The sequence below is a fragment of the Hirschia maritima DSM 19733 genome (genome assembly GCF_000378345.1).
Lineage (GTDB): Bacteria > Pseudomonadota > Alphaproteobacteria > Caulobacterales > Hyphomonadaceae > Hirschia > Hirschia maritima.
The window spans coordinates 576714-631469 of sequence record NZ_KB899545.1 but is presented as its reverse complement, the minus strand read 5'-3'; the positions used below and the strand labels follow the sequence as shown (position 1 = coordinate 631469).

47 protein-coding genes, 3 tRNA genes and 1 pseudogene (1 of these 51 cut by a window edge) are annotated in these 54756 nt (G+C 44.2%); 29 read left to right on the top strand and 22 right to left on the bottom strand.

Annotation, left to right across the window (positions count from 1 at the left end):
- Nucleotides 1-1592: putative PEP-binding protein (locus F551_RS0108330; protein WP_018997040.1), on the top strand; the 1592-nt coding region annotated here is incomplete at its 5' end.
- A 133-nt stretch (nt 1593-1725) separates the two neighbouring features.
- On the opposite strand, the gene F551_RS0108325 is transcribed toward F551_RS0108330, so the two are convergent.
- From F551_RS0108325 to F551_RS0108315, 3 genes are all read right to left on the bottom strand, one after another.
- The gene (locus F551_RS0108325) at nt 1726-4002 is read right to left on the bottom strand and encodes a TonB-dependent siderophore receptor (protein ID WP_018997039.1); all 2277 of its coding nucleotides are present in this window, start codon (nt 4000-4002) and stop codon (nt 1726-1728) included.
- Between the two features lie 209 nt (nt 4003-4211).
- On the bottom strand, nt 4212-5228 hold the full coding sequence (locus F551_RS0108320) for a LacI family DNA-binding transcriptional regulator (protein WP_018997038.1): 1017 nt from the start codon (nt 5226-5228) through the stop codon (nt 4212-4214).
- Between the two features lie 60 nt (nt 5229-5288).
- Complete coding sequence (locus tag F551_RS0108315) at nt 5289-6869, bottom strand: alpha-glucosidase family protein (RefSeq protein WP_018997037.1); 1581 nt, start codon at nt 6867-6869, stop codon at nt 5289-5291.
- Between the two features lie 140 nt (nt 6870-7009).
- Here F551_RS0108315 and F551_RS0108310 point away from each other — a divergent pair, with 140 nt between their 5' ends.
- The 3 genes from F551_RS0108310 to F551_RS0108300 all read left to right on the top strand — a co-directional run bounded on the left by F551_RS0108310 (nt 7010) and on the right by F551_RS0108300 (nt 9921).
- On the top strand, nt 7010-8251 hold the full coding sequence (locus F551_RS0108310; protein WP_018997036.1) for an MFS transporter: 1242 nt from the start codon (nt 7010-7012) through the stop codon (nt 8249-8251).
- 217 nt (nt 8252-8468) lie between these two features.
- Nucleotides 8469-9287, top strand: coding sequence for a helix-turn-helix transcriptional regulator (locus tag F551_RS0108305; RefSeq protein WP_018997035.1), 819 nt, complete (start codon nt 8469-8471; stop codon nt 9285-9287).
- Nucleotides 9288-9387: 100 nt separating this feature from the next.
- A complete protein-coding gene (locus F551_RS0108300) occupies nt 9388-9921 on the top strand; it encodes a YbhB/YbcL family Raf kinase inhibitor-like protein (protein WP_018997034.1) in 534 nt (177 codons plus the stop codon).
- Nucleotides 9922-10066: 145 nt separating this feature from the next.
- Here the strand turns inward: F551_RS0108300 and F551_RS17510 are convergent.
- A pseudogene (locus F551_RS17510) lies at nt 10067-10266 on the bottom strand (hypothetical protein); the annotation flags it as partial.
- A 352-nt stretch (nt 10267-10618) separates the two neighbouring features.
- Here F551_RS17510 and F551_RS0108295 point away from each other — a divergent pair.
- The 3 genes from F551_RS0108295 to F551_RS0108285 all read left to right on the top strand — a co-directional run bounded on the left by F551_RS0108295 (nt 10619) and on the right by F551_RS0108285 (nt 15926).
- Nucleotides 10619-11572 (top strand): helix-turn-helix domain-containing protein, encoded by a 954-nt coding sequence (locus F551_RS0108295; RefSeq protein WP_169334129.1) that lies wholly within the window; start codon nt 10619-10621, stop codon nt 11570-11572.
- A 150-nt stretch (nt 11573-11722) separates the two neighbouring features.
- Nucleotides 11723-14038: a TonB-dependent receptor gene (locus F551_RS0108290; protein WP_018997032.1), complete on the top strand. Its 2316-nt coding sequence runs from the start codon at nt 11723-11725 to the stop codon at nt 14036-14038.
- A 22-nt stretch (nt 14039-14060) separates the two neighbouring features.
- Nucleotides 14061-15926 (top strand): 3-hydroxybutyrate oligomer hydrolase family protein, encoded by a 1866-nt coding sequence (locus F551_RS0108285; RefSeq protein ID WP_081621169.1) that lies wholly within the window; start codon nt 14061-14063, stop codon nt 15924-15926.
- 171 nt (nt 15927-16097) lie between these two features.
- Here F551_RS0108285 and F551_RS17505 read toward each other — a convergent pair whose 3' ends face one another.
- From F551_RS17505 to F551_RS0108275, 3 genes are all read right to left on the bottom strand, one after another.
- Nucleotides 16098-16700, bottom strand: coding sequence for a site-specific integrase (locus F551_RS17505; protein ID WP_233355226.1), 603 nt, complete (start codon nt 16698-16700; stop codon nt 16098-16100).
- A 302-nt stretch (nt 16701-17002) separates the two neighbouring features.
- Entirely contained in the window at nt 17003-17368 is a 366-nt protein-coding gene (locus tag F551_RS17500) for a DUF6538 domain-containing protein (RefSeq protein ID WP_233355225.1), read from the bottom strand.
- A gap of 136 nt (nt 17369-17504) precedes the next feature.
- Nucleotides 17505-17594 (bottom strand) — tRNA-Ser (locus tag F551_RS0108275).
- 342 nt (nt 17595-17936) lie between these two features.
- On the opposite strand from F551_RS0108275, the gene F551_RS17495 reads away from it, so the two are divergent.
- From F551_RS17495 to F551_RS0108240, 7 genes are all read left to right on the top strand, one after another.
- Nucleotides 17937-19286: a septal ring lytic transglycosylase RlpA family protein gene (locus F551_RS17495; RefSeq protein WP_018997030.1), complete on the top strand. Its 1350-nt coding sequence runs from the start codon at nt 17937-17939 to the stop codon at nt 19284-19286.
- 139 nt (nt 19287-19425) lie between these two features.
- Nucleotides 19426-20565, top strand: coding sequence for a D-alanyl-D-alanine carboxypeptidase family protein (locus tag F551_RS0108265; protein WP_018997029.1), 1140 nt, complete (start codon nt 19426-19428; stop codon nt 20563-20565).
- Between the two features lie 3 nt (nt 20566-20568).
- Complete coding sequence (gene tmk, locus F551_RS0108260; protein ID WP_018997028.1) at nt 20569-21204, top strand: dTMP kinase; 636 nt, start codon at nt 20569-20571, stop codon at nt 21202-21204.
- The gene (locus F551_RS0108255; RefSeq protein WP_018997027.1) at nt 21201-22178 is read left to right on the top strand and encodes a hypothetical protein; all 978 of its coding nucleotides are present in this window, start codon (nt 21201-21203) and stop codon (nt 22176-22178) included. Before tmk ends, F551_RS0108255 begins: the two co-directional genes overlap by 4 nt.
- On the top strand, nt 22175-22957 hold the full coding sequence (locus tag F551_RS0108250; RefSeq protein ID WP_018997026.1) for a TatD family hydrolase: 783 nt from the start codon (nt 22175-22177) through the stop codon (nt 22955-22957). Before F551_RS0108255 ends, F551_RS0108250 begins: the two co-directional genes overlap by 4 nt.
- A 1-nt stretch (nt 22958) precedes the next feature.
- Complete coding sequence (locus tag F551_RS0108245; protein ID WP_018997025.1) at nt 22959-23771, top strand: MBL fold metallo-hydrolase; 813 nt, start codon at nt 22959-22961, stop codon at nt 23769-23771.
- A 220-nt stretch (nt 23772-23991) separates the two neighbouring features.
- On the top strand, nt 23992-25371 hold the full coding sequence (locus F551_RS0108240) for an amidohydrolase family protein (RefSeq protein WP_018997024.1): 1380 nt from the start codon (nt 23992-23994) through the stop codon (nt 25369-25371).
- Nucleotides 25372-25484: 113 nt separating this feature from the next.
- Here the strand turns inward: F551_RS0108240 and F551_RS0108235 are convergent.
- The 10 genes from F551_RS0108235 to murA all read right to left on the bottom strand — a co-directional run bounded on the left by F551_RS0108235 (nt 25485) and on the right by murA (nt 31855).
- Nucleotides 25485-25559, bottom strand: a tRNA-Phe gene (locus tag F551_RS0108235).
- 72 nt (nt 25560-25631) lie between these two features.
- A complete protein-coding gene (locus F551_RS0108230; protein WP_018997023.1) occupies nt 25632-25823 on the bottom strand; it encodes a DNA gyrase inhibitor YacG in 192 nt (63 codons plus the stop codon).
- Nucleotides 25824-26906 carry a ribonuclease E/G gene (locus F551_RS0108225; RefSeq protein WP_026296735.1) on the bottom strand — a complete coding sequence of 361 codons (1083 nt, stop codon included), beginning with the start codon at nt 26904-26906 and terminating at the stop codon, nt 25824-25826.
- 6 nt (nt 26907-26912) lie between these two features.
- A complete protein-coding gene (locus F551_RS0108220; protein WP_018997022.1) occupies nt 26913-27539 on the bottom strand; it encodes a Maf family nucleotide pyrophosphatase in 627 nt (208 codons plus the stop codon).
- 8 nt (nt 27540-27547) lie between these two features.
- Nucleotides 27548-27766, bottom strand: coding sequence for a translation initiation factor IF-1 (gene infA, locus F551_RS0108215; protein WP_015827604.1), 219 nt, complete (start codon nt 27764-27766; stop codon nt 27548-27550).
- 75 nt (nt 27767-27841) lie between these two features.
- Nucleotides 27842-28273 carry a protein-tyrosine-phosphatase gene (locus tag F551_RS0108210; protein ID WP_018997021.1) on the bottom strand — a complete coding sequence of 144 codons (432 nt, stop codon included), beginning with the start codon at nt 28271-28273 and terminating at the stop codon, nt 27842-27844.
- Nucleotides 28273-28755, bottom strand: coding sequence for a UPF0262 family protein (locus F551_RS0108205; RefSeq protein ID WP_018997020.1), 483 nt, complete (start codon nt 28753-28755; stop codon nt 28273-28275). Before F551_RS0108205 ends, F551_RS0108210 begins: the two co-directional genes overlap by 1 nt.
- On the bottom strand, nt 28755-30059 hold the full coding sequence (gene hisD / locus F551_RS0108200; RefSeq protein ID WP_018997019.1) for a histidinol dehydrogenase: 1305 nt from the start codon (nt 30057-30059) through the stop codon (nt 28755-28757). The genes F551_RS0108205 and hisD overlap by 1 nt, the downstream gene beginning before the upstream one ends.
- Nucleotides 30060-30061: 2 nt before the next feature.
- Entirely contained in the window at nt 30062-30517 is a 456-nt protein-coding gene (locus F551_RS0108195; RefSeq protein ID WP_018997018.1) for a DUF2948 family protein, read from the bottom strand.
- A 72-nt stretch (nt 30518-30589) separates the two neighbouring features.
- Entirely contained in the window at nt 30590-31855 is a 1266-nt protein-coding gene (gene murA / locus F551_RS0108190) for a UDP-N-acetylglucosamine 1-carboxyvinyltransferase (RefSeq protein ID WP_018997017.1), read from the bottom strand.
- A gap of 325 nt (nt 31856-32180) precedes the next feature.
- Here murA and F551_RS0108180 point away from each other — a divergent pair.
- Nucleotides 32181-32255: transfer RNA gene (locus F551_RS0108180), tRNA-Thr, on the top strand.
- Nucleotides 32256-32465: 210 nt separating this feature from the next.
- Here the strand turns inward: F551_RS0108180 and F551_RS0108170 are convergent.
- The 4 genes from F551_RS0108170 to F551_RS0108155 form a co-directional block, all read right to left on the bottom strand.
- Nucleotides 32466-35693 carry an error-prone DNA polymerase gene (locus F551_RS0108170; RefSeq protein WP_018997015.1) on the bottom strand — a complete coding sequence of 1076 codons (3228 nt, stop codon included), beginning with the start codon at nt 35691-35693 and terminating at the stop codon, nt 32466-32468.
- A 2-nt stretch (nt 35694-35695) separates the two neighbouring features.
- Entirely contained in the window at nt 35696-37129 is a 1434-nt protein-coding gene (locus F551_RS0108165; RefSeq protein ID WP_018997014.1) for a Y-family DNA polymerase, read from the bottom strand.
- Between the two features lie 40 nt (nt 37130-37169).
- Nucleotides 37170-37910: an ImuA family protein gene (locus F551_RS0108160; RefSeq protein WP_033404718.1), complete on the bottom strand. Its 741-nt coding sequence runs from the start codon at nt 37908-37910 to the stop codon at nt 37170-37172.
- Nucleotides 37911-38426: 516 nt separating this feature from the next.
- Nucleotides 38427-39542: a beta-ketoacyl-ACP synthase III gene (locus tag F551_RS0108155; protein ID WP_018997012.1), complete on the bottom strand. Its 1116-nt coding sequence runs from the start codon at nt 39540-39542 to the stop codon at nt 38427-38429.
- Nucleotides 39543-39757: 215 nt separating this feature from the next.
- Here F551_RS0108155 and F551_RS0108150 point away from each other — a divergent pair, with 215 nt between their 5' ends.
- Both F551_RS0108150 and F551_RS0108145 read left to right on the top strand, forming a co-directional pair.
- A complete protein-coding gene (locus F551_RS0108150) occupies nt 39758-41473 on the top strand; it encodes a S41 family peptidase (RefSeq protein WP_018997011.1) in 1716 nt (571 codons plus the stop codon).
- Entirely contained in the window at nt 41463-41837 is a 375-nt protein-coding gene (locus F551_RS0108145; protein ID WP_018997010.1) for a hypothetical protein, read from the top strand. The genes F551_RS0108150 and F551_RS0108145 overlap by 11 nt, the downstream gene beginning before the upstream one ends.
- Before the next feature lie 4 nt (nt 41838-41841).
- Here F551_RS0108145 and F551_RS0108140 read toward each other — a convergent pair whose 3' ends face one another.
- Nucleotides 41842-42306, bottom strand: a complete 465-nt coding sequence (locus tag F551_RS0108140; protein WP_018997009.1) for an Lrp/AsnC family transcriptional regulator — start codon at nt 42304-42306, stop codon at nt 41842-41844.
- Between the two features lie 132 nt (nt 42307-42438).
- On the opposite strand from F551_RS0108140, the gene phhA reads away from it, so the two are divergent.
- From phhA to F551_RS0108080, 12 genes are all read left to right on the top strand, one after another.
- Nucleotides 42439-43338: a phenylalanine 4-monooxygenase gene (gene phhA / locus F551_RS0108135; protein ID WP_018997008.1), complete on the top strand. Its 900-nt coding sequence runs from the start codon at nt 42439-42441 to the stop codon at nt 43336-43338.
- Between the two features lie 31 nt (nt 43339-43369).
- The gene (gene hppD, locus F551_RS0108130) at nt 43370-44455 is read left to right on the top strand and encodes a 4-hydroxyphenylpyruvate dioxygenase (RefSeq protein ID WP_018997007.1); all 1086 of its coding nucleotides are present in this window, start codon (nt 43370-43372) and stop codon (nt 44453-44455) included.
- A complete protein-coding gene (locus F551_RS0108125; RefSeq protein ID WP_018997006.1) occupies nt 44455-45006 on the top strand; it encodes a VOC family protein in 552 nt (183 codons plus the stop codon). The genes hppD and F551_RS0108125 overlap by 1 nt, the downstream gene beginning before the upstream one ends.
- Nucleotides 45006-45638 carry a maleylacetoacetate isomerase gene (gene maiA / locus F551_RS0108120; RefSeq protein WP_018997005.1) on the top strand — a complete coding sequence of 211 codons (633 nt, stop codon included), beginning with the start codon at nt 45006-45008 and terminating at the stop codon, nt 45636-45638. The genes F551_RS0108125 and maiA overlap by 1 nt, the downstream gene beginning before the upstream one ends.
- 26 nt (nt 45639-45664) lie before the next feature.
- A complete protein-coding gene (locus F551_RS0108115) occupies nt 45665-46675 on the top strand; it encodes a fumarylacetoacetate hydrolase family protein (protein ID WP_018997004.1) in 1011 nt (336 codons plus the stop codon).
- Between the two features lie 4 nt (nt 46676-46679).
- Nucleotides 46680-46985 (top strand): 4a-hydroxytetrahydrobiopterin dehydratase, encoded by a 306-nt coding sequence (locus F551_RS0108110; RefSeq protein ID WP_018997003.1) that lies wholly within the window; start codon nt 46680-46682, stop codon nt 46983-46985.
- A 337-nt stretch (nt 46986-47322) separates the two neighbouring features.
- The gene (gene zwf, locus F551_RS0108105; RefSeq protein WP_018997001.1) at nt 47323-48804 is read left to right on the top strand and encodes a glucose-6-phosphate dehydrogenase; all 1482 of its coding nucleotides are present in this window, start codon (nt 47323-47325) and stop codon (nt 48802-48804) included.
- 27 nt (nt 48805-48831) lie between these two features.
- Entirely contained in the window at nt 48832-50667 is a 1836-nt protein-coding gene (gene edd, locus F551_RS0108100; RefSeq protein ID WP_018997000.1) for a phosphogluconate dehydratase, read from the top strand.
- 5 nt (nt 50668-50672) lie between these two features.
- Complete coding sequence (locus F551_RS0108095) at nt 50673-51644, top strand: glucokinase (RefSeq protein ID WP_018996999.1); 972 nt, start codon at nt 50673-50675, stop codon at nt 51642-51644.
- A gap of 29 nt (nt 51645-51673) precedes the next feature.
- Nucleotides 51674-52306 carry a bifunctional 4-hydroxy-2-oxoglutarate aldolase/2-dehydro-3-deoxy-phosphogluconate aldolase gene (gene eda / locus F551_RS0108090; protein ID WP_018996998.1) on the top strand — a complete coding sequence of 211 codons (633 nt, stop codon included), beginning with the start codon at nt 51674-51676 and terminating at the stop codon, nt 52304-52306.
- A gap of 15 nt (nt 52307-52321) precedes the next feature.
- On the top strand, nt 52322-53740 hold the full coding sequence (pyk, locus tag F551_RS0108085; RefSeq protein WP_018996997.1) for a pyruvate kinase: 1419 nt from the start codon (nt 52322-52324) through the stop codon (nt 53738-53740).
- Nucleotides 53741-53835: 95 nt separating this feature from the next.
- Nucleotides 53836-54756, top strand: the 5' portion of a protein-coding gene (locus tag F551_RS0108080; RefSeq protein WP_018996996.1) for an FAD-dependent monooxygenase. Its footprint extends 252 nt past the window's final position; the window shows 921 of its 1173 coding nt (coding positions 1-921); it begins with the start codon at nt 53836-53838; its stop codon lies beyond the right edge, outside the window.

Here is a 54756-nt window from a genome sequence, read left to right as displayed (position 1 = left end):
TGGCCATGGCTGTTGAGATGTGTAAAGAAGGCCTCATTACTGAAAATGAAGCTGTGCTGCGTTTAGCGCCAGCACAATTAGACCAGCTACTTCACCCAATGATTGACCAAGATGCAAAAGCTGAAGCTGTGGCTGCCGGTCAGGTGTTTGTAAAAGGTCTTCCTGCCTCACCAGGGGCTGCCATTGGTAAGATTGTGTTTGATTCTGATGAGGCTGCTGATGAAGCGGCTAAGGGTGAGAATGTTATTCTTGTTCGTATCGAAACAAGCCCAGAAGATATTCACGGTATGCATGCATCTAAAGCGATTGTGACTGCGCGCGGTGGGATGACATCTCACGCAGCTGTTGTTGCGCGTGGTATGGGACGTCCATGTGTATGTGGTGCTGGTTCTCTGCGTATCAATCAAGAGCTTGGTGAAGTCTCTGTTGCTGGCACGACGCTAAAGCGCGGTGACATTGTGACTGTTGATGGTGCTACAGGTGAAGTCTTTAAAGGCAAAGTTGCCATGATCGAGCCAGATCTTTCTGGTGATTTTGGTAGCATTATGGAATGGGCCGATAAGGCGCGTACATTGTCTATCCGCACAAATGCTGAAACACCTGCTGATGTTGAAGTTGCGAAAAACTTTGGTGCTGAGGGGATCGGTCTTTGTCGCACAGAGCACATGTTCTTTGATGCAGACCGTATTCCAGTTGTGCGGGCGATGATTTTGGCGAGTGATGAGAAGGGGCGTAAAGCGGCTCTTGAGAAATTGCTTCCAATGCAACGTTCAGACTTTGAAGATATCTTCCGCATTATGGGCGATAAGCCGTGCAATATCCGTTTGTTGGATCCACCATTACACGAATTTATGCCGCACTCTGATGAAGAAATGCAGGAAGTTGCAGATCAATCCGGTGTGTCATTGGATAATCTGAAACACCGTGCGTCCGAGTTACATGAAAGCAACCCAATGCTGGGCCATCGTGGATGTCGTTTGGGTGTCACTTACCCAGAGATCTATGAAATGCAGGCGCGCGCAATCTTTGAAGCCGCAGTGAACATTGCAAAAGAAACGGGTGTTGCGCCGGTTCCTGAAGTGATGATTCCACTTGTCGCTACCAAAGATGAAGTGGCATTGATGAGGGCTCGCATTGTCAAAATGGCAGATGCAGTGCTGGGAAGTAGCGATATCAAAATCGATTATCTTGTTGGAACTATGATTGAGCTGCCACGTGCTGCACTACGTGCGGATGATATTGCGCAGGAAGCTGAGTTCTTCTCCTTTGGAACGAATGATCTAACGCAAACAACTTTGGGTATCTCGCGTGATGATGCTGCGCGCTTCCTTGGTGATTATGAAAGCCAAGGCATTTATGAAAAAGACCCATTCGTCACACTTGATATTGAAGGTGTCGGTGAGCTTGTGAAAATTGGTGCTGAGCGTGGTCGTTCAGTTAAGCCTGATCTCAAGATCGGTATCTGTGGTGAGCATGGTGGTGACCCAGCATCGATTGCCTTCTGCCACGGTCTCGGCATGAGCTATGTCTCTTGTTCTCCATACCGTGTGCCTGTTGCAAGACTAGCAGCTGCCCATGCGGCGCTGACATGAGCATAAGTTTTTTGAGTGTTATTTAAACAAAAATATGCCTCCAATGCTGGGAGCAATGGAGGCAAGGAAACTAAGTCGTCATCATTGTTGGGACAGTTACAATGAATCTTATCGACTAAGTAGGAGGTCGGTTCTAGAAATCGTAACCGATGGATAATTTAACAGAAGATCCAAAGATCGGACGACCATTTGGTGCTGTTGGGTTACGAGGGTCTCCTTCAGTAATGCCATCTGAGTCATTCAGGTTATCACCGTGGATTTGGAAGAATACGCCATTGTTGAAGTGGGTTTGAATACCTAGATCGAACTTTTCATATTCAGGAAGTACAACTGTATTTCCGTTATTGCCAAAACGTTCGCCTACCAAAGAAAGTCCACCATAAATTGTCGTTTGGAAACCGCTTCCTTCGATTGTGTAGGAAGGTGAGAAACGTACTTGATAATCTGGTTGACGTAATACTTTGTTTCCAACCACAGCTGCGTTATTGGCAGCAACGATTTCTGTATCTTGGAAAGTGGCTGTAACTCTACCAACAAAGTTTCCAAGTTCAGCGATACCTTCAAGTTCGACACCAAGGGATTCAGTTTCGAAATTTTGGGCACCAGTGCCTCCAACAACATTAAGGAAGTTGGTTGTTTCTGTCATAAATGCAGTAGCATAAACTTGGAATGTACCGTTGTTGAACTTAAGACCAGCTTCAGTTTGATTGATGTCCAGTGTTTGTGGTGATCCACCACGAATGTCATCAAAATCAGGTAGAGTGTAACCGTCAGTGTATCTAACAAAGGTAGCTAAATCATCACTAAAGTCATAGTTCAGAGCAACAGTGTATGATGTTTCTTCTAGGTCTAAAGTAGAGTTTGTATCAATAGTGCCGTCTGCATACCCTGGACCAGTGTCAACAACTGTGTCGATTTCAGCATTCTCGTATCTTAACCCTACATCTAAGCGTAGTGGGTCTATGATTTGCCAACTATCGGCAAGGTAGAATGCTGTTGACGTTGCATCACCACTTTCCACTAGTCCAAAAGAAAAGCCTGCATTCCCCCCAGCATTTGCGATGTCTGTTGGAGTCACACCTGCAAGAGGGGACCCATTATGTGCGTTGTGTACAGCAATTGGATTTCCAAGGTGCCATCTGTCTTTTGTTGACCAAGTGGCTGAATACAATCCGGCTGTTAGATCGTGAGAACCAATGTTTTTACTGATGCTCAAGTCATTGATGAGTGCATCAATATCTTTGAAAACGACCCAGTGTCCGTATGTTTGAACGAAATCAGTGTCGGATAGCGTTTGACCTGCTGTCGTTTGGACTGGACCGGTAACGATTGGCGTGGCTCCGGATGTTAGGGCACCCGCTTGCACAGCTGTTCCGGCTGCAACAAATCCTAGAGTGTCTACACTGGCTTTAGTGTACGTAAATTTGTCTCTCAGTGTGAAGCCATTGCCAAGATCTATTTCTGCGCTTCCGCCTGCAACGGTGCCATCAAATCCACGACCATCAGCAAAATCGAAAGTTTCTGTATCACCCGCAGCATTTACAGTGATTTCTCTGAAACGAGTTTCGTTTCCAAGTTGTATGAATGTGCCTGGGTCAAATCCACCATTGAGGTTGAATGGAACGTGCCAAGGTGTGTGGTCATTGGTTGTGCGAACGAAGAAGTTGAGATCACCATTGGACAGTTCTTTGGTAAGGTTCAATGTGAACTGGTGGCCTTCTTCAGATTGGAATTGAGTGTCTCTAATGCCTTTGGATGAAGAAACATATCCACCTATCATATAGTATAGGTCATCTGAAATTTCGCCGCTTAAAACACCGTCTACTCTTTGAAGGCCGTAGTCGGACGTTGTGTATTTAAAGCGTCCTTCAGTTTCCGGTCCACCTTCTTTAAGGTTGAAGTTTACTGTTAGGCCGGGCTCACCCTTACCAAAAATAGCATTTGGTCCACCTCTTAGGCCTTCTACACCGGCAATCGTTTCATCAACGCGGAAGAGTACGGATTGGTCCATAAAGGACAGCATGTTTGTACCGTAGATGGGAGACCCGTTGATTGTGAATAACACAAATGGAGAGTCGCTTCCGCCCGGTAGTCCGCGCACGTCAATGTTTGCACCACCAGCACCACCATTGCTTTCTGACCAAACTCCCGGAATGATCTTCAATAGATCAGAAGCATTTTGTGGTGAGAGCCGTGCAATGTCATCTTCAGATACTGCAGTAACAGCAAAACTTGCATCCTGACGGGATGTGCCGGCGCCGCCAGGAGTGCCAATAACAATAATTGTTTCTTGAAAGCTTTGATCTTCAGTCGTGGCTTCTTGCTCTTGTGCTGTTGCGATTGAAGTAAAGCCGAATAGGGCAGTGGTTGCGATCAGTGATGCTGCAAACTTAGATTGGCTAGTTTTCACGTTATCCTCCCAGATAAATATCAGTATTTATGATCTGTGTTGAGGGGCGATTGGTTCTCGCCCTGACTGCTATTTAAGGTGCGCAAGTTCAAAAGTGCAATCGATTGCGCAACATAATTATGATTTAACCCTCGTATTTTCTAGATGAGCGCAATATTAGTAACTTTGTTGCAACAATAGGCGTTATTTTTGCGCAAACTTGCGCAGTTTTATTTTAGCGCTCCACACGACGACCGTATCATAAGCTCTGTGTTGAGCGTTTCAGATTCTACGGATTCTCCATTCATGACTTTGAAAAGTTTTGAAACGAGTGCGTCGGCAGCTAAGTCTATGTCTTGGTGGATTGTTGTAAGAGATGGAGAAGAGCTTGATGCCATCATGATGTTATCATATCCAACGATGGATATGTCGTCAGGAATACGGAAGCCTAATTCTTGAACCGCGCGCATCGCGGAAATAGCAATGACGTCTGTAGCGGCAAATATGGCATCATGCCAAAGTCCATTGCTGAGTAGGTCCTTTGTGGTCTCATAAGCTGATTGAGCGTCAAAGGATGTCGCAACTGTTAAAGTGTTTGCTCCGTGGTTCAATCGTTTAAAGGCATCCACACATCCTTCATGTCGCAATCCAATTTCAGTGTGTCTAACATCTCCTAGAAAAACAATTCGTTTTCGGCCTAATTTGAAAAGATGTTCTCCGACAATTTTTCCACCCTCTCTGTTGTCTGTTCCCACTGCTGCATAATTTTGGTTTTCCAAATGGGCACCCCAAACCACAAATTTTGCTCCTGTTTCAGCGTGATTATTGAAGAGTTCTGGTGTTCTACCTTGACCAATAAATATTGTGCCGTCGGGTTCAAATGCAGATGTTGCGGTTCTGGCATCGTCTGTCCACGGAAGGAAGCGAGACAATAGAAGATCATAACCGCGGCTAGAAAGATTGTCGGCAATGGAAGCTATAAGCTCACTGAAAAAAGGGTCTGAAAAGTGTTGTTTATTGTTATCAGAAATAGGGATAACAACTTTAATGGTGTTGCTCTTTTGGGTGCGTAATGCGCGAGCTCTAGTGTTTATCTTATAGCCTGTACTCTCAACGATCTCCTTAATCCGGTCCTTGGTTTCCTGGGAAACGCGATTGCTACCAGTGAGAGCTCTAGAAACGGTAGATTCTGCAACCCCAGCGATTCGAGCAATGTCAGACATGGTGATTGTTGATTTGTTGTTCATAAGCTTCTCTCTAGAGGTTAAAAGGGAGCAATCGAATAGAGAGCTCCCTTTAGCTTTAGGCTACACTCCCTTTAATAATATTGAACTAAATGGAGGTAAAACCAAACTGTTCAGTTCAATGTGTCCAGCATTGGGAGTGTTGATCTGGGTATATGTTCCAGATGGTAGGTCTGTTGATTGTTGTTCGTTAGAAAGGTTGAAGAAACACATTACTATGCTTTCATTCCATTCTCGTTTAAATGCAAGAATCGGATCAGGTGTGTTCAAGAATTCAATATCACCATGGATAAGTTCTGGGGTGTTTTTCCGTATATACGTCAATGCCTTGAATGCATTTAGAGTCGAATTCGGATCCTTGGATTGCTGGGATACGGCTAATTCTGCATGGGAATGAGGCACAGGTAACCAAGGTTCAATCTCGCTAAAACCCGCATTGGTTTGATCACTCTCCCATGGAATTGGGGTTCGGCATCCGTCGCGACCTAAGCTATCTGGCCAGAAACGAATACCTTCTGGGTCTTGTAATTTTTCAAAGGGAACTTCAGCTTGAGGAAGTCCTAATTCCTCACCTTGATACACAAAAATAGTGCCTTTCAGGCAGAGGAGCAGGTTAAGCAACATGCCCCCAAATTCTGGCGTTGCATTCTCTTCTCCCCATCTTGTTAAAGAGCGAACTACATCATGGTTTGAGAAAGACCAGCTTGGCCATGAAGTATCGCTTGTCCAACTTTCGAGTGCATCTCTAATTAGTTTAGGGGTGAGGGGGCCATTTTCTAAAAGCATGAAATTGTAAGCCGTGTGGAGACGACCAGTTTCACAATATTCGCTGCTTCTTTCAATATAGGAATCGCTTCCAATTTCTGCGACCGTCATTTTGTTAGGATAAGAGTCTGTCAGCGCTCTTATATCTTCCATAAACTTCAAGTTTTCTGGCTGACTGCGGTCATAAAGGTGTCGTTGATGCCAATATGGTCGCGCAAATCCACCCTGTTCAGACTTGGGAGGGTTATCGCGCAGTTTTTGGTTGTGAAAATAGAAATTAGCAACATCCAATCTGAACCCATCGACGCCTTTTTCAAGCCAAAATTTAGCAATATCCAATATTTCCTTTTGAACCTCAGGATTGTGAAAATTCAAATCCGGTTGTTCGGTTAGAAAATTGTGCATGTAGTATTGTTGGCGACGTGAATCCCACGACCATGCTTGGCCGCCAAATAAAGAGATCCAATTATTTGGAGGCCCGCCATCTGGTCTCGCATCAGCCCAAATGTACCAGTCAGACTTGTCATTGTCTTTTGATTTTCGGCTTTCTTTAAACCAAGGGTGTTGATCAGATGTGTGGGAGTAAACTTGGTCGACAATAACTTTTAGATCAAGAGAATGTGCCTCAGTGATAAGTTTGTCGAAATCTTCCATGTTTCCGAAAACTGGATCGATATCTCTATAATCCGAGACATCATATCCGAAATCTTTCATAGGAGACTTAAAGAATGGGGACACCCATACTCCATCAACTCCAAGTTCTTTCAGGTAGGAAAGCTTTTGACGAATACCTTCTAAGTCTCCAACACCATCATTATTTGAGTCATAAAAACTTCTAGGGTAAATTTGATAAATTACGCCGCCTCGCCACCAATCCATTTTGAAATTCCTGTGTCTAAAATTAGTTTCGAAGCTGAGTATGCAGCAAAAAAAAGGATTGCGCAATCGATTGCGCTATCGTATCGTACATAAAACGCAAAAGATGTTGCGATTAAATAAATTCAAGGGGAGTTGATACATTGCGCAAGTTTGCCATTCTGGGAATTATGTTTTCCGCCTATTTTCTGTTTGGGATTCTGCTAAACAGCGTCGGCACGGTAATTTTACAATCTGTAGCGTCTTTTGGCATTCAAAAGTCTGAAGCTAGTGTTTTGGAGGGTTTTAAAGACTTACCAATTGCTATTGTGTCTTTTTTTATTGCATCTCGAATTCCCGTATGGGGATTTAATCGATCTTTAGCATTGGCGTTTGCGCTCGTTTCTTTGGGGGCATTTGTTATATGGCTGTGGCCATCCTTCAGCACCACGAAAGTTATGTTTGCACTTACTGGTGTAAGTTTTGCCTTCATCAAAGTATCGGTTTACTCCCTAATCGGCCGACTCTCTCAAAATACTAGTGAACACGCAAGCCTTATGAATTTTACAGAAGGGGTGTTCATGCTCGGCGTTTTGAGCGGCTATTGGATGTTTAGCTTCTTTATAGATTCTGCAAATCCAGCATCATATAGTTGGCTCAATGTGTATCCAGTTCTAGGTGCCATTGGTTTGGCAATGGTTCTGTTTTCCTTGATTATAAAAATGCCAAAGGAAGAAGTAGAACCATCAACAGACAAAATTGCTAACGATTTCAAGAAAATGTTGGAATTGCTTTATTTGCCCCTCGTCTTGGTTTTCTTGATATCGGCATTTTTATACGTCTTAATAGAGCAGGGTATTGGGACGTGGCTTCCCACTTTCAACAATGAAGTTTTGCATTTGCCACATGCTATGAGCGTTCAAGCAACAAGCATTTTCGCTTTAGCGTTAGCAGCTGGAAGGTTTGGTGCAGGTGGATTATTAAAAATCATAAATTGGTATCCACTACTGAACTTTTGCATCCTTGCAATTGTAGCCCTAATTCTCATTACAATGCCTCTAGCGAAATCCACGCAGGCCAATGAAGCTATAAATTGGTTGAATGCTCCTTTGGCTGCATATCTTTTCCCTTTGATTGGTTTGTTTATGGCTCCAATATATCCAGCAATAAACTCTGTGGTGTTAAGTGCGCTGCCCGGAAAGTCTCAATCGACAATGTCTGGGCTTATTGTTGTGTTTTCTGCGTTGGGCGGAACATTTGGTTCTCTCATAATTGGTCAAATATTTGAAAAAATTGGGGGTATCAACGCATTCTACTGTGTTGTGATTCCAACTCTAGCACTGGTCTGTAGCGTCTTTTTCTTGAGACGGTTGAATAAAACACAGGTAGATCTTAAATCGATCTAGATTAGATCCAGCATACAGATTTGCAACGCCTACTCACGATTGTAACCAATGCCGCGTCGGTATTTTTGTTGTCCACTCACTTTCGTTTATGTAATGATTATTTTAGCACTGCTAGGGCAACTATTCGCCCAAAGTGGAAATTCAAAAATTGTCTTTATTGTATATCAAGTTGTATTTCTTTGCGTTGTGAACGTCTCGTCTGACAAAAAGGCCAATTATGATGCGCGCTGCCCACTATTTGATAGATTCTTCGACTGAACAACAAGTATCAGTTTTACCTATCACACAGGCAACGGCTGCTACGTTCAAAGACTTATATTTTCGTCAAACTTCATTATTCTTTATTCAACAGGGTGAAAAGCGAGTTGAGAACTCCCCCCTAGACAGTGTTGTATGCAAGGAAGGTGATCTGTTAATTTGTCCTTCTGGCGTAATGTTAACAATTGAGAACAAGCCCAAAGTAGACCAATCATATCGTGCAATAGGCATTTCATACTCACAGGATCTAATTGAAAGCGTTTTTACTGGTACGCAATATACAGCACCTTCTGATGAGCTCCAGCATGTGCCTTCTACACCTCATGCCCCCCAAAGAGTACTGGACGTGTTGATAACTACACTGAAGCAAGAAGACCTACCGCAAAGCATACTACACCATAGATTGATCGAGCCACTTATTTGGTTGAAGAGTATCGGTATTGTGCTGCCAACAAAATTTCAAAACCAGCCAAATAGCAAAGTTCGAAAACTAATCGAAACGGACTTAACCTTTGAATGGAGGGCCGCAGAAGTTGCTAAACATTTCTCTATGAGTGAAGCAACATTTAGAAGGTGGCTTGGGCCTTCCGGAAAAGGGTTTGCAAAAATTCTTCTTGATGCTCGTCTGGAATGCGGGCTGATTTTATTACAAACAACTTCAAAAAACATCTCCGAAATCGCATTAGAATCTGGCTTTAAAACTCCGTCTCACTTTTCAGATTCTTTTCGAAAAAGATTTAAAATCAGCCCAAAAGAGATAAGGATGTCATTATTTTGACCGAAATTCGATATTATTTGAATGAAATTCGGAAGACCTCAGATTAAAAAAACTAGTATTGAGAGAGTAGTCACTTAATCAATACAAGGAAAAATTTGATATGAAGTCTTTAGTAGCAAGTGCCTGTGTGTCCCTCATCGCTTTAACAAACTGTGCCGCGTCAGCTGAAGAATTAAAACTATTCAGCACAGACATAGAAGAAGGCAAGCAGCTGGCTTCCGAACAGGTCTTTGAAGGTTTTGGTTGTAGTGGAGGAAATTTAGCTCCGTCAATATCTTGGTCTGGTGTGCCAAAGAATACTAAGAGCTTCGCTATTACTGTGTATGACCCTGATGCGCCAACAGGTTCTGGTTGGTGGCATTGGTTTGCCTTCAATATCCCGGCTGATGTTTCATCCTTAAAAAGCGGTAATGAGCTCCCTAAGAATGTCATCGAGCTATCGAATGATTATGGCTCCAAGGGGTTTGGTGGTGCATGTCCCCCTGTAGGTGAGGTCCACCGTTACCAGTTTACTATTCATGCTTTAGATACGATGTTGGAGATGGACGGCACAGTCAGCAATGCCTTAGCAGGCTATATGGTGAATGCAAATAGCATAGCATCATCTACCATCACTGCAGTCTATACACGCTAATAACATGCATTAACGCCATACTAAAACGAATAAAGCGTTTGTTGGATTAATCCAACAATCGCTTTTATTTACATAAATGTTCATCAGACCGTTTGGGGCCGAGGCCGCAAAAAGACTTAGCGACAGTTTTCATAATGTCGTGATTTTAGTTCATGAGTTTCCTTAAATTAAGGTACTCACCTTCTCGATGAGGGGGAGCGGCACCGAAGATGGAGATCATTCTCTTCAGATTGTAAGCCAAAATTTGTAAACTCATCTTTGTTTTGATATTTTCAGTGTTTTGGTAGGAAAATGGTGCGTCCCCATCTGTGATTTGATCGTGCCAAATGGATGCTCGGCATCTTCAACACTCTGTACATTATAACCCATAACATTTGTCCCGTTCCCAGATGAAGCCATAGCGCGAGCATCTGGATCAATGGTTGGTATTGGAAGATCCGATGCTGCTTCAACTTGCTTTTTCTATTTCGCGCAACACGACTATTTTCTTGCGCAGTGTGTCTGAAAAATGGGTATAAACTCAGCGAATTAGGGCAGGGGACTTCGTTGGAATCTCGTTTTGGTGATCCGAACAGCTTGCTCCCAACTACAAAAATAGTCTAACTTGTGGAAACTATGATGCCAAGGATGCCTCGTGCCACTTCGCTTAGAACATCATGACTTTGCTTTTATTGAACCCTTGATTCTCGAGTGCGGTTTGAACAAATCTCGCTTGCTTGAAGAATTGCAACTACCGGCGTCCCTTTTCAATTCCGCGGAAAACAACACACTGGTTATTATGGAATATAATCGGCTTTTGCGTTGCCTGGTAGAAGCTTCAGACGATGAAACTTGTAAAGGGTCATCTAGGCAAATCATGGTTGGTACCACCCCGTTTCTTGTTGGCAGCGTTTCCGAAGGTACTGCCTTAAAGGACGTCTTTCATAGATTAGCGGAGGGGTACAATGTTGCGCATGGAGGCTCATACAATAGTATTAGCATGACTGCGAAGCGCCTTGTTTACAAGATTGACGACACGGATTTTCCTTACACAACTTCGAGATTTCAAGGCCTTAGTAATGCGTTCATTGAAAGCATATTGTTTTCACTTCACTGCTTGTTCGAAAAACTGACGGGTGCGTCGCTAGCTAACCGGATTATTAAAATTACAACCAAGAGAAGTCCAACCCAAGATCCAGGTGCTTTTCTAAACTATATGCGGGCTCGTATTGAATTTAACGCTGAAACGTACAGCATCGAGTATGATGGCCGAATTGCTGATCTCGAGGTCAAACAAATAGATGAGAACGCTTATCTCAGTATTTTTGACGCAGTCCAACATGGCGACGTGCATCATCAAGCGAGGTCCTGGTCTGAACTCGTTTTACAAGCGTTAGAGGCAGGTCCACAAGATCAACAAATTGTTGCGTCCAACCTTGGAGTCAGTTTGGCAACACTGCGCCGACGACTCGCAGATGAAAATGTCGGGTTTCGTGACTTACGATCTCGAATGCTGCAAACTCGAGCTCAGCGGTTCTTAAGAGCGGGGGAAACACCAACATCAGTTGCTATGTCCCTCGGTTATTCAGATGTACGCAGCTTTTCACGCGCCTTTAAAAACTGGGTAGGGATGACGCCTGCGGCGTATCAAAAGCAATTGCAAAGCACTTGATGAATGCCCCATGTAGAATGTTTGTTGCCTACATTTGAGCGATTTTGTTACCTATCGAAGATCGTTTTCGTCATGGCCAATATGGTTCAGTGATTGGTATCTAGAATGTAATTCCGACGTTAGCTCGGAGACATTCGGGAGAGAAAACAGATGAGCCGTAAGCCTTATGCCAGAGAGATCAAGGACAAATCAAGAGTTGTCAACTTTTGGATAGGAGCCTCAATTATAGCCCTTTCCAGCCTAGCACATCCAGCAATGGCTCAAGAAAAAACTTTAGTAGAAGAAAAAGCAGATGAAGGTCGTCTAGATACAGTCGTCGTAACCGCTCGTCGACGCGCTGAATCACTGCAAGAGGTCCCCATCGCGGTCTCCGCTTTCGGTGAAGGGCGAATCTCTGATTTGCAAGCGGATGACGTTTCGGGCCTGCAATACGTAACACCGAACTTCTATTTTGATGAGGGCGACGCGTCAAACGCGGTTGTTTATCTTCGCGGGGTTGGGCAGAATGACAGTCTCGCTTTCGCGGATGCAGGTGTTGGCGTCTACGTAGACGATGTATTCATTGCGCGCTCACAGGCTGCCTTTTTAGAGCTTTTCGACGTCGAACGGGTGGAAGTACTTCGAGGCCCTCAGGGAACACTATATGGCCGGAACACAATTGGGGGGGCCGTAAAGTTTGTCTCCAAGCGACCAACGGATACGCCGGAGGCATATGCCGAAATTGGATTTGGTAACTTTAACTCAGTTATTGCAAAAGGGCGACTTAGCGGTCCGCTTATAGCGGGGCGTGTTTATGCAAAAGGGGCGTTTGCATTTTCCGAGCGCGACGGATTCAATACCAATGTCTTTACAGAACGAGATGATGGTGACGTCAACAGTCTTTCCGGCCGTGCCGGCCTCTACTTCACTCCGAATGATAGTTTTGACTTTGATATTACGTTGGATGTTCGCCGGGACCGACCTGATACCTCACGTAATCCATCGCGTCGAACATCCGTAACGGGCATTCCTGACCCTAACGGTGCTCCGGCCACACTGCAAACATTTGCTGCTTCTCAAGATCCTTTTCAAGTCGGCGTAAATGCCGGGGGATTGTCCAACATCGATGCTTATGGCGTGACCGTGCGTGCGAGTTTAGACGCCACAGAGGCCTGGACCCTCGAGTCAATCACATCGTATCGTAGCTTCGATTTTGAATTGAACTTGGACACGGACGGATCTCCTCTGAAACTGCTAGATGTATATCTAAATCAAGAACAATCTCAGTTCAGCCAAGAACTAAGAGCTGCTTACGACAATCGGGGGAGGCTTACTTTTACGGGCGGGCTCTATTATTTCCATGATGATGATTTAACGCTCAGCGGTGTTGATAATTTGTCAGCAGCTTTATTCGGGTTCCCGGTCACAGTCTTTGGTTTGGCCACGTCATCACTTGCTGACACAAATCAGATCACCGATTCATACGCAGTGTTTGGAGATCTCTCTTATGATCTAAGCGATCGCCTAAGTCTTGGCTTGGGAGCACGTTATACGATTGAGAATAAAGAGTCCTCTCGCCGTTTTGAGAACTATTTCGATCCGGCCGTATCGGTTATTGAAGACACACCTTCTTTCTTGAGCGGTGTTGGGACGCCGGGTGTTGTTATTCAGGGCGAAGATGATTTTGAAGCCTTCACGCCGAGAGTGTCGCTTTCGTACAAAGCGACCGAAGATCTATTGATCTATGGGTCTGCATCACGCGGGTTTAAGAGCGGCGGGTTTTCAGGGCGCGCCAATAGCGACTTTGGGTTTCAGCCATTTGCACCCGAATTCGTATGGGCATATGAAGCGGGCGCAAAATCGAGCTGGTATGATGGTCATCTCGTTGCCAATGCTGCATACTTTTTCAACGACTATACCGATATCCAGGTAACTTCTTTCGGTGCAGACCCAGTATCTGGTGTCTTCGTAGACTTGTTTACAAATGCGGCTGCTGCAACAATTCAAGGGCTAGAGTTGGAGCTACTTGCGAAGCCTGCAGACGGCTTGACCTTGTCTATGTCTCTTGGCTTACTTGACGCCCAGTATGACGAGTTTGAAATTCTAGTCGGCGGGGTCAGAACAGACGTAAGTGATCGCGATCTTGTAAACACGCCTGAGGTCAGTGGAAGCTTTGCTGCAACCTATGAATTTGACCTTGGTCCCTCCTTGAAAGCTACATTGCATGGAGATTTAGCTTATCGCGACTCTTATGCGAACGAGGTCACAGACTCAACAAACCTTCGACAGGATGCGTATTGGCTGTCTAACGCATTTGCATCTGTCAAGACTCCTGACAATCGCTGGGAAGTAAGAGCAGGTATCCGCAATATTGGGGATGAGAGCATACTTGTTCAGGGGTTTAATTTGGCCGCTTTCCCAGGTGTCGAAACCGGTTTTTATGGCGCACCGCGAACATATGATCTGCGTTTGATCTATCGCTTTTAAGCCTGTCAATTAGGAATTAGCTATGAGTACGTGGAGTATCGTGTGGGAAGCAGAGCCAGTTCTGCGTTCTAGCACAGATGACTTGTTGACTGCGGGGTTAGGGTTTAGTGGATTAAGGTCTTCGGATTTGCCCGAGAACGCTACGCCCAGAATGGCGGCGATCCACAAAGACATCAGAGATCTTGTCAATGTTTCGAGCGACGATCATTTCCTCTCAAATGCATTCGAAAAAGTTGAAGGATGGGAGCATGTTTGCCTCCTTAAGCTTGAGGGATGGGCGCATGCTTTTACAGTCAAATTACTTATCCCGAAAGCATTTGACACCGACCGTCCTACGCTTATCGTTGCGCCGTCATCGGGATCGAGGGGTGTAACAGGTGCGATCGGAGATGTAGGGGCTTGGGCACTTTCGTCCGGGTGTGCAGTAGCGCTTTGCGATAAAGGAACAGGCGGCGTTCAAATACTAAACCCCGATACTTGCTTTGCTCCAAACTTTGAGCCGATCGCTGACCAAGACTCGCCAACAAACTTTCGGCTACCTAAATCCTCAGCACTCAAGCGATTCAGCAAGTCCAACTCTGACGTTATTGCCCTGAAGCATGCTCATAGCGAAGATAATATTGAAGCATCTTGGCCGGATTCGGTCATCGCGGCTGCTGAGTACTCTATTGCGCGAATAACTGGTCGCAATAATCGGTCAATAAGCATTCAAGGGTGCGATGAGTTAGCGGTGATCGCTGCAGGTGTTTCAAACGGTGGCGGAGCGGTTTTGAAGGCGATGGAAAAAGACGACCGCGGGTGTTTAGACGGTGTTGTTGCTCTTGAGCCCAACGTTACACCGTGCTCTCGAGATCCTTTCCAAGTCATTGTCGGCGATCGGCTGCTTCAGCAGCCTGGAAGGTCGCTCCTCGATTATTCCACGGCAATGAACTTACTTGTTCCTGCCGCTCTTTTGGCTCCAGACCTCCGCAATAGCCCCTTCGCAGCAGTCAACTTGTCCAATGAAACGCGGTTGGAGAATTGGTCTAGAGAACTTGGAAGACGTCATGTTTTATCCGGACGAACGTCTTGTGAGCGGGCTGAAGACGCCTTGTCAAAAATACATATGGTTGGGTTCTTATCCCAATCAGATCATCTCTTGCACGCTATGTCTTTCATGCAGGTTTGGCCGTCCGTCAGTCACACATTCGTTTGTGCCAACGGACGTTATCCCGTTCACTCAGATCCCATCGGTGCTTCCGTCCATCTCGCTAAAACCGATGAGTTGGGGCAACAACTAGACTGCCTTGGGCCAGAGACACCAGAGACGATCCGCTTCTATAGCGCACTTAGTGGGGGGCTTTCCCCCGGTGGCGGGGCCTTAACAATCTATAGAAATCGCGATATACATCCAAGTTTGGAAGATGCGATCGAGCTAAGAAGACTTGCAACAAAAGGAGGGTTTTCTGGTCGCCGCGTTCGCGCGGGTGCAAAAGAAACCTTCGCCAATGCTCACGGTAAAGAGAAGCCAACTATCATTATTCATGGGCGATGTGATTCATTGATATCCGTTGACCATTCGTCTCGCGCTTATGTAGCCTCCTTGTTCGCCTCAGGAACAAATACCAAGCATTTGAGATATTACGAACATGAATCGGGGCAACACTTCGATGCATTGTTGGTAATGCCGGAACTTTCATCTCGTTACACATCGCTTTTGCCAGCGTTTTTTGAAGCACTGACTGTAGCGCGACAACACTTGTTTTCAGGTTCTACGTTGCCACCAAGCCAGGTCCTAAGAACCTTACGGGCCGAGGCAACAAGTAGCAGTGATGTGCCAGTGCTCACTGATAATCCCGGCGAAAATGAAATTACCAATCGAGCTAATCAACTCAGGATTCCTGCGTAAACCGAGACTTTTGTAAAACTTTGTGACGCTTGTTTGGTGGCAGAATTTTTGTTCATTTTGAGCATAACGGCGAGGGCACCAGGTTCTATAAGTGTTGTAGAGCAAGATGATAAATCCCATCCCAACAAAGAAGATAAGATTTTGAAGGAAGTTGCTAGTGCTATGCGCTTTTTATCTACAAACGCTACAGCTGAATAATAGAGCTACATGATCGAGAGATGCACCATGACCATACCGTTCTCTGTTTAGAGTATGTCCAAAAATGTCTCTTCTAATTCTTTCGTCTATGCCCGCAGAAAGCATCCGATCTTCAAAAGAATGTCTTAACGAATACATAGAGTGTTGAGGAGATTCTAGGAGCCCGTTATCTTTAAGAAATTTATTGATTGTCGCACTCGGTGCAGACTGTTTTTTATATCTAGGGAACCCATCAGGAAATTCTCTAAAAACTTCAAGAGAAACGCCAGTTAAAGGGATTTTTCGACGAGAATGGGGCGTTTTGAGTTGTCGACCGTTAGGCTCAATAGATATATGGGGAATTGCTGTATCCAAAAATATAGTTTGTCGAGTCAGTGTCGCACCTTCTGAGGGACGATAACCTGTATTGATCATCCCAATTAGGAGACCTCTTGCTTCATCGTTGAGGTGCAAGAGGGCACCGTTTGCAAGAATGTTGTTCTTTATCCAGCTAACGCTGAAAGGAGGACGCGTGTTCTTTTCTCCCTGTTTAAAAGAAAGCTCTCCAAGAGGCAATTCAAGATTCAGGCGTTTCATGCTGTTGATGGTTTTTAAGACATCCCCAATATGTATTAGGTCCTTATTGGCACTGTTTGCGGTGACTTCCCCCGTTTGAATTCTTTCTAGCCAAAATTGCCGAAAATCGAGCATATCGTCTCGAGTGATCTCACTTAATTTTTTGTCTCCGATTTCATTAACTAGGTTTTTAATCGCTTTTATTCTTGGGTTTCTCCATCGTCTGCATTGATCTGCATTTTTACCGATGGTTTTTTCTTTCGAGAGTTCCCAATACAGCTCGAGCGCTTGTGTAATTGAAAAGCTGGGTTTTTCTACAGTACCTAAAAGGGCTTTTGCTTCAATTGCGTCGGGCTCACCTTGCTTTGGCTTGATTGAGCTATTCTATCTAACAAATTCTCTAGAGGCAGTTTTGAGACTGCACTGACATCCATATAGCTAAAGCCACGTATGTTAGCTAATTCCCGTGCTGCATCATATCTTTCTTGGGCATGATCAGAGGAACCTGCGAGCTTGGCTTCCCATGATTGAAGAAGCTCTTCCCAAGCATCTACCGCTTTTCTTTTTGCAATGCTCTGTGAATCTGTATGAAGGCTGATCCAAATAGTTTCTCGAGATTCAACTGCTTTATAACGTTTGGGGACTCTGCGCCTTAATTGATAGGTGTTTGTGCGTTTAACAATAGTCACAGTTCGAATCCCCCAATGTGCAGCAAAATGTGTAGCAAAATGTGCAGCAAATTTCGGAACTTTTGCATTCTGAAGTCTCTCAGATGCATTAGGAAGTTGAAATTAAAGGATATTATTTTCTTGAAGATTGTCCATATGGCGGAGAAGGAGGGATTCGAACCCCCGGAACCCGCAAAGGCTCAACGGTTTTCAAGACCGCCGCATTCGACCACTCTGCCACTTCTCCGAGGCGCTGTTCATACATAAACTAAATTTATTTGCAAAGGGAAATCTTACTTTTTTTTCGAAAAAAATTGAATGTTCCAGTTCTTGTTAATCATAAAAGCCTTCAAATCATGGGAATTCGCACATTTTGGCGGTTCTGCGCATTAACCTGAGTTCCTAAAATTTGATATTCTGTTGTTAAGGTAAACAGCTAAGTAACCATAATTGTTAGGAAATTTGGCGCTTTAGTTAACCAATAATCCAGTTTCATTTGATAGTTTGTTCTCATACCCGCCAAAAGAGCGGAGGGCTTGAGGAAAAAATTCCCGGGCTCACCTTTTAAAACAAAGGGAAGACCAGACCCATGGCAAAAGCCACTTTATCTCAAAACGCCCAGCGTTTTGTTAAAATGAAATATGTTGCGCTTAGCGCAGTAGGAATCGCTTCTTTAGCAGTTGCTCCGCAAGCAGCCGCTCAAAGTCAGGCAGGAGCACCAATAACTTTTGCAGGTGCTTCATCTCAATATACTCAATATGCTTCTGCACCTGTTCAGTCGACTCGCGTTCAGGGCGGTGGAAAGCGCGTTGAGTTCAGATATCCAGATCAACCTAACATGTCATACGGTGCCAATGGTGCAACAAGGCTTTCAGCCGGTGCCCAGCCGATGGCGTTTTCTTCTTCGAAAAGTGCTGTAACTCTTGAACAAGCACAGAAGATTTCTGGAGCGACCTATATACCGCCGCGCGACCCAGCGCTGACAGCAGGGGCCTTTGATGCCCGTGCCACAGCAGCTAGAGTGGCATCCAAAGTAGGGCGCTCAGCAAAACAAACAGCATCGAATATTTCACATAAAGTCGCCGCAAAAGTATCTCAGAAAATGAGAATGCCTACAAGTAAACAGGTGAGGGCACGTGGAGTTACTTTGGCTTCTGCGCCACCTAAAGGTTTTGCTGAACAAAAAATCGGCGCACCTTATGAAGTAGCGGGGCGCTGGTATGTTCCTTTTGCTGAACCAAATTATGATGAAGTGGGTGTGGGCTCATGGTATGGGCCGCAATTTCACGGAAAACTGTCCGCTGTAGGTGAAGTATTTGATCAAGACGCGCTGACTGCGGCGCACCCAACACTTCCAATTCCAAGCTTGGCTCGAGTCACAAACCTCGAAAACGGGCGTAGCATAGTCGTGCGTATCAATGATCGTGGTCCATTTGTAGATGATCGGATAATCGATCTTTCAAAACAATCAGCCACTGTGCTTGGTTATAAAGACAATGGAACGGCAAAAGTTCGAGTTCAGTATATGGGGTTTGCTCCAGAAGCTCACAACACTGTACCTGCCAAATATGTAGACGAAGCACGTCGCACTCTTGCTAAGGGGCGTTCATCACAGCGATCAGCACCTTTGATGAAAGCAAGTTATAAAACTGAGAACCCAGTCAAAAGAATGCTGGCTGCACTTCCTCAGTCCCCGCGTCGAGCTGTTTCTCAAAATGAATTTGTTCTTCAAGCTGGTGTATTTGGAGATCTAGGAAACGCCCATGCCCTTCGTGCTAAATTGCACGATTACGGCAGAGTGTCAGTCAAAGAAGTTCGAATCAACGGTCGTGACTTATTTAAGGTTTATGTTGGGAATTGGTCTTCCCGCCAACAGGCCTCTAAGGTGAAGTCGCAGCTCGCTGGTCGAGGTTTTGAAACGATGATTGTGTCTAACTAGGCAGATTTTCGACAAAACTTATACTTCTTTCAGCCGGAAACATTGACGTTTCCGGCTGAACTGATTTTGTGTGCCTAATTGCTGCTCAATTGGTCAGCTATCCTTCTGGAGATAATACCAGATGAGAACGAGGTAACACATGCGCTCTATTTCTTCCTTTTTAGCTGCTACGTCCCTTCTAGCCATGAGCTCACTTGCTGCTGATGCTGATGTTTTGAATACTAAAGCTGATTACGCATATATTATGGACGCGGATACAGGCTTGGGCCTCTATTCCAAGGATGGTGAAGTTCCGCTCATCCCTGCTTCAATGACGAAGATTATGACGGCATACATCGTGTTTGAACGTATACGGGATGGTCGTCTATCATTGGAAGATGAGTTTGTTGTTTCCGAGAGAGCTTGGCGCGAAGGTGGTGCTGCTTCGGGTGGTTCAACAATGTTTCTTGAGTTGGGATCTAAAGTAAGCGTTGCTGATCTTTTGCGAGGAATTATAATACAATCAGGAAATGATGCGTGTATTGTTGTTGCTGAAAACATAAGTGGTTCTCAAGAAGCCTTTGCGGAAGAAATGACGCGTCGCGCACATGAGCTGGGTCTTGATAGTGCAAGCTTTGAAAACGCAACCGGGCTCTATTCAGATAATCATCGAATTAGCGCCGCAGACTTAGCAAAACTGGCTTATCTAACAATCACGGATTTTCCTGAGTTTTATTCTATTTACAATGAGAAAGAATTTACTTGGAACGGAATACGCCAACCCAATAGAAACCCCCTTTTAGGAGAAGTAAAAGGTGCTGATGGACTAAAAACGGGCCATCTAGACATTTCCGGCTATGGGTTAGTTGGTTCAGCTGTTAGAGATGGAAAACGACGTATCATCGTCTTGAATGGTATGGAGAGTAAAGCTGATAGAGCGTCAGAAGCTAGACGTGTGATGAGAGCTGCCTTCGTAGATTTTAAGATTGTTGAAGTGGTGCAACATGACCAAATCGTTGGTGAAGTCGATGTTTTTCTAGGTTCTAAGAAAACGGCTAAACTAAAGGCTACAGAATTGATGAAGGCTGCACTGCACGCTGACAGCATTCGCGATATCAAAGTTGAAGTTGTTTATGATGGACCGTTAAAAGCGCCATTGATTGAAGGTGATGTTGTTGGGAAAATTATCGTGTCAGGTCCAGGTATGAAGGATGTGGTGTCTGACGCTGTCTTAGCGGAAACAGTCGACAAGATGGGGTTCTTTCAACGAGTGCTCGTGGGAATGGGGATTGGTGGATAATTCATGCAGAACGGTCGGTTTGTCACTCTTGAGGGCGGTGAAGGAGTAGGAAAATCTACTCTTGCTCAGCTTTTGAAAGTGCGGCTTTCAGAACATGGTATTAATGTCGTTTTAACCCGAGAACCCGGTGGCTCGATCGGTGGTGAAGAGATACGGTCTTTGGTATTAAATCCTAAGAGTGACGATGGTTGGAGTGCGCTCACGCAGACTTTACTTTTTTTTGCGGCCAGATCGGATCATCTGGACAAAATAATAGCGCCTGCATTGAAACGTGGTGATTGGGTGATTTGTGACCGCTTTACTGATTCAACACGCGCATATCAACAAGTAGCCGGCGGTGTGTCTTCTGAGATAATAGAGCAATTGGATCAGATAAGTGTTGGAGACGTTCAGCCTGATATGACATTGATCTTGGACATGCCCGTTGAAGATGCTGTTAAACGTAGAGAAGCTAGAAATGGCCCGATGGATGCTTTTGAAAGCAAACCCTTAAGCTTCCATAAAAGTGTCAGAGAAGCATTCAGAAACTTAGGTGAAACATATTCGACACGTTGTCATGTTTTGGATGCAGGACAATCACCTGATGAAGTTTTGAACCAAGCACTTAAAATTATAGATGAGCGGTTTGATTTACATTGAGTGAGGTACAAAAATATTCATTCGGTCCAGTCTATGGTCACGAAACAGCAAAAGCCGAGCTTGAGGATGCATTGTCTACTAACCGGATGCACCATGGTTGGATGTTTAAAGGTCCAAGGGGCATTGGGAAATTTAGACTAGCCATGCAATTTGCTGCGGCCATTCTGTCTGGAAAAAGCAATTCACTAAACGTAGATGATTCAGACCATATAGCGCATTTGATGCTGAATGATTCTCATCCGGATTTACGCATAATTCAACGTCCATTCGACGATAAAGGGAAACAAAAAGCAGAGATACCTGTTTCCTCGTTACGAGAATTGATCAAGTTTTTCTCACTCCGGCCAGCTATGGGTGGATGGCGTGTTGCTATTATTGATTCACTCGATGAACTCAACAGAAATGGTGAAAATGCTATTTTGAAGACTCTGGAAGAGCCTCCTCCCAAGTGTCTCATCATTCTCGTGGTACACGGTGAAGCACAAGTGTTACCAACGATCCGTAGTCGTTGTCGCGTATTGAGGATGGACCTGTTAGATCAATCCAATGGACAACATGCCTTGGAAAAGATTGGTTTATCTCCAGATGAGGCAAAAGATACTCTGAGTTATGCTCCAGGTCGACCGGGTATTGCCTTAAAATTGAAATCACCTGATGCAAGACAAGCAGCCCGAATTGCAAAATCGGCAGCTTCACGACCTTCAGGTATAGATTTTAAACAATTGTCTGAAGTCATCTCTAGTGCGTCGAAGTCGCCAGAGGCATTTGATGCAGCGTTTAGTTCTTTATGCAGTGTTGCCTATGCAGCAGCAAAAAAAACAGACAGTGCTATAGCAGCCGGTGCGTGGGCCCAAACTCATGAAAGTCTGATAGCTCTGGCGGCCGAAACAAAGGCACTGAACCAAGATAAATCTCAAGCGGTGGCAAATGCCATCATGCAAATTCAAAGAACAGGACGCCAAGTTAGTCGATGACCCTTAATTTGTTTGATAGCCACATCAATTTGCATGGTGAACAATATGATGATGACCGCGACGAAGTTTTGGTCCGTGCCCGAGAATTGGGAGTGAACCGATTTATATCTATATGCGATAAAATGGATAATTTTTCTAAGATCCGAGAGTTTACTGGTTGTCATGACGACATGTGGTGCTCAGTGGGAGTTCATCCGCATTATGCGAAAGATTATTTAGATCTGACGTCTGATGAACTCGTCGAGTTGGCTCAAGACCCCAAAGTCTGCGGTATCGGTGAAACTGGGCTCGATCTACACTATGGATATAGTGAAATTGAATTGCAGGAATCTAGCTTCAGAAAACACATTGCAGCAGCAAGAGAGACGAACTTACCCCTCATCGTTCATAGCCGTGAGGCTGACGAATTGATGGGGAATATTCTAGAAGAAGAAATGCACAAAGGTAGATTCCAACCTCTTATGCATTGCTACACTTCGGGAGTGGAGTTAGCTAAACGTGCAATTGACCTGGATGCTTATTTTTCAGTATCTGGAATTTTATCTTTCAAAAAAGCTAATGATGTTCGTGCGGTAGCGGAGATAATGCCGCTAGACAGAATTATCTTAGAAACAGATTGTCCTTACCTTGCGCCTACGCCTTATCGTGGACGACGCAATGAGCCTGGTTATCTTGTAGATGTGTGTAGAGCTTTTGCAGAGTTGCGAGGTCTTACTATGGAGGAGGCAGCGCAATTGACCACAGAGAATTGTATGCGGCTGTTTGGGCGGGTAACGTAAAATGGGGAATGATCGATTACAGCTCAGAATACTCGGATGTGGCTCATCCGGCGGTGTACCTCGCATAAATGGTGATTGGGGTGCCTGTGACCCCACTGAACCAAAAAATAGGCGTTTGCGTTGCTCTGTATTGGTTCGCAGGTGGCAAAGTGGTGGCATCGAGCCTACCCAAGTTTTAATTGATACCTCGCCAGATATGCGAGAACAATTGCTGGCAGCTGAAGTGAAAAAATTAGACGCAGTTGTCTATACTCATGATCATGCCGATCAATCTCACGGAATAGATGATTTAAGAGCCATCGCATATTCAAATAAAATGCGATTACCAGTGTTTATGGACAAACCGACCGCGGCGTCCTTGATGGACCGTTTTGCTTATTGTTTTCATGGGGCGGGAGGCTACCCATCAATTTTGGATGGCAGTAACTGTATCGAGATTGGAAAAATTCTGTCGATCGATGGTGATGGAGGTAAATTGGAACTGCTCCCTGTGTATCAGCAGCACGGACGAATCAGATCTTTAGGGTTTAGGATGGGACCAATCGCTTATTGCAATGATACTATGGATTTGCCTGAGGAAACATTGAACGCACTCAGCGGTGTAGATACTTTTATTGTTGATGCATTGAGATACAGTGAGCATCCGTCTCACGCGCATTTGGACATGGCTCTTGGGTGGATAGAGCGCATAAAACCTAAGCAGGCGATCCTTACAAATCTGCATATAGATATGGATTATCGGACTTTGTGTGCTGAACTTCCGCAGAATGTAGTTCCAGCATTTGATGGGATGGAAATAGACGCTGAGCTTTAGTAATAACTTATAAGGTTAGCATTTAGTCGTCTTTCTACAGTTTTACAAATTGGCTGTACTCTATTGTATTTACTGATGTTTAAAATGTTCAATTTCACATAATGTGGATTATGCGTTCTGGTGGGGGTTTCAAGCTAGTCGTAGACTAATTTTTCAAATACGGTGTCATTGGGTTTGAACGGTTCAAGATAATCTCTGCTAGTTTTAAAGGATGCCGATAATGCTACGTTTGATCGGAACTACTCTACTTAGTGTGATACTAATTGGGTGTGTGACTCATAACCCTCCCCCTGTAGAAGCCGATTACATTTTTGAAAACGTCAATATTATCCCGATGGATGTTGAAGTAGTTAATCCCAATCAAGCCGTTGCCGTAAGGAATGGTCAGATTGTTGCAATCGTAGATCAAGCTCAATCAAGTCATATACGTGCTTCCATACATGTAGATGGAAATGGTCGTTACTTGATGCCTGGCCTGGCTGATATGCATGTTCATATCCGATGGGACCCAGCAAAAATGTTCAAATTGTATTTGGCCAACGGTGTGACAACCGTATTTAACATGAGCCTTTCTGATGGAAGTGGGCAATATGACCACGTGGCTCTTCGTGAGAAAGTCCAAAATGGAGACATGCTAGGCCCAAGATACCTGATCAGTGGACCGCAATTACACAAAGAAGAAGTCCCTGACTTGGCAGCAGTCACATCGATACTGGAGCAGCATGAAGAGCACAAATATGACCTAATCAAAGTGCATGGTGATTTATCATCAGAAGTCTTTGATGCATTGGTCTCTGGCGCACGAAAACGAAATCTCCGAATTGGTGGTCACTCCCAACACAAACGGCCAATAAATGATTCTCTCCAGCTTGATATCTTGGAACATGTAGAAGAATTATTATATGTGGCTCCAGATGATACCTTTGTTGAAGCCAATGATTTGGAGAGCTTTCTCAAAGCTTACCGAGCAAATGTAGAGAAGCTAGCCAATTCTGAATATCGCACCTCAATCGCTAAAACTTTTGCTGAATCGGGCACTTTTATAGACCCAACTCTTATCGTTTACGCCACTCTTCCTATTTGGGCCGATGATGATCAGCTCCATCAACTTAGATTCAATGAAATGATGCGATTTCTACCAAAAGACGTAAAAGATTATTGGTTGAGTGAAGAGACCAACCCCTATCAAGAAGATGGGTTTCCATTGACGGTTCAGGAAATCAAACACAATTTCGAGATCATGCTCAAACTTACAAAAGATCTAAATGATGCTGGTGTTTCGTTGCTAACGGGCACAGATGGCTTTGGTACTCTTGTACCCGGGTTTTCGTTGCAACAAGAATTTGATTTAATGTTAGATGCTGGGCTTTCGCCATATGAAGTCCTACGAGCTTCAACAGTAAATGTTGCAGAATACCTTGGTGAACAAGAAATTTCCGGCATCATACGTCCAGAATATAGAGCGGATTTTATTCTACTGGATGAAAATCCTCTCACTAACATCAAAAACATATCGTCTGTTAGCGGGGTTTATTCATCTGGAACTTGGCTTTCCAGAAAAGATATAGAAAATATCTTTATGGAAACAGCGCACCGTTAAAAGTGTTTAGTTGTGGTGGTTCAACTTAATTAAGTCGGCAGCAATCTCCAAGTTTTTAAACATGGCGGCTTTGCGCTTTAATTTTTGTGGGAAGTAATTTTCAAACATTGTGATGGTGCCCGGAGGCGGAATCGAACCACCGACACGAGGATTTTCAATCCTCTGCTCTACCCCTGAGCTACCCGGGCACGAGCACCAACAACAATGTTGAGCCGCGATGTATAATCAAGTGAATTGAGTATGTCTACGGTTTATTTCAATTATATTTCATCATCCTGTGAAGAAGTTGAAATTGGTACATTTTCTGTCACTTCCAAACTGTTTCCAGGGATTACATAACTTCCTTTCATCCAACGATTCAGATCAACATCAGCGCAACGTTTTGAACAAAACGGTTTGTATTTGTTTTCTTCTGAAATTTTATCGCAATTTGCGCATTTTATACGTGACATTTATCTCATTCCAATTGTGTATTCTGTTTTACTCAAGTCATTGTCGATTTCAAATTCTACACGATTCCCAACTCGGTCAATGAGGCTGGTTTTCCAATCAAATGTTGGAGTCTCTAACCAGCTATGAATGTCTTGAGAGACCTGGCAAACAAAGAACCTTCCTGAATTCATCTTGGCTTCTGACTCAATGAGCTTGAACATGTTGATGACTGACCATTCGATCTCACCCAATGAATCGATGACAAATTCGATTGGTGAAAACTTGTGAGCGACACTTGCTTCCAACAAACCAAATTGAGAAATATTTCCCACTTGGCTTTTACGACCCAGAATGTGGTTGAGCTGGGTCTGAAATTTCTTCTGAACATCAATGTTGTGATTTTTGGCGGACATCTTCAAAAAATCAATGACGACTAATCCACCTAAGGATTTCAAGCTGATTGCTGAGCATATTAGCTCCAAAGCTTCAGTATTTGCAGAGAATGCAAAATTTGATCTGCTTCCCTTATTGATCCGGCTGCCAGCGTCGACATCGATCGCAATCAATGCCTTGGTTTTATCGATGTGAATATATCCTCCACCATTTAGTGCGAAGCTTGAAGAAAGAGCTTGATCAATAGCCTCAAACACAAAAGAAGGTGCTTCAGAACAATTTGATGATTTGATTACATTCACACCATGGTAGAATGGATCAGCATCAGAATTGGCCAGCAATCCGATTTTAGACTGTTCTCCAAGACTGGATCCAGCGGTCTCTAGAACAACTACGGCACTTTTATCCCATCTTTGTTCTGATTTTATTTTTATATCGACAAATGCCCCCTCAGGAGGACTATTTTTATTTGTTTGAAGGTATACCGGATGTTCTAGGCCAATGTTGACCAGACAGCCCTGTCCGCCTGGATCTTTCGATTTGATTTTACCTCGCCAAATTTGTCCCAGTTGAGGGACAATACCTTTTCGACTCCAAGGACAAAGATGCAATCTAACCGCTTGATCGTTTTTATTGTGTAGGACGCGCGCACGTAAACCTATTACGTCACAGACATATTCAGTTACATCTAATATCTCAACGGACGACATTGAGAGTCATCCTTTTAATCTGGGAACGTATCCCAATCCACGCAATGTTAAGTAGGTTTCGTAAAGTGGGAGTCCAACTATAGAAGTGTAGGATCCAGTTATATTGGATACAAATGTTGCAGCAAGCCCTTGTATAGCGTACCCGCCGGCTTTTCCGTTCCATTCTCCGCTTAATAAATAGTCGTTTTGTTCCTCTAACGAAATTCGTTTAAAGGTGACGCGCGTTTCAATAAGTTTGGTAACTTGTTTTCCAGATGGTGTTGCAATGCTCAGGCCTGTATATACTCGATGTGATCTACCTGACAATAATTCTAGGCATTGACGTGCCTCGGCTTCAGACTCTGCCTTTGGCAATGCTCTCCGGCCTACAGCGACCACTGTATCCGCTGCGATTATGTAAGAAGGTTCATTGGAAAGCTTTATAACTTCAGCACATTTTTCGTGAGCTAATCTCTTGGCTAACAAACGCGGCAATTCGCCCTTTAAAGGCGTTTCATCAATGTCCGCTGGTAGGATCGCATCAGGCGATATTCCAATTTGAGCTAGCAGATCACGCCGCCGCGGACTTGCACTAGCCAGTACAAGCCTTTGCGGCAGTGTAGACGTCTGATTATCAGGCGCTAATTCCGTCACAGAATGTATTATTTGAAACGGTAAGTAATACGACCTTTAGTCAGGTCATATGGTGTCATTTCAACTAGGACTTTGTCACCAGTCAGAACACGGATGCGGTTTTTACGCATTTTGCCCGCTGTATGGGCAATGATTTCGTGGTCGTTTTCGAGTTTTACGCGGAAAGTCGCGTTGGGAAGCAATTCAACAATTGTTCCTGAAAACTCTAATAATTCTTCTTTCGCCATATACTCCTCGATCGGCTACGCGTACCAGAATGCGGTTCGCAATAATATAATAAGGGCTTATAATCAGATTTTCATCTATTTTGCGAATCTATCTTTGATTTTCGCCAATAATTGATCTCTTACTTCGCTATACGCTGCAATTTTAGTGGCGCGAGCCCCTTTTGTCTGAGTAGCGTCGTATGTCGGCCAGAACTCTATGTCTACCGATTCGGTGCGAGTTTCTTGAATTGCGTAACTGTAGGCTTCCTCAGACAGGGTAATAATTAAATCGAAACTGCCTTCATCCAATTCTCGAAGAGCGCGAGGTTCATGAGTTGAAACATCAATGCCTACATCTTTTAATACAGCCGTAACGAAGATGTCTGCATCTTCTCCTGCATGAACCCCTGCTGATTGAGTGTAAATCTTTCCGTAAGTTGATTTAAGCAGCGCTTCCGCCATTACTGAGCGCACAGCATTAAATGTGCATAGGAATAGAACAGATTGAATGTCTGTTTGGTCGACCATTATACAGGGCCGCCTTTTTGGTGAAGTGCGCAGATCAACGTAAATAGGCGTCTTGATGTATCAAAGTCGAGTTGAACTTTGCCATCCAACCTTTGGGATAACAATTCAGACCCCTCATTGTGCAAACTGCGGCGCCCCATATCAATAGCTTCTATTCGTGTTGGAGACGAAGAACGAATTGCATCATGGTAACTTTGGCAAATTTGAAAATAGTCTTTGATTATCCGTTTAAACGGCATCAACGACATTATAAATTTCATTTCTTCAGCGCTTGGGTTTCTAATAGCGAAAACCAATTTTTGGTCCATCAACGACAGTGTGATGTCGTATGGCCCTGAAGGTTCAACCCCTTCCACTTTAAAGAAGTTATCTTCAATGAGGTCAAAAATAGCTACACGACGCTCGTGTTCTGCATCGGGACCTGCTGCTGATAAGGTTTCGTCATCCAGATGAATTGACGCTATTCTGTTTTTCTCATCCATTATTCCGCTCTGGGCTTGTTTGTGCGAATGGACACTGATCTCGCGTGTGCCGGTAATCCTTCGGCGAGCGCCAAAGTTTCGGCAGCTTCCGACAAAGCAGCGAAAGCATCAATCCCTATCCGTTGGATAGATGTTCTTTTCATGAAATCTAATGCAGAAAGCCCTGATGAAAAGCGGGCAGCACCTGATGTAGGCAGAACGTGATTAGAACCAGTCACATAGTCACCGAGTGCTTCTGAGGCATATCTGCCCACAAACATAGCACCCGCATGTTTGACTGATTCGACCAACTCTTCGGGATTTTCCACAGCAAACTCGACGTGTTCCGGTGCGATTACATCGACAAGTTTTGCACTTAAATCTGGGGGAGCAACAACGATTGCTCCATGATTATTCCAAGAAGTTGTTGCAGTTTCAGTCGTTTGAAGAGTTTTTAACTGCGAATCCACCGCTTTTGAAACCAAGTCAGCGTATTCTTTTTTATCAGTAATTAGGATGGATTGGGCTGCGGGGTCGTGTTCACATTGAGACAATAGATCCGCCGCGATCCAATCTGGATTGTTTTGATCGTCTGCAACGACAGTGATTTCCGACGGGCCGGCTATTGTATCTATGCCTACATCACCGAACACAATACGTTTTGCTGCCGCTACGAAGGCATTCCCTGGGCCCACGATCTTATCGACAGGTTTAATAGGCCCTGCGCCATAAGCAAGAGCAGCAACAGCTTGTGCCCCGCCTATGGGGTAATACTCAGTGATCCCTACTGTGATTGCTGCATAAGCGACAGCGGGGTTTAGAACGCCTTCTGGTGCCGGAGCGACCATAACCATTCGTTCGACGCCAGCTACTTTTGCTGGAATAGCATTCATGAGTACAGAACTAGGATAGCTTGCACGTCCGCCTGGGACGTATAATCCTACAGCTTCAATTGCGTTCCAACGCCAAGCCATATCTGCACCGATTTCATCGACATAACGGTGGGCTTTGGGGAGCTGCTCGGCGTGATAAGCTGTGATGCGTTTTGCGGCGAAATCAATTGCTTTTTTGACATCGTCAGGACATTTTTTAGCTAATTTTTCCAGCTCTACTTTGGAGCTGGAAAGTGTTTCATTATCGATATCAAGTTTGTCGAACCGAGTTGTGTACTCTACTACAGCGGCAGAGCCTCTCTTTTTTACGTCGTCAACTATGTTTTGTGCAACTGAGACGTCGGCGCTACCGCCGCCTCGTGGTTCTTTGATAAATTTACGGAATTCATCAAATTCTGATGGATTCTCGACGAGGTTAAATCGGCGTGCCATGATTAAGCTTTCTTGGGGTCTTTGTGCTTTGGCTTTTTTAAGGTTGGCCAGCTTGAATCGCTGTCTATTAGAGACACGTCCAAGCATTCAACTTCCAACTCCATTTCAATATTATTTGAAAAACTTAGATGAATTACACCATCCGGTTGTTCTTCATTGTTTTTTGTAAATGAAATGGCAAGAAGAGAAATGATTTCACTTGATGATTTAGAGGGAATGTTGCGACTTCGAACCTTAAGAACGCTATCTATTGCTAACATGGATAATGTACGAAAATAACGCTTTTTTGAAGACAGAATTTCCCAATTGAACCGGTTCATTTCTATTGCAAAACGACGGACCTTAGGCTGATAAGATAAACCAGTCATTTTCGCCAATCCATCCTGAGTCATGGATGAAATAACTTCTAGACCTTCATTGTCTTCGGCAAAGAGCCTAAGAGAAGATGGCTTTTTCATCTTACAGATCCGTTTCAAGTTTAGTCTTAGCGGTATGTTGCTAGACCATAATTACTTGATTTTTGCAATTCTCTATTCAGTTTCCCGAATAACTTTACCGCCGCACGCTTCAAGCTTTTCTTCCAGGCGTTCGAAACCGCGATCCAAATGATAGACTCTGCTAACTGTTGTGGTTCCTGTTGCAACTAGTCCTGCAATCACTAGTGAAACGGATGCACGTAGATCCGTCGCCATCACAGGGGCGGCTTTGAGTTCATCAACGCCGGTTACAATTGCCTCATTTCCTTTAACTTGAATTTTGGCTCCAAGACGAGATAATTCAGGCACATGCATAAAACGGTTTTCGAAGATATTTTCTCTAATAGTTGATTCGCCGTCTGCGGTAGTCATAAGGGCCATGAATTGGGCTTGTAAGTCCGTTGGAAAGCCTGGGTGTGGCGCAGTGTTGATGTCGACGGGCTTTAATCGGCCCTCAGCTCTCTGGATGCGCAGGCCACTTTCTTCTGGCATTGCTGATACACCGGCTTTTTCTAAACTCTCAATCATAGCGGAGAGCCCTTCGACGGGCGCATCTCGCAATAATACATCTCCGCCGGTAGCAGCCACTGCCATCGCGTATGTACCCGCTTCGATTCGATCAGCCATTACTAAATGTTTGTGACCGTTTAGCTTGCTAACACCTTCGATTTCTATTGTGCTTGTGCCTGCACCAGAAATCTTGGCTCCCATTGCGTTTAAGCAATCAGCTAGATCTTCTATTTCAGGCTCACAAGCTGCGTTTTTAATCGTTGTGACCCCTTTAGCGAGTGTCGCGGTTAGCATTGTGTGCTCAGTCGCGCCAACAGATGGAAAAGGAAATTCGATTTCTGCCCCTTTGAGACCACGAATTGCAGCGGCTTTTACATAGCCCTCTTCAATTACAATGTCTGCACCCATAGCTTCGAATGCTTGAAGGTGAAGGTCTACAGGTCTTGCGCCGATTGCACAGCCGCCTGGTAGCGACACAGTCGCGTGGCCTTCTCGCGCGAGTAAGGGGCCTAGTACATTAAAGCTAGCTCGCATTTTTCTAACTTGTTCATACGGGGCGATAGTTGTTTTGAGCGTCGCTGCATTCAAGTGACAAGTATTTTCACCACGAGGCCAATATACTTCAACACCTAACGAAGCCAAAAGTTCAGAAAGGAACCGAGTATCCGCCAGATTTGGCATGCGGGAAAGCACTAAGGGTTCATCCGTTAATAGGCATGCTACCATTAGCTTTAGTGCTGAATTCTTAGCCCCAGAGATGAGTATCTCACCTTTTAAAGGGCCGTTACCTGTAATTACGAGTTTGTCCATAAGGGGGACGTAAGCCTAAATTCAAGGCGCAAACAAGGCGCAGTTAAGGATATTCTATCCGGTTTATTCATCAGTTGTGCTCGAAGAATTTGGTCGATTAGTATTCTGCATTTTTTTCGTTGCAGCTTTCCTACGTCTCAAATTGGCGCGTAGTGCCTCCGACAACCTTGCTTCTTTGGTTGAAGGCGGAGACTTTTTCGCATTTTTTTTGTTTTTCTCACACATGATTTTACCCTCTTAACCATCTTAGCCCTTTTCTTCAATGATTAGATAAGCTATGCGATTGCCTCGCTGCAGAATATTTTGATCTTCAGCGTTTAAAAGTGCCGTCGTAGCTCAGTGGTAGAGCGCATCCTTGGTAAGGCTGAGGTCGGGAGTTCAATTCTCCCCGACGGCACCATTTACTTCAACTAAGCACGAAAAATCATCTAATATCCTGAAGGGTAATGTGGTTTGGGGAGTTCTAAATCCATTTTCTCGACAGTATTCTAAATGTCTCGGAACGGCTATTTTTAGCACCAATTTTTGAAGTTCAGTTTTTTCATTCCGATGTACGCTATTTCCATGAGCCGCATAAACTGCGTGTCTTAATTTAAATAAGTTTATTCCATTAATGAAAATCTCGGCTTGTTGGAATAGCTCGAACATTACGCGGATGTCGCGCAATCTCCGACTTTAATGCATAGACAGGCCAATTCTTCACTTCCCCATCTTTAACGCAAACATTTTGTGTATCTTCTGTCAGGAACTCCAGATCAAGTGTACGGTCTATAACTTCTTCCGCGAGAATATGCGTTACATTATCCGCTGTTTGCACACGCCCCTTCACAGCAATAAGATAAGCTCCCATCACGACAGGTCGAAAACGTTCCATCACTTTGGGCCACACAATCAAATTAGCTACGCCTGTTTCATCTTCAAGCGTTACAAAAACAATACCTGATGCCGTACCGGGCCGTTGACGCACAAGTACAATACCCGCCACCATCACGCGAGACCCGCTAGGTAAGTCATATATCTCTTCGGTCGTACGAATACCTAATTTCTGATATCTCTCCCTTAGAAACGAGACCGGATGAGCCTTCAAGGACAATCGCGTAGAATGATAATCTTGAATAACATGCTCAGACATTGGCATTTTCGGAAGTTTAACCTCCGTTTCGTTACCCTGTTCTTTTACGTTCGAACACGCAAATAATTGCGTTGGTACGTCCTGTGTTTGTCCACGTATCGCCCATAACGCTTCACGTCGAGCTAATGCCATTGACCGGAATGCATCAGCGGCTGCTAGTTTCTCTAATACATTTCGCGGCAAACCCGTACGCTGACGTAAATCTTCTGGTGTTTCATATCCTCCAGCCCGCAAATCTTCCAGAATTTCCACCTGCGCTTCGCTCATTCCATCTATTTGCCTCAGCCCCAAACGCACAGCAAAACGACCGTCTTCTTTAGGTTCTAAGATATTATCCCAATTGGAATAATTTATATCAGCTGCACGTACTTCCACATCATGCTCACGTGCATCGCGGACCAATTGAGCAGGTGCATAAAACCCCATAGGTTGAGAATTTAATATAGCTGCACAAAAAACTTCTGGATGATGACATTTCAGCCAAGAAGATATGTAAACCAGCAAAGCGAAACTGGCAGCATGGCTTTCTGGAAATCCGTAATCTCCAAAGCCTTTCACCTGATCAAAACACGCTTGCGCAAAATCTGGTTTATATCCACGCCCTACCAACCCATTGATAAATTTATCTTCGTATAATCCCATCGTTCCATTACGCCGGAACGTTGCCATAGCTTTGCGTAGCCCATTGGCTTCATCGGCTGTGAACTTGGCCGCATCAATTGCCACTTGCATGGCTTGCTCCTGAAACAACGGAACCCCCAATGTGCGTTTGAGGATGTTTTCAAGTTCATCAGCGGGGCCATGTTGAGGCGCGGGAGATGGATAGCTAACCTTCTCAATACCTTTTCTACGCCGTAAATAAGGGTGCACCATATCCCCTTGTATGGGGCCAGGACGCACAATCGCAACTTCAATCACCAAATCATAAAAGGTTCGTGGCCTTAAACGTGGCAACATGCTCATTTGAGCACGACTTTCCACCTGAAACACACCTATGCTATCGGCTTCGCATAGCATGTCATACACAGCTGAATCATCTTGTGGCACACTCGCCAAATTATAATCCAACCCTTTGTAAAGCCTGAGCATATCAAAGCATTTGCGAATACAGCTCAGCATGCCGAGCGCCAGCACATCCACCTTCATAATACCTAGTGCATCAATATCATCTTTATCCCATTCAATAAAAGTGCGATCATCCATCGCTGCATTACCTATAGGAACAGTCTCAATTAATGGTCCTTGCGTAAGAACAAAACCGCCTACATGTTGAGATAAATGGCGCGGAAATCCGATCAATTGCCGCGTGAAATACAGTACACGGCGAATAGTTTCATTGCGAGGATCTAGCCCGCTTTCACTTGCCTGTTTATCCGATATGGTTTTGCCATATGCACCCCAATTTGTTTTCGCCAATGCAGTCGCAACATCCTCACTCAGTCCAAAAGCTTTACACACCTCACGCACAGCCGAACGCGGGCGATAGCTAATCACAGTGGCAGTTAACGCTGCTCGATGACGTCCATAACGCTCATAAACATATTGAATCACTTCCTCGCGACGTTCATGCTCAAAATCCACATCAATATCAGGTGGCTCCTTACGCTCGCGGGACAAGAAACGATCAAAGAGAAGATTATGAACTGATGGATCAACGCTGGTCACACCCAGACAATAACACACGACTGAATTCGCCGCAGATCCGCGCCCCTGACATAAAATATCCTGCTGACGCGCCCATTTCACAATATCATGCACTGTTAAAAAGTATTGCGCGACATTCAGTTCACCAATGAGATCCAGCTCATAACTCAAAGACTTTTGGACTTTCTCCGGTACTCCTTGAGGGTAACGCCATCTCGCTCCTTGCCATGTAATATCAACCAAATGTTCCTGCGGGGTTTTACCTTTAGGTACCGGTTCATCAGGATATTCATAGCGCAATTCATCGAGAGAAAATTGACATGCATCTACAACTTTATGCGTATTTTTGATTGCCTCCTCAAAGCCTTTAAAGAGACGCATGATTTCTTCCGGTGGTTTAAGGTATCGCTCGGCATTAGCTTCAAGCAAATAACCTGCTTGATCTAGTGAAACATGCTCTCGAATACAGGTCAGAATGTCTTGTAACGGACGCCTATGGGGCGCGTGATAAAGTACATCATTTGTGGCGAGCAATGGCACATTATATTGACTTGCCAATGCATTTAACCGCGCAAGTCTTTCTCGGTTCTTACCACCATGAAGATAAGTTGCCGCGACATACAATTGCGTGGAAAAAACTTCTGTGCATGTCTTTAATTTCTGCTCAAAGTCTTCATCCCAATTTGCAGGTGGAATAATAATAAAAATCTGCCCTGCACGCTTTGCAACCACATCATCAAGTGAAATATGACATTCCCCTTTAGGGGCACGCATCTTACCTTCCGACAGTAAATGCGATAATCGCCCATAAGCGGCTCTATCTGTTGGATAGCATAACAGGCTGATACCATCGTTGAGTTCCAGACGCACACCTGAAAGCAATCGCATACCATGTTCTTTGGCTGCGACATGTGCCCGCACAACACCCGCTAATGTATTTCGATCAGCAATACCAATCGCACATAAGCCTAGCGCTTTAGCTTGTGTAACTAACTCCTCAGCATGGCTGGCACCGCGTAGGAAAGAGAAATTCGTTGTAACGGCAAGTTCAGCATAAGACATATTCACGTAAACATCCCATGCACATACCATTGAGGTGGTCCGCCGCGATTATCATCATAAAGTCCATTTCGATAAATCCAGTAACGATAGCCTTCTTCATCCTCTATGCGATAATAATCACGTGCACGCGCACCCTTCTCTGACAATTTCCACCATTCCGGCGCGATCCGTTCTGGGCCGTCTGCGCGTACTATTTTGCGCATGACACGTCGCCATATCAGACGCGCTGGTGGACCATCTGGTACCTCAGCCATCACCTCTACATGCTCTGGTGTTTCAAATAATCGTAAAGGCCGTGGTCCTGCGTTAGAAGAGACGCTCTCCTCCTTCATCAAGGATGTGTCAAATTTTGCAAAGCTTTCCGCTCGCTCTGGTACGTGGCTTTGATAGAAGGTTGGCATTTGCACCGCTTTTTCACCCAAGCGAACGGCCAGTCGATCAGCAAGGCGTATAAAAGCCTCCTCATCAAAATTTCCAACCATCTCAGCAGATAGAGGCCTCGCATCATGATCCAGACTTTCAGTCCGCGCGGCAGCAAGCATAAACATATCAATGCCAAAACCGGGATTGATTGTATCTATATGCTCTTTCAGTAGCCGCTTGATATGCTTTGTATCTCGCACAGCGTTGGCAGATGACACACGAATGTGAGAACTTTTTCCATCCGTACAAAACGCATAGAAGTAAAAATCACGTGCACCTACGCCATGATTATTTAGCTTGCGACAAAGTTGAGACAAAAGCTGATCTAGCGCATATTCAACACCTTCTTGTGCTGCTACAGGTTCGGGGCATGGCAAACGCATGACCCATTCAGGCTCTGCAATGGTAGGCTTTATAGGCTCATGGCGTATACCTAATGCCTGATCCAATCTCAGCACCACGGCATCCGCTGCTTCACGCGATGCAAACCTCCGCGCCAATGCTTTGCGATTCAATTCATAAAGCTGTCCAATACGCGTTAAACCAAATCGTCTCAATAATTGGGTAGTCGGTTCAGATAAACGTAAAGCTCTTGTCGGCAGGCCTGCCAAATCTTGTTTTTCATCTCCAGAACATGATATGAAGGCATGTTCCCGTTTTGTTGAAAATCGGGCTAACGCATGTGCAGCGCCTAACGTATCCGCAATAGCAATGTAAGATGCATACCCATTGTCACTCAAACGCGCCTGGACCAGCTTACCCAAAGAGGCTTCATCATCAAATAAGTGATTTATACCCGTAACATCCATCACAATGGCGTCGTCACTAATAACACTGACACGCGGCGAAAAGCGTACCATCCAATTTGCAAGCTTTTGTAAAGCTAGTCTATCTGCATCTCGGTCTATTTCTTCAAACACAAGGTTTGGTGCGCGTGCGCGGGCATCAGTGAAAGCTAATCCAGCGTGAATATTTAACGTTTGAGCTATGCGATTAGCTACTACCACACGCACACCATGTGTTCCTCTTTCAACTAGAACAAAAGGAAGGAGTTTAAGCGGTTTTTCTGAATGGGACGGCCTCTCTTGTAATTTTTGACATTTTTCCCTTCTCAAGCGATCCAATGCCCATGCGGGAAACCACACATAAAGATAGCGTTTCATCATCATACTCCAGATCGAACACCTCACCGACATGTTCTGGCGCAAGACGACATCGCTCTAATGTAGCTTGCCATCGAGATTTTCCCACCCCTTTGGTGTCATATGGATTTAAAGCTGAAGGCTGCGTACTGATCCGCCATTGGGTTTCGCATGCGCTAATGCCCTCACGAGTATGAGGCATAAGCAACACAACAGGCACACCATAGCGTTCACTTGCTAATTTTAGACGACGTGTTGCGGTGAAATCAGCTTCATCCACTTCACCGATCACCAAACTCACAGTGCCAGACTTTATTCCCTCTTCAATCGCCCAAAGTGCATCCATACGTTTGGAGGTTTTGACATGCAGACAGTGTGATTTTATGTGCTGAAATGCAGCGCTTCCACTCTTCAATATAGTCCCATGTTCTTGAGCAATCCGGTATTGTCTAACCCATAAAACCGCACCTTCGGATTTGACATTTGTCAATGCAAACCCCGTTATAGCTGTCATATCTCCAAACTCATGCGCTATACATTCATGGACACCAATTTGTCCAAATCCAAAGGGGAAATCAGTCGCCTTTTCTGTATTAGAAACTGATCTTGCTAAGGACACTAACTGGTCTGATATATGGGATGGGATGGCCATTTGTTCTATCTTTGTTCTTTTTTTGATAAGAGTCAAGTTAGAATAATCGGCACAAATCTCTACGACCTATTCGAGGCAAGGAGGCAGGCATCATGGCAATAAAAAAGCATTGCGTGTTTTCCATTGAATCCGTTGGCTCCCAACGCATTTAAGGGTGATTGGGTGCCTATCAAATTTTGCGGGATTATATTATGCACATAAAAAATTGAAATAATTAATATTAAACAGGTGCTTATTGTTTTACTAAACATTTAAGGTGCAAAGCTTCTCAATTTATGATCCGCAACATGTTTATCGTTATCTCTCATGAGGGTGGAACGTAAAATTTTTAGTTCCACCCTCATGCATCGCCTTCAGAGAGCATTGAGTTTAAATTTCAAGTATCTAAACTTTTGTTTTAATCTCCTCATCCCATTCTTCGAGCGTAAGCACTAGTTGCTCGCATTACTCAGGAGTTTCAACTTATAATTTATCAGGGCACTATTCTCAAAATGAAGTATCAATCTTGGGTAATGACTATGACTTTCTGACGAGAATCAGACCCGCACTATAACCAGCTCCAAATGAACAAATAAGCCCAATGTCTCCGGGCTTGAAATCGTCATTGTGCTTGTCAAAAGCAATGATGGAACCTGCCGATGATGTATTTGCATATTCATCTAACACAACCGGAGCCATGGTTGGATCGGCGTCTTTTCCGAGAACTTTTTGCGCGATGAAATTATTCATGTTGATGTTGGCTTGGTGAAGCCACATCCGTTTTAGGCTTTCTGGGGGGATATCGTTTGCCGCAAGTTCTTTGGTGATCATATCAGCTACCATAGGGACGACTTCTTTGAAGACCGATCTGCCATTTTGAACGAATAATTTGTCGGGTTTCCCAACTCCGTCGGGAGCAGTTCGATTTAAGAAACCAAAATTGTTTCTTATATTATTGGAAAATTCGGTGACCAGTTTAGCGCTGATGATTTCCCAGCTGTTAGGCGGTGCGATATCTTCAGATTCTAAAAGAACCGCCGTAGCAACATCACCAAATATGAAGTGACTGTCACGGTCTTGGAAGTTTAAGTGCCCAGAGCATATTTCTGGGCTACATACGAGAACAGATTTTGCCTGACCGCCGGCTATCAGGCCTCTTGCTGTTTCGATACCAAAAGTTGCGGAGGAACAAGCGACATTCATATCAAAAGCAAAACCGGATGTTCCTAGGTATTTCTGAACTTCAATAGCAATAGCTGGATATGCACGTTGGAGATTCGAGCATGCCACAATTACAGCATCTACCTCTTCTGGAGCGCGGCCAGCTTTTTCTAATGCGTCTCTTCCCGCCCAAACTGCCATCTCGGCCAAAACAGATATCTCTTCATTAGATCTTTCTTTGATTCTGGGTTCCATAATTTTAGGGTCCAGAATTGGGTCCTTTGAAAGAACGTATCGAGCTTTGATACCTGATGCTTTCTCGATAAATGCCGATGAAGATGGATTAAGTGGTTCTGTTTCACCATTTTCGATCGAGATTGCGTTTTCAGTATTAAACTGTTCAACATATGCGTTGTAACTTCCAACTAACTCGTCATTTGAAATACTGTTTGGTGGAGTCCAGAGCCCAGTAGAGCTGATACGTGCTGTCACAGAAATCCTCACTTATAAATCGTTTTGTTAATTACCTTATCGATTTTACAGACCATATCCAGTATTGATTGAGGTTATCTTTTGGAGGAAAGTCAGTAATTGTCTTAATTTTGATGAAATTCGCCCTAGAGTGGTTTGTTGGTGATTTCTGGGTTGATAAGTTGTAAGTTGAGATTTTATTATGATTAGCTGGATTTGAGTTGGGGATTGATTTTATGTTATTGAAACGAAGTTTACTAAATACATTTGCTTTAGCGTCGTGTTTTTCATTGTTTGCTTGCGGAGGTGGTGGGAGTTCCCCCGCCGCCCCTCCAGTATCAGTCGTACCCACGCCAACCCCCACCCCTACACCAACACCGACACCTGAGCCCGGATCAACATGGACAAGTGGTGTGTATGAAGCGGCGTCCTTGTTTAAAAGTAAATGTGAATCCCCGCGTTCTGGCTCAGATATTCAAGGGAATGTTTTTCCTGATACTCAGGGAGAGCGCTTTGATGAAAAAATGTATCTGCGTTCTTGGACGGATGAAACATATCTTTGGTTTGATGAAGTGGCGGATCGGGACCCTAATCAAACAGAGACAGCACAACAATATTTTAGTTTCTTAAAAACAAACGAAATATTGGCGTCAGGAAAACCAAAAGACGATTTTCATTTCGAGCTAGATACTGCCCGAGTGTTGGAGTTAAGAACTTCCGCCGCGACCGCAGGATATGGGGTTCAATATGGATCAACCGAAGTAGCGGGAATGATCACCCAGTATTTTGTCGTTTACAATGAACCTAATTCCCCAGCATCTGCAGAGTTAAATGGTCAAGTGCAGCTGCCAAGAGGAAGTTTTATAGTTGGCGCTGATGGCGTTCGCATTGACGGATCTTCAGCAAATCCACCTTCACAGGCAGAAATGAACACTTTTTTTGATGCACTGCAGCCTCGTACAGCTGGAGAGACTCACACACTAATTGTTAGAGACGCCGGAGCGACGGATACTCGTGAGGTGACGATAGTTTCTGAGGATGTCTCTGAAGCAGCAGTCAATAGATCTAGCGTGATTTCAACTCCCACTGGGAATGTCGGATACATCCTATTGAATACTTTCGGTACTTTCGAGGCTGAGGCCGAAATAGCTCAAGCATTTGAAGATTTAGCTAGCCAATCCGTAACGGATTTGATTGTTGATTTAAGATACAATGGCGGCGGTTTTATCGATATCGCGTCTCAGATGTCATACAGTATTGCGGGTGAAGCTAATACCGCGGGAAAAGATTTTACCAGAACTAATTTTAACTCAAAAGCTGGTAATTTGGATCCGGTTACGGGACGTGTGAATGTTCCAACTCCTTTTCATTCATCGACTCTGGGCTTCTCTAGTCTTCCAACAAATACACCGCTGAGCAGCCTAAATTTGTCGCGCGTGTATGTGTTGGGTACAGAACGGACATGTAGTGCAAGTGAGTTGTTGATCAATTCATTACGCGGAATTGATGTAGAAGTCTTTCTCTTTGGTCCAGAACCAACATGTGGAAAACCATTTGGATTTTATTCTCAAGATAATTGTGGAACAACTTATTTCTCGATTCAAATGCAATCTGTAAATGCCAAGGGCTTTGGTAGTTATGAGCACGGTTTCGTGGCTGACAATTACCAGTCACCTGACGTTTTCGGTGATTTTGCTGTAGAAGTACCTGGCTGTGAAATTGATGATGATTTTTCAAATGAGTTGGGAAATGATCAAGAAGCAATGCTTCAGACAGCTTTATACTATCGAGAAAACAATGCCTGCCCTGTCGCGTCTGTATCTTCTTCAGATAATAATGGCGATGGATTCCAAAAAACAAATTCATCAGAAACTCATTCTCAAATTGAATTATTAAAATCTGACGAAGAAGAGCTGATTGATAATGCAATGGTATTCAATAATGTTCGGTAGAATGTTGAAACCCGTTGTTGGGATAACAATTCTGACCTGCATTGTCGCTTGCGCAAGTGGTCAGGGAGATAGTCAAGTGGAAACTAAAGCAAGGATTTCCAATTGGAATTCGAGTGTCCAGCTAGAAGTAAAGCGTGCGATAGCTGAACATTTAAGTCGTACTAAAATAAAGCTCGGCGGTGTGGATGTGGACAACGCTCATATCATACCTGTTCTTCCAACTGGACTTTCAGAATACGATGGTATGAGTTTCTCAAAGCCAGAATTGTTCTATGTTTTTCTCGAGAATGACGCGTGCATTCTTCGAAACGAATTACAAGATATTCGCATTGCATTGCCAGGAATAAGGTGTCTGCCAGCCTAGCAAACTAGATTGCAAGCTCCGTTGTGTACTTTACGCAACGGAGTGCGATTTGGGAAGATGAACCAGAAACACTGGGGTGAGCGAGGATTTTATTCATGTGCAATGCCTCGAAACCCGCAACAGAATCTGTTTGAACAGTCAACGTATAATCATATGAACCTGTCATAGCATAACAGGTTGTGATCTCGGGGATGGTGGATACAAAATTCTCAAATTCTTTTCGCGCGGATGCTTCATAGCTTACCATGTTTACTTGTACTATCACGCAGACTGGAAGACCTACTACGTCCGCATCAAGCAAAGCTACACGCTTTTTGATAGCCCCTAGATTTTCAAGATCATTTATCCGCCGCCATAGTGATGACTGGGACATACCCAAACTTTCTGCAAGTGAACGACTGCTGGAAGCACTGTCATTCTGGATGGCTCGAAGTACGCTCTTGTCTGTTTCGTTGAGTTTTGATGACATGAATTGTTTTCCCATATAATCCTGTTAATTAGAATAAATGTTTTGCGATAACTTGCAATACCCTGAATTATTGGTCAGATTTTTCACAAGATTCTGGTACTCTCTTCAATAGATATGGGAGGAGAATTTCAGATGGAACAAACGATCGACATTAATGATAGTGTGACTTCTTCTGAGATGGAGAAAAACCGTTATTTCAACGCTCAGCGTGCACCAGATTATACCATTGACCAAGACTGGAAGAGTTATTCTCCAGAGGAGCACGACCGTTGGGATAGGTTGTTTTTACGGATGCAGGAAATACTTCCAGGACGCGCTTGCAGTGCATTTGTTAAGGCAATGAACGAATTGCAGCTCTCAGCTTCCGGTATCCCAGATATGGAAAAGTTGAGTGACCTACTTGAGCCAATCACTGGTTGGCGTGTCGTGCCTGTAGCGGGTTTAGTTCCAGATGACGTGTTCTTCGATCACCTTGCAAATCGACGTTTTCCAGCCGGTGCTTTTATTCGTCCCGAAAAAGAGTTTGATTATCTACAAGAGCCAGATATTTTTCACGATATATTTGGGCATGTACCTATGTTGGCAGATCCTACCTTTGCTGACTTTATTCAAGCATACGGAAAAGGTGGGCAAGCTGCACTAGAGCGTGGTCAACTTCACAATCTGGCGAGAATATATTGGTACACTGTCGAGTTTGGTCTGATTGAAGAAGATGGCGATTTGCGTATCTTCGGTGCGGGGATTTTGTCCTCTCCGCAGGAAAGTAAGTTCTGTCTGGAAGATCATTCTCCAAATCGAATTCGTTTTGACCGCGAGCGCGTTATGAGAACGAATTACATAATTGATGATTTTCAAAAAACTTACTTCGTCATTTCAGACTTCGAAACACTACTGAAAGATTGTTATGAGGACTTCACAGGGGTTTATGAAAAACTCGTGGGTTTGACCGATCTTTCGCCTTCAGACTTAATTCCAGAAGATCACTTAATCCATCGTGGAACACAAAAGTATTTTCTGGATAAGCAAGCTTAAATCAACACAAATAAAATACGGGAACTTCACCATGAGCGATTTGTTTGAAAATCCAGCCGGTCTAGACGGGTTTGAATTTATTGAGTTTAGCGCGCCTGAAAAAGGTGTTTTAGAAAAAGTGTTCACCGCAATGGGGTTTACTCATGTTGCGACACACCGAACCAAAGATGTTCACCTATGGAGACAGGGTGGAATTAACATGATTGCGAATTATGAACCAAAGTCCCCTGCTTCATACTTCGCTCGCGAACATGGGCCTTCTGCTTGCGGTATGGGGTTTCGAGTGAGAGATGCCCGTAAAGCTTACAATCATTTGTTGGAGCAAGGGGCTGAACCAGTTGAGTTGGAAACTGGCCCAATGGAATTGAGAATTCCTGCAATTCGAGGAATTGGCGGAGCAGTAGTGTATTTAATAGATCGTTATCAAGATGGTCTATCAATTTATGATATTGATTTTGAATATCTAGAAGGTGTTGATCGCAACCCTGTAGGCGCTGGGTTCAATGTCATCGATCACTTAACGCACAATGTTTACGGCGGCCGCATGGCGTATTGGGCTGACTATTATGAGCGCTTGTTCAACTTCAAAGAAATACGTTATTTCGACATTAAAGGCGAATATACCGGCCTAACATCTAAAGCTTTAACCGCACCTGATGGTAAGATCAGAATTCCGCTAAATGAAGAGGCTGAAGGCGGAAAAGGTCAAATTGAAGAATACCTCCGCGACTTCGGCGGTGAAGGCATTCAACACATAGCATTTAGCTGTGACGATCTGATCGGATGTTGGGATAAGCTAAAAGCTATGGGTATTCCATTCATGACAGCTCCCCCTTCTACATATTATGACATGATTGATGAGCGTCTTCCTGGGCATGGTGAACCTATAGATGAATTCCGTACTCGCGGTATCTTGCTTGATGGAACAACTGAAGGTGGATCTCCTCGATTGCTGCTTCAAATCTTTTCAGAAACTCAATTGGGACCTGTTTTCTTTGAATTTATTCAACGCAAAGGCGATGACGGATTTGGAGAAGGTAATTTTAAGGCTCTGTTTGAATCGATCGAGCGCGATCAGATTAATCGCGGAGTCTTGAAAGTTGACGAGGACGCGTAATGACCGTTGCACCAAATCTTCAGGGTTTTCATCATGTCGCATACCGCTGCAAGGACGCTAAAGAGACTGTAGAGTTCTATCAAAAGGCGCTTGGTATGACCTTTCAGTTGGCTATAGCAGAAGACCACGTCCCCTCTACGGGGGCGTATGACCCCTACATGCATATCTTTATGGAAGCTGGGAATGGAAATGTGCTTGCATTCTTTGAGTTGCCTGAACAACCCATAATGGGAAGAGACAAGAACACTCCTGAATGGGTTCAGCATATTGCAATGCGTGTTGAAAGCTTGGATGCGTTGTTAGCAGCTAAAGTACACTTGGAGAGTTTAGGTTTAGATGTATTGGGGCCTACGCATCACGGCATCTTTAAATCTATATATTTCTTTGACCCCAATGGGCATCGGTTAGAATTGGCGGCGGATATCGGGACAGAAGATCAAATGCGTCAATTGAAACAAGTTGCTCCTGAAATGCTTGACGAGTGGAGTAAGACCAAAAAAGCTCCTCGACATGCTGCTTGGCTTCACGAGAAAATTGAGAGAGAAACCTAGTGCGGTTATATACGTATTTTCGATCGTCGACATCCTATCGTGTGCGCATTGCTCTAAATTTAAAAGGTTTGAGCTACGAACCAATTTTTGTGAATCTCAAAGATGGTGAGCAAAAACAAGAAGGTTTTCTGAAAATCAACTCCGCAAGTGCGTTGCCGGTTTTGGAAACCTCTGATGGTCGGTTTACGCAATCACTAGCGATAATCGATTATCTGGAAAGTAAACATCCTGAACCATCATTCTTTCTTTTGGACGTCATAGAAAACACGAAGATGAAAGAATTGGCGTATGCAATATCTACCGATATTCATGCGATCAATAATTTGAGAGTATTAAATTATCTGAGTGATGAGCTGCAAGTTCAACCTGAAGAAAAAACTCTATGGTATTGTCACTGGATAGATGCTGCTTTCGAGCCGTTAGAACACAAACTGAGTGAATTAAAAGGTTTTAAGAAGCTTCCTTTCGGAAAACCCACCCTATTCGAAATTGTTTTGATTCCTCAGGTTTATAATGCTCTTCGTTACGATGTGGAGAAGTCCAAATATCCTAGAATAATGGATATCTATAATTGTTGTCTGGATATTGAAGCGTTTAAAAATGCATCGCCTGAAATCCAGCCCGACGCTTAATAACCTATGTTCCCTAAGAGAAATAAATGAAACTAGCTACATTAAAAAATAACACGCGTGATGGTAGACTTGTTGTCGTGAATAAAGCTCTGTCACATTATGCTGATGCGGGGCGGATAGCGCCTACTTTACAAGTGGCGCTAGACAATTGGTCTGATGTTGAAGAGACTTTGCAAAACCTTTCTGACAAGGTTGAAGAAAGTGAGGTTGAACTTCACGTATTTGATCAGAGTCAATGTGAGAGTCCTCTTCCTCGAGCTTACCAGTGGGCTGATGGTTCTGCATATATCAATCATGTTGAGCTTGTGCGAAGAGCCAGAAACTCAGAAGTTCCAAAAAGCTTTTATTCTGACCCTTTGATGTATCAAGGTGGATCTGATTCCTTCTTGTCACCCAAAGACGACATTCCATTGGGAGACGTCAAATGGGGGTGTGACATGGAGGGGGAAATAGCAGTTGTCACTGATGATGTTCCGATGGGAGTTACTGATAAAGAAGCAGCGAAACACATTAAATTAGTGATGCTGTGTAACGATGTATCTCTACGTGGATTGATCCCAGCGGAACTTGCAAAAGGGTTTGGTTTTTTTCAGTCAAAGCCGCCGAGCGCATTCTCCCCTATTGCGCTCACGCCTGAAGAGTTAGGTGATTTCTGGCAAAATTCTCTAGTCCACCGTCAGTTGGAAGTTGATTACAATGGAAAACCATTCGGACGTGCTTGGGCTCAAAAAGAAGCAACATTCAATCTCGCACAGCTTGTTGCACACGCTGCAAAAACACGTCCGTTGTGTGCTGGAACAGTAATTGGTTCAGGAACAGTATCTAACAAAGATGACAATGGAGGTCCGGGGCGCAAGATCGAAGAAGGTGGTCTTGGGTATTCCTGTATTGCCGAAATACGCATGATTGAAACGATTGCAGATGGAGCGGCTTCTACGAGCTTCATGAAGCCAGGTGATATCGTCAAAATTGATATGAAAGATGACGATGGTAATTCAATTTTTGGCTCGATTGAGCAAACAGTGAAGGCAGTGTGATCCAATGGCTGTTCAGAAACTAACTGAAGAAGAAACAAATAAACTTCTTCAAGATTTTCCGCGGTGGAAGCTGTCTGATGATAGAAGTGCAATTAATGCAAGCTTTGCATTAAGCAACTTTGTTGAAGCGTGGAGTTTTATGTCGGCAATTGCTATCGTTGCTGAAAAGCAAGATCATCACCCTGAATGGTTCAATGTATACAATAAAGTGAAAATAACGTTGACTACTCATGATGCATCTGGACTTAGCGAGCGGGATAGAAAACTCGCCAGTTTCATTGAGGAATTAGCAGAAACTTTTAAGGTTTAATCCTACATCTACTGACTTACAAAGGGGCGTGTTCGATTAGAATGCGCCCTTTTTTTACATAAGTGTAGAATTCTTGATCAAAATGTCTTTTTAATTTCATTATGGCTTTCGGCGTATGGTATTTTTTTGATTGGAAGTGCTTTTGAATCGTTGATTCAAGATTTAAGTTCCAAAATTGGCAGGACTGTACTTTTTATATTTTTGAATGTATACCATCAAAATGATAGCGCGATCATTTTTGGTCGAATTTGGCTGTTTAAGGGTTTCGTTCGTATAAAAAATGCGTATAAGACCACCAAAATACATCCGACTTACGGAATAAAGAGTGAGAAATTTGATGGCAGAGTTCATTCCAGTAGACCCGTTCGATATCGTTATTTTTGGCGGTACTGGCGACCTTTCGAAACGAAAGTTAATACCTGCCCTTTTTCACCGTTTTAAAGATAACCAAATACCTGAGACATCGAATATTGTTGGGACTGCTCGAAGTGAATGGACGCGCGACGAGTTTATCGCTTTTGCGAGACAAGCCTGCCTTGATGCTCAGCAAGGGAAACTTGACGATACCAAGTTCAACAATTTTGCTAAATTACTTCAGTACGTTCAGATAGATGCAACAGACTCAAAATCTAATTGGGCGGATTTGAAAAAAAGCGTAGCTAACGATGATCGTGCGCGAGTATTTTATTTAGCTATGGCCCCGCGCCTGTATACGCCTCTTTGTAAAAACTTAGGCGACAAAGGTTTAGTTACACCTTCTTCTAGAGTGGTTCTTGAAAAACCTATCGGTCGCAATCTCGAAACAGCAAAAGAAATAAATGAAGGTGTTGGGAAGGTCTTTGATGAAGAACAAATCTTCCGCATCGATCACTACCTTGGGAAAGAAACAGTTCAAAACCTGCTAGTTCTGCGGTTTGCCAACATGTTGTTTGAGCCTTTGTGGAACAGAAACACAGTAGATAATGTTCAAATCACGGTCGCTGAATCAGTTGGTTTAGAAAGTCGTGCTGATTATTATGACAATTCAGGTGCTTTGAGGGATATGGTACAAAACCATCTTCTACAATTGCTCTGTTTGACGGCTATGGAACCGCCGAATTCTTTAGATGCAGATGATGTGCGCACTGAAAAGATAAAAGTTCTAAGAGCTTTGAAGAAGTTTGATGTCGAGACTGCCAAGGAACACACTGTTCGTGCTCAATACCGCGCAGGTACAATTGATGGAGCAACGGTTAAAGGCTATAAGGAAGAACTTCCTGAAGAGAAAAAAGATAGCCGAACAGAGACTTATGTTGCCCTAAAAACGGAGATTCAAAATTGGCGCTGGCAAGGTGTACCTTTCTATTTGAGAACGGGAAAAAGATTGCAGTCGCGTCAATCTGAAATCGTTATTCGATTTAAACCTGCTCCACATTCCATCTTCGGTCCGCAGGCTGGTGGTTCACCGAATAAATTGATTATAAGATTGCAGCCAGATGAGGGTGTACATTTATTTTTGCAAATCAAAGAACCTGGTCCTGGTGGACTTAGATTGAAATCCTTACCACTCAACCTATCTTGGGCTGATAATTTTATGGTAAGATACCCTGATGCCTATGAGCGTCTTCTCATGGATGTAGTACGCGGAAACCTATCATTGTTTATGCGTCGCGATGAAGTTGAAACAGCATGGAAATGGGCGGATTCTCTTCTTGCAGCTTGGGCAAAAGACGAACGCCCCATAGAGAGTTACCCCGCCGGAAGCGACGGTCCCTCTTCCGCTGACGTGTTGTTGGCCAAAGATGACAGATATTGGAAGCGTCTCGATTCTGCCGAATAGTATTGACCCCGAAATTGGATAACCCCCATGACAATTGCCAGCCTGAATAAAACAATTGCAGAGGTCACAGAGCGAATAATCATGCGCTCTGAAAAATCGCGCTCTGCTTATCTAAAACTCATGCAAAGCCAGACACCCGACAAATCTGCGCGGTCTCGATTGACGGATGGAAATTTGGCTCACGCTGCAGCGGCATGCCCCATCCATGATAAAACTGCCATGTTGGGAGCTGATTGGCCCAACATTGGTATTGTGACGGCTTATAATGATATGCTGTCAGCGCACCAACCATATGAAAAATATCCTGACATTATTCGGTCTGCCGCTAGGCAAGTAGGTGCCACTGCTCAAGTAGCTGGTGGAGTTCCTGCTATGTGTGATGGTGTCACACAAGGACAGGATGGGATGGAGCTATCCCTATTTTCTCGTGATACAATTGCGATGAGTTCTGCAGTCGCGCTTAGCCACTCCACCTTCGATGCGGCTCTCTATCTTGGTATTTGTGATAAAATCGTACCGGGGCTAATGATTGCGGCAATTCGATTTGGTTGGTTACCTGGGATTTTTATTCCTGCTGGTCCAATGCCTTCGGGGCTGCCAAACCCAGAAAAACAGCGAATCCGACAACAATACGCAGCTGGTGAAGTCGGCCGTGATGCACTACTGAAAGCAGAAAGTGAAAGCTATCATTCTGCTGGTACATGCACGTTTTATGGAACCGCAAATTCGAATCAAATGATGATGGAAATGATGGGACTTCACCTTCCCGGTGCAGCTTTCATTCCACCAAATACGGATTTACGAACCTCTTTAACGCAAGCTGCCACTCAGCAAGTTGTATCACTCACGCACATGAAGGGTGAAGACGCCTATACACCAATTTATAAGGTTGTAGATGAGCGCTCCATCGTCAATTCAATCGTAGGACTGATGGCGACGGGTGGATCAACTAATAATGCGCTCCACATTCCGGCTATAGCTCGCGCGGCGGGTATACTAGTTGATTGGTCAGACTTCCAAGATATCGCTGACGTCACCCCTCTTCTATGTCGTATTTATCCTAATGGACCTTCCGATGTGAACCATTTTCATGCAGCTGGTGGAATGGGGTTTGTAATTCAAGAATTGCTGGCCGGTGGTTTGGTGCACAATGATGTGACTACAGTAGCAGGTGAAGGCGGCTTAGAAAGATACGCAGAAGAGCCCACAATGGAAGGTGAAACTCTCACTTGGAAACAAGCACCGGATGTAAGCCTTGAAGAAGATATTCTCCGTTCTGTAGACAATCCAATAGCCAAAGATGGTGGTTTAAAGCTGATTGATAGCCCAATTGGTCGCGGAATGATCAAAATTTCAGCGGTGAAAGACGAAAATCGTAAAGTTTCAGCGCCTGCAGCTGTGTTTTCATCGCAACAAGACGTAAAAACAGCTTTCAATAATGGTAAATTAGATCGCGATGTTGTGATAGTTGTGCGGTTTCAAGGACCACGTGCGAATGGGATGCCTGAGCTGCACGGCCTCTCACCTATTCTTGGTTTATTGCAAGACAAAGGATTTAAAGTCGCGCTTATCACGGACGGACGAATGTCAGGTGCATCAGGTAAGTTCCCCGCTGTGATTCACATGGGTCCCGAAGCACTCGCAGGTGGTCCCATAGCGAGTATTCAAGATGGGGATTTGATAACACTGGATGCGAATGCTGGTGAGCTAATTGTTGAACCAGAAGAATTTATCAATCGTCCGCGCGCAGCAAGAAATGATGATCCGGGGATTGGTCTAGGACGAGAAATGTTTTCTGTCTTCCGAAAATCTGCTGAAGAGGCAGAAAAAGGTGGTGGCATTTTCGGATTGATGGATATCTAGAGAATATGAGTAACAGTGTGACTGAATACGTTGTTGTGGGTGATGTTGGTGGGACCAATGTACGTTTTGCTATCGCCAAAGATCCCAAACGATATGGTGGTTCTGTAGAAATTGAAGAGTTTTGGAAATCTCCAAACGTCAATCATGAAACTTTTTCAGATGCATTAGCCGTCTTTTTAAAGACTATTGATGTAAAACCCCAACGAGGTGTTTTTGCTTTAGCGGGCCCTATGAAAGGAAACACAGTCACCCTGACAAATCACTCTTGTTGGAAGGTGGATGGCGATCAAATCGCTCAACAATTTGATATAGCTGAGGTGCTTCTTCTCAATGATTTTGCTGCAATGGCAAGGTCTGTGCCTGAGTTGAGTTTAGGAAGTGGTCTAACCAATTTGGCGGAAGGATCAGCATGTAAGGAGAGCCCTATTATTGTCGCTGGTCCCGGTACAGGATTCGGACAAGCAGCACTTCTTCCCGAAGCAGATAACAAATGGCGGGTCATTAGAGGCGAAGGTGGGCATCAAGCATTTGCCCCGACCACTGCTTTAGAAGCTGAAGTGTATAAAAACCTATTTAAAAGATTATCTTACGTTTCTGTAGAAATTGTGAGCGCAGGTGTCGGTTTTGAGACCTTACTTGAGGTAATGTTTGAGGTATTTGGGGTAAGTTCGCAAAAATTATCCCCTCAACAGGTTCATGATTTAGCGAAAACTGGTGATAAAGTTTGCGATGCAGTTTGCAGGATTCGTGCAAACGCCGTAATGACTGCCTATGGAGATGCTGTATTGGCATTTGGTGCAAAAGGTGGAGTCGTTGCTGCAGGTGGTGTGACCACTGCGTTGTCCGATTTTATCTCTTCGCCTGAAGCCTTATCCCGCTTCTACGATCGTGGGCCGATGTCATCATATATGGTGAACGTCCCAATACATTTAATTACAAGTGCTGAGGCCCCGCTCATAGGTGCCGCCGCATTTTAGAACGGACGTTTAAAGTTATGACATGTGATATGAAACCAACTCTGGAAGCACTAAACGCTGCGCCTGTGGTTCCAGTGTTGACGGTATCTAATGTTGAGCACGCTGCCCCTCTCGCTCAGGCCTTGTATAAGGGCGGGATCAAATTTGTTGAAGTCACACTTCGTACAGATTCAGCGTTGGAAGTAATCGGTGAAATGAAAGCTGCCCAGCCCGAACTTGTAGTTGGTGCTGGTACAATTCTTACGCCATCTGATCTTGAGGCGACTTTAAAAGCTGGCTCTGAGTTTTCTGTTTCTCCTGGTTGCACTCCAAACCTGGCAAAAGCTCTACTAGATTCGGGTGTGCCGTCTTTTCCGGGCATTGCAACAGCGAGTGAAGCGCTGCAACGTATGGAAGAAGGTTTTGAAGTAGTTAAGTTCTTTCCTGCTGAGAAAATCGGCGGTGCCAGTGCTTTAAAAGCGTTAGTTGCACCTCTTCAAAATCTGAGGGTTATGCCGACTGGTGGTGTAAGTCCAAGTAACATGATGACTTATCTGTCCATTCCTAATGTTGTTGCTGTCGGTGGTGGTTGGCTTGTGAATGATGCCGCTCTCAACGATGGTGATTGGGCTGGAATAGAGGCCACTGCCAAAGAAGCGCTGAATATAGCAAAAAACAATTAGTTCAGGACATCCCCCATGAGCCGTTTCTCCTCCCCAAACAGCCGCCGCGCTAAAATAGTTGCTACTCTTGGACCTGGAAGTTCAGCACCAGATACAATTCGGCTATTAGCCGAAACTGGCGTTGATATCTTTCGTTTAAATTTCTCTCATGGAGATCATGAAGGACATAAACGCAATTACGACTCTGTACGGCTGGCTCAAGAAAAAGTTGGTCGTCCTTTAGGGGTTCTTGCAGATATGCAAGGGCCAAAAATTCGCGTCGGAAGTTTTCCTGATGGTTACATTCGCCTGAGCATGGATGAAGAGGTTAAGCTCGTTCCTGGAAAGACTTCTGATGAAACTGATGTGATCCCTGTTCCTCACCCTGAGATTCTCAAAGTCATGGAAGTTGGGGATCAGGTTTTGGTAGATGACGGTAAAATTGTTCTTACTGTCACGAGAACCGGTGATACGCCTTTTGTTAAAGCTGATATTCCTTGTAAAATCAGCGATAAGAAGGGGTTTACTCTATTGGGTAAAGCTCTACCTGTGCCCGCTTTGACTGCAAAAGATAAAGAAGATCTTGAATTTGCTTGCGGAATGGGAGCAGATTTTATTGCTTTGTCTTTTGTTCAAACCAGAAAAGATTTAGAAGAAGCTCGCACCCTCATGAATGGACGCGGGCGTCTTGTAGCGAAAGTTGAGAAACCTGCAGCTATCGATAATCTAGATGATATTGTTGACGGTTCTGATGGGATTATGGTTGCGCGTGGTGACCTAGGTGTAGAGTATCCACCTGAAATGGTTCCTATCCTTCAAAGGCGCATAGTGAGAGCTTCCAGAGCGGCGGGTAAGCCTGTTATTGTTGCAACTCACATGCTAGAATCTATGGTTGAATCTGCCTCCCCTACACGTGCTGAAGCCTCAGATGTTGCTACAGCAATTTATCAGGGGACGGATGCCATTATGCTGTCATCTGAAACTGCTGTTGGTCGACACCCAGCTACTGCGGTTGCAATCATGGATAGGATTGTAAAAACGGTTGAAGGCGACAGAGAGTACGCAAAATCTTCAGGCAGTTTTGCGCCCGGAAAGAACAACAACCCGACAGACGCAGACTTTATTGCTGATGCTGTTCAAGACCTGGCTGAAAAAAATGACTGTACAGCAATCTTTGTTTCAACAGCTCACTTTTCAGTTGTCTCTCGTTTTTCACGAGCAAGGCTCAAAACGCGCCTAATTGCACATACTCAAGATAAAACTAAATTCGGCCATATGTCGCTGTTTTGGGGAGTGGAAGCACTTCCTTTAGCTGGAGATATGAGTGACGTAGAGTTAATCGATGCGGTAAGAAAGCAACTTGGCGCTGATGTCTCTGGAAAAATTGCATGTGCGCTTCAAACCCAAGGTATCGGTGAGAACTTAGCATGGCGTGTTGAGGTTATAGACCTATAGGGGTGCTTCACACTAATTGTCATATTGACCATTACTTTTGCAAGGCGTCCTATTATCTTCCAAGTTGTTGATGGAGGAGAGTTCTTGTGAAAGTGATGGTTGTTGGCGGAGGAATTGGCGGTCTGACAACAGCTCTGTGTTGTGCTCGCCAAGGTATGGAGGTTCACCTCTTTGAACAAGCATCCGAGTTCTCAGAGGTTGGTGCTGGAATTCAGTTAAGCCCTAATGGTACGCGTATTCTGCATCGCTTGGGATTGGAAAATAGCTTAGAAAAATATTCCTTCCATCCTCAATCTTTGGACATGAGAATCGGGAACAATGGCTCCAGCGTTTTCTCTATTCCTATATCAGATGCAGATTCAAAATACGGAGCCCCCTATCTCCATATTCATCGTGCAGATTTATTGGCTGTATTACTGGAAGCTGTTAAGCATCTAGGAAATTGCTACCTTTACACAAATCACAAACTTGTCTCGATAGATGAGTGCGATAGTAAAGTTACGTTACACTTTGAAAATGGTGATAGCAGCGACGGCGATATTGTTGTCGGTGCAGATGGAATTCATTCAAAAGTACGGGAAGACATCCTTGGATTAGATAATCCTCGCTTTACTGGAAATGTAGCATGGCGCGCTGTAATCCCATCTTCTTCTGTTTCAGAAGGATTAATCCCGCCAACTGCCACGGTTTGGACAGGGAATAAAAAGCATGCGGTCACATACTACCTACGTAATGGTGAGCTCATCAATTTTGTAGGTATAATTGAGCAAAAAAACTGGAAGAAAGAGAGCTGGACTGAAGAAGGTGCTCCAGATGAGTTAGTGGGTGAATTTGCAGAATTTTGTGTCCCTATTCGGTCGGTACTTAAAAACGTAACTCATTGTTTTAAGTGGGCATTGCATGATCGAAATCCATTAAAAAAATGGTCCATTGGTCGTCGCGTAGTTTTGGGTGATGCTGCTCACCCAATGCTCCCATTTCTTGCGCAAGGTGCTGTAATGGCGATTGAGGATGCA

Excerpts from the sequence above, each read along its gene's own strand:
- F551_RS0108320 (WP_018997038.1), bottom strand. The coding sequence starts at position 5,228 with ATGAACAACAAATCAACAATCACCATGTCTGACATTGCTCGAATCGCT.
- F551_RS0108315 (WP_018997037.1), bottom strand. The coding sequence starts at position 6,869 with ATGGATTGGTGGCGAGGCGGCGTAATTTATCAAATTTACCCTAGAAGT.
- F551_RS0108305 (WP_018997035.1), top strand. The coding sequence starts at position 8,469 with ATGATGCGCGCTGCCCACTATTTGATAGATTCTTCGACTGAACAACAA.
- F551_RS0108300 (WP_018997034.1), top strand. The coding sequence starts at position 9,388 with ATGAAGTCTTTAGTAGCAAGTGCCTGTGTGTCCCTCATCGCTTTAACA.
- F551_RS0108290 (WP_018997032.1), top strand. The coding sequence starts at position 11,723 with ATGAGCCGTAAGCCTTATGCCAGAGAGATCAAGGACAAATCAAGAGTT.
- F551_RS0108285 (WP_081621169.1), top strand. The coding sequence starts at position 14,061 with ATGAGTACGTGGAGTATCGTGTGGGAAGCAGAGCCAGTTCTGCGTTCT.
- F551_RS17505 (WP_233355226.1), bottom strand. The coding sequence starts at position 16,700 with ATGAAACGCCTGAATCTTGAATTGCCTCTTGGAGAGCTTTCTTTTAAA.
- F551_RS17495 (WP_018997030.1), top strand. The coding sequence starts at position 17,937 with ATGGCAAAAGCCACTTTATCTCAAAACGCCCAGCGTTTTGTTAAAATG.
- F551_RS0108265 (WP_018997029.1), top strand. The coding sequence starts at position 19,426 with ATGCGCTCTATTTCTTCCTTTTTAGCTGCTACGTCCCTTCTAGCCATG.
- tmk (WP_018997028.1), top strand. The coding sequence starts at position 20,569 with ATGCAGAACGGTCGGTTTGTCACTCTTGAGGGCGGTGAAGGAGTAGGA.
- F551_RS0108250 (WP_018997026.1), top strand. The coding sequence starts at position 22,175 with ATGACCCTTAATTTGTTTGATAGCCACATCAATTTGCATGGTGAACAA.
- F551_RS0108245 (WP_018997025.1), top strand. The coding sequence starts at position 22,959 with ATGGGGAATGATCGATTACAGCTCAGAATACTCGGATGTGGCTCATCC.
- F551_RS0108240 (WP_018997024.1), top strand. The coding sequence starts at position 23,992 with ATGCTACGTTTGATCGGAACTACTCTACTTAGTGTGATACTAATTGGG.
- F551_RS0108230 (WP_018997023.1), bottom strand. The coding sequence starts at position 25,823 with ATGTCACGTATAAAATGCGCAAATTGCGATAAAATTTCAGAAGAAAAC.
- F551_RS0108225 (WP_026296735.1), bottom strand. The coding sequence starts at position 26,906 with ATGTCGTCCGTTGAGATATTAGATGTAACTGAATATGTCTGTGACGTA.
- infA (WP_015827604.1), bottom strand. The coding sequence starts at position 27,766 with ATGGCGAAAGAAGAATTATTAGAGTTTTCAGGAACAATTGTTGAATTG.
- F551_RS0108210 (WP_018997021.1), bottom strand. The coding sequence starts at position 28,273 with ATGGTCGACCAAACAGACATTCAATCTGTTCTATTCCTATGCACATTT.
- F551_RS0108205 (WP_018997020.1), bottom strand. The coding sequence starts at position 28,755 with ATGGATGAGAAAAACAGAATAGCGTCAATTCATCTGGATGACGAAACC.
- hisD (WP_018997019.1), bottom strand. The coding sequence starts at position 30,059 with ATGGCACGCCGATTTAACCTCGTCGAGAATCCATCAGAATTTGATGAA.
- F551_RS0108195 (WP_018997018.1), bottom strand. The coding sequence starts at position 30,517 with ATGAAAAAGCCATCTTCTCTTAGGCTCTTTGCCGAAGACAATGAAGGT.
- murA (WP_018997017.1), bottom strand. The coding sequence starts at position 31,855 with ATGGACAAACTCGTAATTACAGGTAACGGCCCTTTAAAAGGTGAGATA.
- F551_RS0108170 (WP_018997015.1), bottom strand. The coding sequence starts at position 35,693 with ATGTCTTATGCTGAACTTGCCGTTACAACGAATTTCTCTTTCCTACGC.
- F551_RS0108160 (WP_033404718.1), bottom strand. The coding sequence starts at position 37,910 with ATGGCCATCCCATCCCATATATCAGACCAGTTAGTGTCCTTAGCAAGA.
- F551_RS0108150 (WP_018997011.1), top strand. The coding sequence starts at position 39,758 with ATGTTATTGAAACGAAGTTTACTAAATACATTTGCTTTAGCGTCGTGT.
- F551_RS0108145 (WP_018997010.1), top strand. The coding sequence starts at position 41,463 with ATGTTCGGTAGAATGTTGAAACCCGTTGTTGGGATAACAATTCTGACC.
- F551_RS0108140 (WP_018997009.1), bottom strand. The coding sequence starts at position 42,306 with ATGTCATCAAAACTCAACGAAACAGACAAGAGCGTACTTCGAGCCATC.
- phhA (WP_018997008.1), top strand. The coding sequence starts at position 42,439 with ATGGAACAAACGATCGACATTAATGATAGTGTGACTTCTTCTGAGATG.
- hppD (WP_018997007.1), top strand. The coding sequence starts at position 43,370 with ATGAGCGATTTGTTTGAAAATCCAGCCGGTCTAGACGGGTTTGAATTT.
- F551_RS0108125 (WP_018997006.1), top strand. The coding sequence starts at position 44,455 with ATGACCGTTGCACCAAATCTTCAGGGTTTTCATCATGTCGCATACCGC.
- F551_RS0108115 (WP_018997004.1), top strand. The coding sequence starts at position 45,665 with ATGAAACTAGCTACATTAAAAAATAACACGCGTGATGGTAGACTTGTT.
- F551_RS0108110 (WP_018997003.1), top strand. The coding sequence starts at position 46,680 with ATGGCTGTTCAGAAACTAACTGAAGAAGAAACAAATAAACTTCTTCAA.
- zwf (WP_018997001.1), top strand. The coding sequence starts at position 47,323 with ATGGCAGAGTTCATTCCAGTAGACCCGTTCGATATCGTTATTTTTGGC.
- edd (WP_018997000.1), top strand. The coding sequence starts at position 48,832 with ATGACAATTGCCAGCCTGAATAAAACAATTGCAGAGGTCACAGAGCGA.
- F551_RS0108095 (WP_018996999.1), top strand. The coding sequence starts at position 50,673 with ATGAGTAACAGTGTGACTGAATACGTTGTTGTGGGTGATGTTGGTGGG.
- eda (WP_018996998.1), top strand. The coding sequence starts at position 51,674 with ATGAAACCAACTCTGGAAGCACTAAACGCTGCGCCTGTGGTTCCAGTG.
- pyk (WP_018996997.1), top strand. The coding sequence starts at position 52,322 with ATGAGCCGTTTCTCCTCCCCAAACAGCCGCCGCGCTAAAATAGTTGCT.